The sequence below is a fragment of the Gammaproteobacteria bacterium genome (assembly GCA_030680605.1).
Taxonomy (GTDB): domain Bacteria; phylum Pseudomonadota; class Gammaproteobacteria; order SURF-13; family SURF-13; genus JAQBXX01.
In genome coordinates this window covers 1-57,671 of the sequence record JAUXUQ010000012.1, presented here as the reverse complement: position 1 = coordinate 57,671, position 57,671 = coordinate 1, and the positions used below count along the sequence as shown (strand labels likewise).

General features: G+C 60.7%; 48 protein-coding genes and 1 tRNA gene (1 of these 49 running past the window's edge). 36 read left to right on the top strand and 13 right to left on the bottom strand.

Features of this window, described 5'->3' with window-relative positions; genetic code table 11:
• Positions 1-33, top strand: the 3' portion of a protein-coding gene (gene mnmA / locus Q8L89_06535; protein ID MDP1708705.1) for a tRNA 2-thiouridine(34) synthase MnmA. 1,065 nt of this gene lie to the left of the window's left edge; the window shows 33 of its 1,098 coding nt (coding positions 1,066-1,098); its start codon lies off the left edge, out of view; the stop codon is at positions 31-33.
• On the top strand, positions 30-671 hold the full coding sequence (gene hflD, locus Q8L89_06530; protein ID MDP1708704.1) for a high frequency lysogenization protein HflD: 642 nt from the start codon (positions 30-32) through the stop codon (positions 669-671). The genes mnmA and hflD overlap by 4 nt, the downstream gene beginning before the upstream one ends.
• 224 nt (positions 672-895) lie before the next feature.
• On the opposite strand, the gene acnB is transcribed toward hflD, so the two are convergent.
• Both acnB and Q8L89_06520 read right to left on the bottom strand, forming a co-directional pair.
• Positions 896-3,451, bottom strand: a complete 2,556-nt coding sequence (gene acnB, locus Q8L89_06525; GenBank protein ID MDP1708703.1) for a bifunctional aconitate hydratase 2/2-methylisocitrate dehydratase — start codon at positions 3,449-3,451, stop codon at positions 896-898.
• 39 nt (positions 3,452-3,490) lie between these two features.
• The gene (locus tag Q8L89_06520; protein ID MDP1708702.1) at positions 3,491-4,120 is read right to left on the bottom strand and encodes a uracil-DNA glycosylase family protein; all 630 of its coding nucleotides are present in this window, start codon (positions 4,118-4,120) and stop codon (positions 3,491-3,493) included.
• 45 nt (positions 4,121-4,165) lie between these two features.
• Between Q8L89_06520 and purB the strand changes: the two genes are divergently transcribed.
• The 3 genes from purB to Q8L89_06505 are packed head-to-tail and all read left to right on the top strand — an operon-like array spanning position 4,166 to position 6,926.
• A complete protein-coding gene (purB, locus tag Q8L89_06515; GenBank protein ID MDP1708701.1) occupies positions 4,166-5,533 on the top strand; it encodes an adenylosuccinate lyase in 1,368 nt (455 codons plus the stop codon).
• A 9-nt stretch (positions 5,534-5,542) separates the two neighbouring features.
• Positions 5,543-6,082 (top strand): hypothetical protein, encoded by a 540-nt coding sequence (locus Q8L89_06510; GenBank protein ID MDP1708700.1) that lies wholly within the window; start codon positions 5,543-5,545, stop codon positions 6,080-6,082.
• 1 nt (position 6,083) lies between these two features.
• Positions 6,084-6,926, top strand: a complete 843-nt coding sequence (locus tag Q8L89_06505; protein MDP1708699.1) for a secretin N-terminal domain-containing protein — start codon at positions 6,084-6,086, stop codon at positions 6,924-6,926.
• Here Q8L89_06505 and Q8L89_06500 read toward each other — a convergent pair.
• From Q8L89_06500 to Q8L89_06475, 6 genes are all read right to left on the bottom strand, one after another.
• Positions 6,923-7,555 (bottom strand): MarC family protein, encoded by a 633-nt coding sequence (locus tag Q8L89_06500; protein ID MDP1708698.1) that lies wholly within the window; start codon positions 7,553-7,555, stop codon positions 6,923-6,925. The genes Q8L89_06505 and Q8L89_06500 overlap by 4 nt on opposite strands.
• Before the next feature lie 3 nt (positions 7,556-7,558).
• On the bottom strand, positions 7,559-8,578 hold the full coding sequence (locus Q8L89_06495) for a hydrolase (protein ID MDP1708697.1): 1,020 nt from the start codon (positions 8,576-8,578) through the stop codon (positions 7,559-7,561).
• Between the two features lie 30 nt (positions 8,579-8,608).
• Positions 8,609-9,043 carry a tetratricopeptide repeat protein gene (locus Q8L89_06490; GenBank protein ID MDP1708696.1) on the bottom strand — a complete coding sequence of 145 codons (435 nt, stop codon included), beginning with the start codon at positions 9,041-9,043 and terminating at the stop codon, positions 8,609-8,611.
• Positions 9,044-9,116: 73 nt separating this feature from the next.
• Complete coding sequence (locus Q8L89_06485) at positions 9,117-9,809, bottom strand: hypothetical protein (protein ID MDP1708695.1); 693 nt, start codon at positions 9,807-9,809, stop codon at positions 9,117-9,119.
• A gap of 82 nt (positions 9,810-9,891) precedes the next feature.
• Positions 9,892-11,859, bottom strand: coding sequence for an acetate--CoA ligase (acs, locus tag Q8L89_06480; GenBank protein MDP1708694.1), 1,968 nt, complete (start codon positions 11,857-11,859; stop codon positions 9,892-9,894).
• Positions 11,860-11,919: 60 nt separating this feature from the next.
• On the bottom strand, positions 11,920-12,702 hold the full coding sequence (locus tag Q8L89_06475; protein ID MDP1708693.1) for an enoyl-ACP reductase: 783 nt from the start codon (positions 12,700-12,702) through the stop codon (positions 11,920-11,922).
• Positions 12,703-12,819: 117 nt separating this feature from the next.
• Between Q8L89_06475 and Q8L89_06470 the strand changes: the two genes are divergently transcribed.
• Genes Q8L89_06470 through Q8L89_06455 form a run of 4 tightly spaced genes read left to right on the top strand, consistent with a single transcriptional unit; the run spans position 12,820 to position 19,210 of the window.
• On the top strand, positions 12,820-14,985 hold the full coding sequence (locus Q8L89_06470) for an ABC transporter substrate-binding protein (protein ID MDP1708692.1): 2,166 nt from the start codon (positions 12,820-12,822) through the stop codon (positions 14,983-14,985).
• Positions 14,982-15,959, top strand: a complete 978-nt coding sequence (locus tag Q8L89_06465) for an ABC transporter permease (protein ID MDP1708691.1) — start codon at positions 14,982-14,984, stop codon at positions 15,957-15,959. Before Q8L89_06470 ends, Q8L89_06465 begins: the two co-directional genes overlap by 4 nt.
• Entirely contained in the window at positions 15,960-17,375 is a 1,416-nt protein-coding gene (locus Q8L89_06460) for an ABC transporter permease (GenBank protein ID MDP1708690.1), read from the top strand.
• Positions 17,372-19,210, top strand: a complete 1,839-nt coding sequence (locus Q8L89_06455) for a dipeptide ABC transporter ATP-binding protein (protein ID MDP1708689.1) — start codon at positions 17,372-17,374, stop codon at positions 19,208-19,210. Before Q8L89_06460 ends, Q8L89_06455 begins: the two co-directional genes overlap by 4 nt.
• 14 nt (positions 19,211-19,224) lie before the next feature.
• Here Q8L89_06455 and Q8L89_06450 read toward each other — a convergent pair whose 3' ends face one another.
• From Q8L89_06450 to gloB, 3 genes are all read right to left on the bottom strand, one after another.
• The gene (locus tag Q8L89_06450; protein MDP1708688.1) at positions 19,225-20,157 is read right to left on the bottom strand and encodes an NADP-dependent oxidoreductase; all 933 of its coding nucleotides are present in this window, start codon (positions 20,155-20,157) and stop codon (positions 19,225-19,227) included.
• A gap of 29 nt (positions 20,158-20,186) precedes the next feature.
• On the bottom strand, positions 20,187-21,530 hold the full coding sequence (locus Q8L89_06445) for a transglycosylase SLT domain-containing protein (GenBank protein ID MDP1708687.1): 1,344 nt from the start codon (positions 21,528-21,530) through the stop codon (positions 20,187-20,189).
• 97 nt (positions 21,531-21,627) lie between these two features.
• A complete protein-coding gene (gene gloB / locus Q8L89_06440) occupies positions 21,628-22,407 on the bottom strand; it encodes a hydroxyacylglutathione hydrolase (protein MDP1708686.1) in 780 nt (259 codons plus the stop codon).
• Between the two features lie 90 nt (positions 22,408-22,497).
• On the opposite strand from gloB, the gene Q8L89_06435 reads away from it, so the two are divergent.
• From Q8L89_06435 to Q8L89_06335, 21 genes are all read left to right on the top strand, one after another.
• Entirely contained in the window at positions 22,498-23,289 is a 792-nt protein-coding gene (locus Q8L89_06435) for a methyltransferase domain-containing protein (GenBank protein ID MDP1708685.1), read from the top strand.
• Positions 23,282-23,773, top strand: coding sequence for a ribonuclease HI (gene rnhA, locus Q8L89_06430; protein ID MDP1708684.1), 492 nt, complete (start codon positions 23,282-23,284; stop codon positions 23,771-23,773). The genes Q8L89_06435 and rnhA overlap by 8 nt, the downstream gene beginning before the upstream one ends.
• Before the next feature lie 216 nt (positions 23,774-23,989).
• A complete protein-coding gene (dnaQ, locus tag Q8L89_06425; protein ID MDP1708683.1) occupies positions 23,990-24,691 on the top strand; it encodes a DNA polymerase III subunit epsilon in 702 nt (233 codons plus the stop codon).
• A gap of 35 nt (positions 24,692-24,726) precedes the next feature.
• Positions 24,727-26,400, top strand: coding sequence for a dihydroxy-acid dehydratase (gene ilvD / locus Q8L89_06420; protein ID MDP1708682.1), 1,674 nt, complete (start codon positions 24,727-24,729; stop codon positions 26,398-26,400).
• Between the two features lie 12 nt (positions 26,401-26,412).
• A complete protein-coding gene (msrB, locus tag Q8L89_06415; protein MDP1708681.1) occupies positions 26,413-26,862 on the top strand; it encodes a peptide-methionine (R)-S-oxide reductase MsrB in 450 nt (149 codons plus the stop codon).
• 45 nt (positions 26,863-26,907) lie between these two features.
• Positions 26,908-28,239, top strand: a complete 1,332-nt coding sequence (gene argA / locus Q8L89_06410; GenBank protein ID MDP1708680.1) for an amino-acid N-acetyltransferase — start codon at positions 26,908-26,910, stop codon at positions 28,237-28,239.
• Positions 28,240-28,533: 294 nt separating this feature from the next.
• Positions 28,534-30,717, top strand: coding sequence for a type I secretion system permease/ATPase (locus tag Q8L89_06405; GenBank protein ID MDP1708679.1), 2,184 nt, complete (start codon positions 28,534-28,536; stop codon positions 30,715-30,717).
• Positions 30,701-32,104, top strand: a complete 1,404-nt coding sequence (locus tag Q8L89_06400; GenBank protein MDP1708678.1) for an HlyD family type I secretion periplasmic adaptor subunit — start codon at positions 30,701-30,703, stop codon at positions 32,102-32,104. Before Q8L89_06405 ends, Q8L89_06400 begins: the two co-directional genes overlap by 17 nt.
• Positions 32,105-32,598: 494 nt before the next feature.
• The gene (locus Q8L89_06395; protein ID MDP1708677.1) at positions 32,599-34,197 is read left to right on the top strand and encodes an ATP-binding protein; all 1,599 of its coding nucleotides are present in this window, start codon (positions 32,599-32,601) and stop codon (positions 34,195-34,197) included.
• A 53-nt stretch (positions 34,198-34,250) separates the two neighbouring features.
• A complete protein-coding gene (locus Q8L89_06390; protein MDP1708676.1) occupies positions 34,251-35,960 on the top strand; it encodes an EAL domain-containing protein in 1,710 nt (569 codons plus the stop codon).
• A gap of 179 nt (positions 35,961-36,139) precedes the next feature.
• The gene (locus Q8L89_06385; protein ID MDP1708675.1) at positions 36,140-36,802 is read left to right on the top strand and encodes a response regulator transcription factor; all 663 of its coding nucleotides are present in this window, start codon (positions 36,140-36,142) and stop codon (positions 36,800-36,802) included.
• A 107-nt stretch (positions 36,803-36,909) separates the two neighbouring features.
• Positions 36,910-40,647, top strand: a complete 3,738-nt coding sequence (locus tag Q8L89_06380) for a retention module-containing protein (protein MDP1708674.1) — start codon at positions 36,910-36,912, stop codon at positions 40,645-40,647.
• 86 nt (positions 40,648-40,733) lie between these two features.
• Positions 40,734-41,120 carry a hypothetical protein gene (locus tag Q8L89_06375; protein MDP1708673.1) on the top strand — a complete coding sequence of 129 codons (387 nt, stop codon included), beginning with the start codon at positions 40,734-40,736 and terminating at the stop codon, positions 41,118-41,120.
• Between the two features lie 216 nt (positions 41,121-41,336).
• Positions 41,337-42,668, top strand: a complete 1,332-nt coding sequence (locus Q8L89_06370; GenBank protein MDP1708672.1) for a TolC family outer membrane protein — start codon at positions 41,337-41,339, stop codon at positions 42,666-42,668.
• Between the two features lie 171 nt (positions 42,669-42,839).
• Positions 42,840-43,526 carry a transglutaminase-like cysteine peptidase gene (locus tag Q8L89_06365; GenBank protein MDP1708671.1) on the top strand — a complete coding sequence of 229 codons (687 nt, stop codon included), beginning with the start codon at positions 42,840-42,842 and terminating at the stop codon, positions 43,524-43,526.
• Between the two features lie 22 nt (positions 43,527-43,548).
• Positions 43,549-45,507 (top strand): EAL domain-containing protein, encoded by a 1,959-nt coding sequence (locus tag Q8L89_06360; GenBank protein MDP1708670.1) that lies wholly within the window; start codon positions 43,549-43,551, stop codon positions 45,505-45,507.
• Positions 45,464-47,197 carry a histidine kinase gene (locus tag Q8L89_06355; protein ID MDP1708669.1) on the top strand — a complete coding sequence of 578 codons (1,734 nt, stop codon included), beginning with the start codon at positions 45,464-45,466 and terminating at the stop codon, positions 47,195-47,197. The genes Q8L89_06360 and Q8L89_06355 overlap by 44 nt, the downstream gene beginning before the upstream one ends.
• Positions 47,198-47,209: 12 nt before the next feature.
• Positions 47,210-47,926, top strand: coding sequence for a response regulator transcription factor (locus Q8L89_06350; protein ID MDP1708668.1), 717 nt, complete (start codon positions 47,210-47,212; stop codon positions 47,924-47,926).
• A gap of 40 nt (positions 47,927-47,966) precedes the next feature.
• Positions 47,967-48,275, top strand: a complete 309-nt coding sequence (locus Q8L89_06345) for a PilZ domain-containing protein (protein MDP1708667.1) — start codon at positions 47,967-47,969, stop codon at positions 48,273-48,275.
• A 264-nt stretch (positions 48,276-48,539) separates the two neighbouring features.
• A complete protein-coding gene (locus Q8L89_06340; protein ID MDP1708666.1) occupies positions 48,540-48,857 on the top strand; it encodes a PilZ domain-containing protein in 318 nt (105 codons plus the stop codon).
• 164 nt (positions 48,858-49,021) lie between these two features.
• Entirely contained in the window at positions 49,022-50,533 is a 1,512-nt protein-coding gene (locus Q8L89_06335) for a VCBS domain-containing protein (GenBank protein ID MDP1708665.1), read from the top strand.
• A gap of 213 nt (positions 50,534-50,746) precedes the next feature.
• Here the strand turns inward: Q8L89_06335 and Q8L89_06330 are convergent, their stop codons facing one another.
• Positions 50,747-51,073 (bottom strand): hypothetical protein, encoded by a 327-nt coding sequence (locus tag Q8L89_06330; GenBank protein ID MDP1708664.1) that lies wholly within the window; start codon positions 51,071-51,073, stop codon positions 50,747-50,749.
• Between the two features lie 327 nt (positions 51,074-51,400).
• On the opposite strand from Q8L89_06330, the gene Q8L89_06325 reads away from it, so the two are divergent.
• The gene (locus Q8L89_06325; GenBank protein ID MDP1708663.1) at positions 51,401-51,709 is read left to right on the top strand and encodes a hypothetical protein; all 309 of its coding nucleotides are present in this window, start codon (positions 51,401-51,403) and stop codon (positions 51,707-51,709) included.
• Between the two features lie 50 nt (positions 51,710-51,759).
• Here Q8L89_06325 and Q8L89_06320 read toward each other — a convergent pair.
• Positions 51,760-51,849: transfer RNA gene (locus tag Q8L89_06320), tRNA-Ser, on the bottom strand.
• Between the two features lie 162 nt (positions 51,850-52,011).
• On the opposite strand from Q8L89_06320, the gene Q8L89_06315 reads away from it, so the two are divergent.
• The 5 genes from Q8L89_06315 to Q8L89_06295 all read left to right on the top strand — a co-directional run.
• Positions 52,012-52,698, top strand: a complete 687-nt coding sequence (locus Q8L89_06315; protein ID MDP1708662.1) for a Bax inhibitor-1/YccA family protein — start codon at positions 52,012-52,014, stop codon at positions 52,696-52,698.
• 129 nt (positions 52,699-52,827) lie between these two features.
• Positions 52,828-53,547 carry a response regulator transcription factor gene (locus tag Q8L89_06310; protein MDP1708661.1) on the top strand — a complete coding sequence of 240 codons (720 nt, stop codon included), beginning with the start codon at positions 52,828-52,830 and terminating at the stop codon, positions 53,545-53,547.
• Positions 53,548-53,549: 2 nt separating this feature from the next.
• Positions 53,550-55,034 (top strand): ATP-binding protein, encoded by a 1,485-nt coding sequence (locus Q8L89_06305; protein MDP1708660.1) that lies wholly within the window; start codon positions 53,550-53,552, stop codon positions 55,032-55,034.
• A gap of 180 nt (positions 55,035-55,214) precedes the next feature.
• Positions 55,215-56,309 carry a flagellar hook-length control protein FliK gene (locus Q8L89_06300; protein MDP1708659.1) on the top strand — a complete coding sequence of 365 codons (1,095 nt, stop codon included), beginning with the start codon at positions 55,215-55,217 and terminating at the stop codon, positions 56,307-56,309.
• Positions 56,310-56,429: 120 nt separating this feature from the next.
• On the top strand, positions 56,430-57,671 hold a 1,242-nt coding region (locus Q8L89_06295; protein ID MDP1708658.1), incomplete at its 3' end, for a methyl-accepting chemotaxis protein.

Below are 57,671 nucleotides of genomic sequence, written 5' to 3'. Positions count from 1 at the left end.
ATAGAGTCTATTTGGAAAGAGGGCGTGGCATGATATTTACCTATAAAGACCGTGTGCTGGCGTTGGCCGGCATTTTTCAGGCCTGCCGTCTGGTGCAGCAGGCAGCGCGCAAAAACATGGTCGATAATGAGGCGCTGGAAGCCTGTCTGGTCAGCATCGTCAACGTCAATGCCGACACTACGGCGGCGGTGTATGGCGGCACGCAGGCGCTGCGGCTCGGGCTGCGCACCTTGCAGGAGCAACTCGACAAGGGTGCGGTGCCGCGTGATCTCGAGCTCGCACGCTATGTGGTCAGCGTGATGCATCTGGAGCGGCAACTGGCCAGGCAGCCGGAAATGCTGAGCGGTATCGGCGTGGCGATTGAGGCCACGCAGCAAAAGCGCGAGACGATGGCGATTACCCATCCGGAAGTCATCGCGCAACTGGCGGCCATCTACAGCGATACCATCAGCACCCTCGCGCCCCGCATCATCGTGCAGGGCGAAGAGGGCTATCTGTCCAACCCGGAAACCGCCAACAAGGTGCGCGCGCTGCTGCTCGCCGCCATCCGCTCGGCGTGGCTGTGGCACCAGGTCGGCGGCAGACGCTGGCAGTTGGTGTTTGGACGTGGCGCCATGGCACGCGAGGTAACGGCGCTGTTGCAGTCGCGGGAAGAAAATCCACCCAACTGATGTTGGGTTAACACTAGGGAACCTCTGATTAAGTCAGAGGTTCCTGCGGTGCAGGGATGCACCGCCCTGTTTCAAGCACGCAAGTGTTTGAAGCATGGAGAAAAGCAAAAACCACGTTTTTGCTTTTCGTGCTCTGAGAAGTCCATGACGGACTTATTCAGAGCTTCCCTGGATAGACATGATCGCAGTAGGTCGGATCAAGCGTAGCGGATCCGACACTATGATTACGTCCCAGCCGCCACCTCTTTCCCCGCCACCGCCGCATATTCCGCCATCTCATGGAAATTGAGGTAGCGGTAAATATTGTCTGACAGCGGCGCGATACGCTGGGTGTAGGTCATGTATTCTTCCATGGTCGGGATGTGTCCGAGCTTGGCGGTGACGGCGGAGAGTTCCGCCGAGCCCAGGTAGACGTTGGCCTCTTTGCCCATGCGGTTGGGGAAGTTGCGGGTGGAGGTGGACATCACCGTTGCGCCGTCCTTGACTCGTGCCTGATTGCCCATGCACAGCGAGCAGCCCGGTACTTCAGTGCGCGCACCGGCACGGCCAAAGGTGGCGTAGTAGCCTTCTTCGGTGAGTTGGTGGGCGTCCATGCGCGTGGGTGGCACCACCCACAGCCGCACCGGCACTTCGCCGCCGTCTTCCAGAATCTTGCCCGCCGCGCGGTAGTGGCCGATGTTGGTCATGCACGAGCCGATAAAGACTTCATGCACCGGGTCACCGGCCACGGCTGACAGCGGCTTGATGTTGTCCGGGTCGTTAGGGCAGGCCAGCAGCGGCTCGGTGATGGTGTTCATGTCGATGTCGATCACGGCGGCATAGTCGGCGTCCTTGTCCGCTTCCAGCATCTCGGGCTTGGCGAGCCAGGCTTCCATGGCCTGAATGCGCCGCTCCAGCGTGCGCCGGTCTTCGTAGCCGCTGGCAATCATCCACTTCAGCAGGGTGACGTTGGAGGAGAGGTATTCGATCACCGGTTCCTTGTTGAGGCGCACGGTGCAGCCGTTGGCGGAGCGCTCCGCCGAGGCGTCGGCAAATTCAAACGCCTGTTCCACCTTGAGATCGGGCAGGCCCTCGATTTCCATCACGCGCCCGGAGAAGATGTTTTTCTTGCCCTTCTTGTCGAGCGTGAGCAGGCCCTGTTCCAGCGCGACGTACGGCACGGCATTCACCAGATCGCGCAGGGTAATGCCGGGCTGCATCTTGCCCTTGAAGCGCACCAGCACCGACTCCGGCATATTGATGGGCATGACGCCGAGCGCAGCGGCGAAGGCGACCAGGCCGGAGCCGGCCGGAAAGCTGATGCCGATGGGGAAGCGGGTGTGCGAATCACCGCCGGTGCCGACGGTGTCGGGCAGCAGCATGCGGTTCAGCCACGAGTGGATGATGCCGTCGCCGGGGCGCAGCACCACGCCGCCACGGGTGCGGATGAAGTCGGGCAGGTCGTGCTGCAGTTCGATGTCCACCGGTTTCGGGTAGGCCGCGGTGTGGCAAAAGCTCTGCATCACCAGTTCGGCGGAGAATCCCAGACAGGCGAGTTCCTTCAGTTCGTCACGGGTCATGGCGCCGGTGGTGTCCTGCGAGCCGACGGTGGTCATGCGCGCTTCACAATAGGTGCCGGGGCGTATGCCCGTCACGCCACAGGCGCGGCCAACGATTTTCTGCGCCAGGGTGTAACCCTTGCCGCTGTCTTTTTCGGCCTGCGGGCGGATGAAGGCAGCGGAAGGCTTTAAGCCCAGCAGCTCCCGGGTTTTGTCAGTGAGGGCGCGGCCGATGATGAGCGGTATGCGTCCGCCGGCCTGTACTTCGTCGGGCAGGGTGGCAGGCGTCAACTCAAAGCGCGCCAGCTCTTTGCCGTGCTCGTCGGTGATGCGCCCGGCGCGCGGATAAATCTTGATGACATCGCCGGTGTCGAGTGCGTCGACATCGCATTCAATCGGCAATGCGCCGGAGTCTTCGGCGGTGTTGAAGAAGATGGGCGCGATCTTGCCGCCCAGAATCACGCCGCCCTGACGCTTGTTCGGTACGCAGGGAATATCGTGGCCCATGTGCCAGAGCACGGAGTTGATGGCGGACTTGCGCGATGAACCGGTGCCGACCACGTCGCCGACATAGGCCAGCGGGTGGCCCTTTTTTTTCAGCGTGGCGATGGTCTCCAGTGCATCCGGCATTTTGCTGCTGAGCATGCTGCGGGCATGCAGCGGGATGTCGGGGCGGCTCCAGGCCTCGGCCGCGGGCGAGAGGTCATCGGTGTTGGTCTCGCCCGGCACCTTGAAAACGGTAACAGTGATTTCATCGGCCAGCGGCGTGCGTCGGGCAAACCAGATGGCATCCGCCCACGCCTGCAACACCCGCCTGGCCTGAGGATTGTGTTCGGCCTTGGTGGCGACATCGTGGTGGGCGTCGAAAATCAGCAGTGTCTGCCCCAACGCCTCTGCCGCGACAGGGCCCAGCGTCTTGTCATCCAGCAGATCAATGAGCGGGTGGATGTTGTAGCCGCCCAGCATGGTGCCGAGTAATTTTGTGGCCTGCGTGCGGTCGATCAGTGGGCAGCTTGCCTCACCCTTCGCCAGCGCGGCGAGAAACCCTGCCTTCACATAGGCCGCCTGATCTACACCCGGCGGCACGCGCTGCGTCAGCAGCTCAACCAGCAATTCGCCTTCAGCAGCGGGCGGCGATTTGAGCAGCTCGACCAGTTCCGCGACCTGTCGGGCGTTGAGCGGGAGCGGCGGCAGATTGAGCGCGGTGCGCTCGGCGACATGAAGGCGGTAATTTTTCAGCACGTAGGGGTTCCTGTGTATTGCTTGATGCAAACCATTATTTTACTGCTTTCGCGCACGTGCCGATACAGCCGTACCGGGGAAAAGCCGAGCCCGCACCTGTGCGCGCAGTGCAGGTACGACCTCGCGCTCAAACCACGGGTTGCGTCTGAACCAGAGAATATTGCGCGGGCTGGGGTGAGGCAGCGGGAGGTAGTGCGGCAGATACTCACGCCAGGCATGCACCGTGTCGGCCAGTGTGGCCTTCTTGCGCTTGCCCAGATAATAGCGTTGCGCATACTGGCCAATCAGCAGCGTGAACTCGATCTGCGGCAGCGCGGCGTGCAGCGGGGCGCGCCAAAGCGCAGCACACTCCGCGCGGGGTGGCAGGTCGCCACGCGCGCCTTTGCCCGGGTAGCAGAATCCCATCGGCAGGATGGCAATGCGGGCCTCGTCGTAAAAGATATCCCGGTCTATCGCCATCCAGTCACGCAGCCGGTCGCCGCTGGGGTCGTTCCATGACAGCCCGCTGGCGTGCACCCGTGTGCCCGGGGCCTGACCCACAATCAATAACCGTGCGGTGTGGCTGGCGCGGATGACCGGCTTCGGTCCCAGCGGCAGGTGCAGCTCGCAGGCGCGGCAGGCGCGTACCTCCGTGAGCAGTTTTTTCAATGTGCGGGCCGTCTTGGTCATAGGAAAGGCTATGATTAAGCTACGTTTAATTGTACGCTTAGAACTATGGAACTGAGCAAACTCATGGCCATTTCGCCGCTCGACGGGCGCTATGGCAATAAAACGGCAGCGCTGTCCCCCATCTTCAGTGAATACGGGCTGATGCGCCATCGGGTGCAGGTGGAAGTGCGCTGGTTGCAGTGGCTGGCGCGGGAGCCGAACATTCCGGAAGTACCGGCCTTTTCTTTTCAGTCCAACGCCGCCCTGGATGCCATCATCACCGGTTTCAATCTGGCCGATGCAACCCGCATCAAGGAGATCGAGCACACCACCAATCACGATGTGAAGGCGGTGGAGTACTTTCTCAAGGAAAAGGTGAGCGACCAGCCGGAGCTGGCGGACGCGAGCGAATTCCTGCATTTTGCCTGCACCTCGGAAGACATCAACAACCTTGCCTATGCGTTGATGTTGCTGGAGGCGCGTGAACGGGTGCTGTTGCCGCTGATGGACAAGCTGATTGCCGAGCTGCAGGCGCTGGCGCACCAGCTTGCCGGGCAGCCCATGCTGGCGCGCACGCACGGCCAGCCTGCATCGCCGACCACCTTGGGCAAGGAGATTGCCAATACCGTTTATCGCCTGCAACGGCAGCGTACGCAGTTGGCCGATGTCGCGCTGCTCGCCAAGTTCAACGGTGCGGTCGGCAACTACAACGCCCATCGGGTGGCCTACCCCGAAATCGACTGGCCGCAACTGGCGCAGGGCTTTGTGGAAAGCCTGGGGCTGGCATGGAACCCCTATACCACACAGATCGAACCGCACGATGCACTGGCCGAGCTGTTTGATGTCGTGCGCCGCTTTAATACCGTATTGCTCGATTTTAATCGCGATATGTGGGGCTATATCTCGCTCGGTTACTTTCGGCAGAAGACGGTGGCGGGCGAGGTGGGTTCGTCCACCATGCCGCACAAGGTCAACCCTATCGATTTTGAAAACTCGGAAGGCAATCTGGGCATGGCTAATGCCCTGCTGGAATTTCTCAGCAGCAAGCTGCCGGTGTCGCGCTGGCAGCGTGACCTGACCGATTCCACGGTGCTGCGCAATCTCGGTGTCGGTATCGCGCACAGCGTCATCGCCTACCAGTCCTGCCTGCAAGGCATCAGCAAGCTGGAGGCGGGTCACGCGGAAATCGACGCCGAACTGGAACGCAACTGGGAAGTACTGGGCGAGGCAGTGCAGACCGTGATGCGTCGCTACGGTATCGAACAGCCCTATGAGAAACTGAAGGCACTCACCCGCGGCCAGCGCATTGATCGCGCCGCCCTGCACAAATTCATACGCACGCTGGAGATCCCGGCGGAGAGCAGGGACCGGTTGCTGGCGCTTACGCCGGCGGACTACGTGGGCTACGCGCGGGAGCTGGCAGAGAAGGTGTAACTACGCTGGATGACTGAGGTTGGCGTGATGACGGGAGAATACACCCTGGAACACATGCAGCTCGGCAAGGATTCCGAACCGGTGCAGATTGCCACCCGCGCCGACAACCGCATGGCAGCCACTTCACTGGTCCGGCAGGGCAAGCGCTGTTTGCATATCTTCAGCCGTGATCTCGACCACACGGTGTATGACACCACCGCATTTATAACGGCTGTGCGCGGGCTTGCCACCCGCAGCCGCTACTCCCGGATTCGCATTCTGGTGCAGAATACCGAAGGCATTATCAAAAGTGGTCACCGTCTGGTGCAGCTTGCGCAGCAGTTGAGCAGTACCATGCAGATGCGCAAACCGGGACGTGAGCATCAGGCCTTGAACGAGGACTTTCTCGTGGTGGATAAGCTGGGGCTGCTGCACCGCAAGACAAGTGAGCGTTACGATGGCGTAGTGAATTTCAATGCCCCATTGGAGGCCGTGGCGATGGTGAAAATTTTTGACGAGATGTGGGACAGAAGCGAGTCCGATCCCGAATTACGCAGGCTGTACATCTGATATGACGATTATCCGATTCATTATCCTGTGTGTGCTGATGCAACCGGTGTTGGCTGCCGAGCCGACGCTGGAGATTATACCGCTTCGACACCTCACGGCGGAGCAGGCCGTCGCGCTGGTCAAGCCGTTCATCGACAAGGACGGCGCGCTGAGCGGCCATAACAATCAGTTGATCGTGCGCACCACGCCGGAGAATCTGGCGCAGATCAGGCAAATGCTGAAGACCCTCGATGTCGCCCAACGCCGCCTGCTGATCACGGTCAGGCAGGATGGCCGCAGCGATCAGGCCGACAGCGAGGCATCACTGCGTGGCAGTATAAAAAGTGGCGATGTGCGCATCAGCACCCACCGTGCACCGGCACCGCGTGATGGCGCCGAGGTTCGTATCATTCACAGTGACAGCCTGGTGCACGACAAAAACACGCAGCAGATACAGGTGCTCGAAGGCAACCCCGCCTTTATTGAAATCGGCCAGTCTGTCCCGGTAGTCGAGCGCAGCGTCGAGGGCAGTGGCATAGACCCGCGGTTGTACAGCAGCATCACCTACAAGGATGTGACCACAGGTTTTAGCGTGCTGCCGCGCGTGAGCGGCGACGTGGTCACACTGGAGATTGCTCCGCAACGTGCCACGCCCTCGGCGCAAGGCGGCGGCAGCATTGATATCGCGCAGATGCATACCACTGTCTCGGGCAAGCTGGGCGAGTGGATAGACATCGGTGGTGCGGTACAGGAGCAGGGTTCGAGCGCGAGCGAAATTGTCGCGTCGACGCGCGCGCTGCGCAATGAGCAGCATCGGGTGCTGGTCAAGGTTGAAGAGGTTGGCGCCCGCCTGTCATCGCCCTAGCGGGCAAGTACCGCAGTCACCCCGCGCAGAATAAATTCCATGGCCACCGCGAGCAGCAGCATGCCCATGAGGCGGGTGGTGATGCGCACGCCGGTGGGGCCGAGCGCGTTGAACAGGGGTCGTGCCAGGCTGAACAAGGCATAGAGCGCCGCCGCCGTGAGCAGAATGACGCCGCTCAACTGCAGGTGGCCCGAGATACTTCCGTGCTGTTGCTGGGCATAGAGGATCACCGTGGTAATGGTGCCGGGCCCGGCAAGCATCGGGATGCCGAGCGGCACCACGGAAACATCCTCGCGCGGGGTGGCGTCCGCCCCCCCTGCCTGCGTGCTCTGAATGCGCGAGGGCAGGGCGTGCAGCATCGACCACGCCATGGAGGCGAGAATCAGGCCACCGGCCACCTGAAAACTCGGCAGGCTGATGCCGATGAAGTTGAACAGGTACATGCCCGTGTACTGGAAGGCCAGCAGCGTGATCACCACGGTAATGATCATGCGCCGCAGCACGCGCCGCCGCTGTTGCGCATCCAGCTCATGGGTGAGTGACAAGTACAGCGGGATGACATCGACCGGCGCAAGCACCACGATGAGCGAGACAAACAGTTTGGCGAGCAGTATGCCGTCGATATCCATGAGTTATACGCCTGCTGTCGTCCGCCTGTGGTTGTCCGCTGCGGTCGTTGCGAGGGCAGCGGCGATATAGTCAGGGATGCGCTGCTCCAGCCAGTAGTTCAGCGCCCAAGGCAGAGTACCGCTGATAAAGCCTATGTGTCCACCGTGGCGGTGCAACTCAAGGCAGATGCTGGCGGAGAGTGCGTCCGACGTGGGGAGAGCCGTTGCGGGCAGAAAGGGGTCGTCCTGCGCCTGTGCCAGCAGTGTGGGTATGCGGATATGCGTGAGATAGGGGTGGCAGCTCGATTGCGCGTAATACGCCTCCACACTGGCAAAGCCGTGTAACGGCGCGGTCACTGCACTGTCATAGGCGCGCAGCGTATGCAGCTTTCCAAGGTTGGTGCCCAATGGCGAGGGCAGGCGGCTGAATTTTCGGTGTGCCGCAATGCGCAAACAGCGTGTCAGCCAATACTGGTAGATGCATGACCAACCCTGGTTGATGTGGTCAACCGAACGTGCGAGATCAAACGGCACCGACACCGCCGCCGCACAAACCAGCGGTGCCTGACTGCCTTGTTCACCCAGCCACTTCAGGAGCACATTGCCGCCCAGCGAACAGCCGATAGCAGCCAGCGGGGTTTCCGGTTCGCGGGCGCGCAACAGATTGACCAGCGTAGTGAAGTCGCCCGTATCGCCTGCATGGTAAAAGCGCGCCAGCCGGTTTGGTTCGCCACTGCAACCGCGAAAGTGCATCAGCACGGCGCGCCAGCCGCGCCGGTGCAAGGCCTGTAACAGGCCGCGTGCATAATTGGAGTTGCTGGAGCCTTGCAGGCCGTGCAGAAGAATCACTATTGGCCCGGACGTACCAGTCGTCCAGTCGAGGTCAAGAAAATCACCGTCCGGCAATTCCAGGCGTTCGCGTCGTAGCGCGGGCCGGGGTGCGCGTCGCAGCACGCTGGCCCACAGTGTCTGCAGATGGGCGTTGCGTAACCACCAGGCCGGCTTGAAACCGCCCGCCGCAAAATTGCGCCGATCATTCATCATCGGTGCATTCTACAAGCAAAGACGTGGTGTTTAGGGAGAGGGTGCCGTGGATTCGTTGATGATCTTGATGCGCGTCTGCGCGCCGCTGTGGCCCTTGGCTGCCGCCTTTTTGTACCAGCGCAGCGCTTCGGTGTTGTCTCTGGGGCGCCCCGCGCCGCCTTCGTGCATGAGACCAATATGGTACAAGGCCTCGACGTCTCCCAGTTCCACCGCCTTGAGATACCACTCCAGCGCCTTGTCATAGTTCTGCACCACGCTGAGGCCCATTTCATATTGCACGCCCACGATTCTGGCGGCGTCGGCATCACCGGTGTTCGCCTCTTCCATCAGCTCCGCCATGCCGGGCGACAACAAAACGCCCTGTTCTTCATTGGCGATGGGCTGTATTTTTTCCGCGTATGCCAGTGGCGTGCATATCAGCAGCCATGCTGCGGTTAGCCAGAGGAATGTTGTCCGATGAAGCATGTGTTGTCTCCTATTGAATGTACGTCTAATGCTATATGCGGCCAATGCGCTGCGCTATTACGATCTACCGTGCTCATATGGCGGTTGCCAGCGACATGCGAACGTGATCGGTGTCTTTGTTTCCGAACCAAATCAGCCAGGCAGTCTCGCTGTCTTCGGGTTGTGTCGGATCAGCACCAGGTTTCCAGGCGAGCCCAATCTTTGCGTGCTCCCATATGACTGACTTCAGGTAGGCAAGCTCTTTTTTCAGAACTATTCGTGCCGTTTCTCTCTTCTTCCTTTCCAGCTCCGCTCCGTTCGGCTTGTACGGGTTGGGCGTGTGAGCAAATCCACCGGCGGTCTGGTAGATACCGATCAGTCGGTCGTGCGTGAGCTTAGCTGCGGCTTCGCTGAAGTGCTTGGTTCCGTCTGGTTGCGCTGTCATTGGACCAAGAGGGCGGGGTAAAAAGTGAGGACTGATCTTGGAGAGGCGGACGAGAATGTCTGCGGCATTCCAGTCAAGGGTGTAGTCGCCCTTGTCTCTCGGATTTTTTTCAGCGTCTAGCTTGCGAGACCGTTGATAGCGCTGCTCGTCGGACACTATAGCGGAGAAGGTGATGAGTTCGATGATTCTCCGAACTTGGAGAAACGCACACTCGTTGTCGACTTCTTCGTTCCGCGTGAGCGGCTTCTTAGCGCCGAGAATTCGATCAACGGCACGGAGTCGGCGCTTGGTTTCGACCATTTGCTGAAGATAGAGCTCGTGTGGCTGGGGTGACGATGACATGTGAGTGTGATGAGCTGCGGGTCTGGGTGGATATCTGGCTAGAAATAGCCGTCATAAATGACGTGATTAATTGCATCGATCACTACGCCTTCCCCTGCAACTGCAACAATATACCTTCATTTTCCAGCGTCGAGGTGTCCTGCGTGATGGCTTCGCCGGCGGCGATGGAGCGCAGCAGGCGGCGCATGATTTTTCCGGAGCGGGTCTTGGGCAGGTTGTCGGCGTAGCGGATGTCGTCGGGGCGGGCGATGGGGCCGATCTGTTCCGTGACCCAGGCGCGCAGTTCCTTGGTGAGGGCTTCGTCTATGCCACCTGCCGGGCGGGCGCCTTTTAACACCACATAGGCAAACACGCCTTCGCCTTTGATGTCATCAGGTCGGCCGACCACGGCGGCTTCGGCGACGCGCGGGTGGGCGACCAGCGCCGATTCGATTTCCATGGTGCCGAGGCGGTGGCCGGAGACCTTGAGCACGTCGTCGGCGCGGCCCATGATCCAGAAGTAGCCGTCTTCGTCTTTGTGCGCGGTGTCGCCCGCGACGTAGTACTTGTTGTTGAATTTCTTCCAGTAGGTGTCGAGGTAGCGCTGTTCATCACCCCAGATGCCGCGCAGCATGAACGGCCACGGTTTGGTGATGACGAGATAGCCACCCTGATGGGCGGCGCTGATGCTGTTGCCTTCTTCGTCGACGATGTCCATCGCGATGCCGGGCAGCGGCAGGGTGCAGGAGCCGGGTTTGGTGGGCACGGCGCCAGGAATGGGCGCGATCATGTGCGCGCCGGTTTCGGTTTGCCACCAGGTGTCGGTGATGGGGCAGCGCTCATGGCCGATGTGCTGGTGATACCACATCCATGCCTCGGGGTTGATGGGCTCGCCCACCGTGCCGAGCAGACGCAGTTTGGATAAATCATATTTGGCGGGTAGCTCGTCGCCCAGCTTCATCAGGCCGCGGATCGCGGTGGGTGCGGTGTAAAAAATGGTGACGCCGTGGCGTTGGCAGATGTCCCAGAAGCGGCCCGCGTCGGGGATGGTTGGCGCGCCTTCGTACATGAACATGGTGGCGCCAGTCGCCAGCGGGCCGTAGGCGACGTAAGTGTGGCCGGTGACCCAGCCGACATCGGCGGTGCACCAGAAGACGTCGTCGTCGCGGATGTCGAACACCCATTGCATGGTGACGGTGGCGCCGAGCAGATAACCGGCGCTGGAATGCTGAATGCCTTTGGGTTTGCCGGTGGAGCCGGAGGTGTAGAGCAGAAACAGCGGGTGCTCGCTCTCCACCCACACCGGGTCGCACTGGTCGGCCACGTTGGCGGTGGCATCATCCCACCACACGTCGCGCCCCGGCTGCATGGCGATCTCCTGCCCGCTGCGCTTTAACACGATGACGGTTTCAATGCTGGCGCAGCCGTTGGCCAGCGCCTGATCGGCGGCGGCCTTGAGCTCGATGATCTTGCCGCCACGGGTGCCACCGTCGGCGGTGATGAGCAGCTTTGCGCCCGCGTCTTCGATGCGGTCCTTCAGGGATTGGGAGGAGAAACCGCCGAACACCACGGAGTGGATGGCGCCGATGCGGGCGCAGGCCTGCATGGCGACGACGGCCTCGGGCACCATGGGCATGTAGATGACCACGCGGTCGCCTTTTTCGATGCCTTTGGCCTTGAGCGCATTGGCGAGACAGCAGACGTCGCGGTGCAGTTCGGCGTAACTCAGGCGGCGGATATCGCCTTGCTCGCCTTCAAACAGGATGGCGGTTTTTTGCGCCTTGTTCTTGAGATGTTTATCCAGACAGTTATAGGAGACATTGAGCCGACCGTCGTCAAACCAGCGGTAATGCGGTGGTGTGCTGTTGTCGAGGATGTGGGTGAAGGGTTTTTGCCAGCTGATTTCACTGCGCGCCAGCCCGGCCCAGAATTGTTCATGATCCTGCGCAGCTTGCTGATGCAGGGTTTGCAGCGCCTGCATGCTGGGAATGCGTGCGTGGGCAGAGAATGCGGGCGGCGGCGCAAACTGCCGCAGTTCGTGCAGGGTGGATTCGAGGTTTTTATTATTCACGTCACGGTCTCAGATCAGGTGAAAAATAAGGCCAGCCCGGGCCAGTGGTGACGTGTACGCTTATAGCGTCCCTACGCCGATGATGTGATAGCCACTGTCGACATGCACGACTTCGCCGGTGATGCCGGCGGCGAGGTCGGAGCAGAGGAAGGCGGCGGCATTGCCGACATCTTCGGTGGTCACGTTGCGCCGCAGCGGGGCATTTTTTTCCGTGTGCTCGAGCATCTTGCCGAAACCGCTGATGCCGGAGGCGGCCAGGGTCTTGATCGGCCCGGCGGAGATCGCGTTGACGCGGATGCCCTCGGGGCCGAGGCTGTCGGCCATGTAGCGCACGTTAGCCTCAAGGCTGGCCTTGGCCAGCCCCATGACATTGTAGTTCGGCACGACGCTTTCCGCGCCGAGGTAGCTGAGCGTGAGCAGCGCGCCGTTGCGGCCCTGCATCATGTTGCGCCCGGCCTTGGCCAGCGCGGTGAAGCTGTAGGAGCTGATGTCATGGGCGATGAGAAAGCCCTCGCGGGTGACGGCGTCGAGGTAGCTGCCCTCCAGTTCGTTGCGGGGCGCATAGGCCACCGAGTGGACGATGATGTCGAGGTGATCCCAGTAGTCATCCAGATGCTCGAACACTGCGTCGATTTCGGTGTCGTTGCTGACATCGCAGGGCAGGGTGATGACCGAGTCGCACTCCGCCGCCATTTTCTCCACCCGCTCCTGCAAGCGTTCGTTCTGGTAGGTGAAGGCGAGCTGTGCCCCTTCCCGCTGCATGGCCTGGGCAATGCCCCAGGCGATGGAGCGATTGCTGGCGAGGCCTACGATGAGTGCGCATTTTCCGTCGAGAAATCCCATATCATTATCCTTTCGTGTCAGGCATGCTGTGGTTAAGGTAACGGAAATCGGTGTGATCGTGAATAGGGTATTATAAAGAACCTTGGCTTGCACGCACCAATCGAAACTGTGACGTTGATGAAACGGCTATCCCTGCCCTTGCTGTGGCCGCTCTGCGGCGCGCTGCTCGCGCTGACGGGCTGCGATGGCCGTCCGTGGAACAATCCCTACCCGGCGGCAGAAGATCACAGCAATATCCTCTACAGCTCGTTTGACCAGCGCCCCAAGCACCTCGACCCCGCGCAGTCGTATGTGGAGAACGAGTATGCGCTGATCGCCCAGATCTACGAGCCGCCGCTGCAATATCACTATCTCAAGCGGCCTTATACGCTGATACCGCTGGCGGCGGACGCTGTGCCGCGAGCGGTGTATCTCGACAAGGACGGCCGGCAATTAGCCGACACTGCCGCCACGGACGAGATTGCCTACAGCATCTATGATATTTCCATCCGCCCCGGTATCCGCTATCAGCCGCACCCTGCCTTTGCGCGCAATGCAGATGACAGTTCGCGCTATCTGGCGCTGGCCCCGGAGGAGCTGGCGCCGGTTACCAGCCTGAACGATTTTGCCGCACATGATACGCGCGAGCTGGTGGCGGCAGATTATGTCTATCAGATCAAGCGGCTTGGTCATCCACGTATCGAGTCGCCGATTTTTGGCTTGATGAGCGAGCATATCGTGGGCCTGAAGGACTATGCAGCCACCTTGCGGCAGGCGCAGGACGCTGCCGGGCGGGAGGCCTTTCTTGATCTCAACCGGTATGCGCTGGAAGGCGCCACGGTGATAGACCGCTATACCTACCGCATCAAGGTCTATGGCAAATATCCGCAACTTGTGTATTGGCTGGCGATGCCGTTCTTCGCGCCGGTGGCGCCGGAAGTGGATCGCTTCTATGCCCAGCCCGGCATGGCGGAAAAAAATCTGTCGCTGGACTGGTATCCGGTCGGCACCGGGCCGTACATGCTCACGCTGAATAATCCCAATCGGCAGATGGTGCTGGAGCGCAATCCCAATTATCACGCGGAGAGCTACCCCGTCGAGGGCATGCCGGGCGATCATGAGGCCGGCCTGCTGAATGATGCCGGGCGCAGTCTGCCGTTTATCGACAAGGCGGTGTACAGTCTGGAGAAGGAAAGCATCCCGTACTGGAACAAATTTTTGCAGGGCTATTACGATACCTCGGGCATCAGCTCCGACACTTTTGATCAGGCTGTGAATGTGGGCATGCAGGGCGAAGCCGCAGTGAGCGAGCCGATGCGTGAGCGCGGCATACATTTGCGCACCAGCGTCGGCACCGATATTTCCTACATCGGCTTCAACATGCTCGACCCGGTGATCGGCGGCATGGGTGAGCGTGCGCGCAAGCTGCGGCGGGCGATTGCGATCGCCATCGACCAAGAGGAAATGATTTCCATTTTCCGCAATGGTCGCGGGGTGGCCGCGCAGGGCCCGATTCCGCCCGGCATATTTGGCCACATAGACGGGCAGCCGGGCATTAATCCGTATACCTATGACTGGATAGACGGCAAACCGCAGCGCAAGTCCATCGACGTTGCGCGGCAACTGCTGGCGGAAGCGGGCTACCCCAATGGCCGGGACGCAGAAACCGGCAAGCCGCTGCTGCTGCATTTTGATATCGCAGCCAGCGGGCCGGACAACAAGTCGTATCTCGACTGGCTGCGCAAGCAGTTTCTCAAGCTCGACCTGCAACTCGATATCCGCAATACCGACTTCAACCGCTTTCAGGAGAAGATGCACAAGGGCAACGCACAGATTTACCAGTGGGGCTGGAATGCGGATTACCCCGACCCGGAAAATTTCCTGTTTCTGTTGTATGGCCCGAATGCCAAGGCCGGCAAAAATGGCGAAAACGCCTCGAACTACAGCAACCCGGAGTATGACAGCCTGTTTGAGCAGATGAAGAGCATGGACAATGGCTCCGAGCGGCAGGCGGTGATCAGTCGCATGGTCGAGATCGTGCGCCACGATGCGCCCTGGCTGTGGGGCATGCACCGCAAGAAATTCGGGCTGTACCATCGCTGGTATCACAATGCCAAGCCCAACGAGATGGCGAACAATACCCTGAAGTACATCCGCATTGACCCCGACGAGCGTGCCCGTCTGCGCGCGGCATGGAACCAGCCTGTGGTGTGGCCGCTGTGGGCATTGCTGGCGCTGCTGCTGTTGGGCGCGGCCCCGGCGCTGGTGAGTTACAGGCGCAAACAGCGGAGTGCCGCCAAATGATGGCCTATATCCTGCGCCGTGTGTTGTATGCGATCCCGATCCTGATTGGCGTCAACCTGCTGACCTTCGCACTGTTTTTTGTGGTAAACAAGCCGGATGACATGGCGCGAGTGCATCTGGGTGTAAAGCATGTCACGCAGGAGGCGATCGACAAGTGGAAGGTGGAGCGCGGCTATGACAAGCCGCTGTTATATAACAGTGGCGCTGAAGGCACGGCACAGCTGACGGATACCATTTTCTACAAGAAATCATTGGCCTTGTTTGTGTTCGACTTCGGCCGCTCCGACGACGGCCGCGATATCGGCCTGGAGATACGCGAGCGCATGTGGCCCAGTCTGGCGATTGCGTTGCCGGTGCTGTTGATCGGGCTGCTGACCAATATCACCTTTGCGCTGTTGATGGCCTTCTTCCGCGCCACCTATATCGATGTCGGAGGCGTGGTGTTGTGTGTGGTGTTGATGTCGATCTCGGGGCTGTTCTACATCATCGGCGGCCAGTACCTCATCAGCAAGCTGCTGCATATCGTGCCGGTGTCCGGCTATGACACCGGCGTGCAGGCCTTCAAGTTTATTCTGTTGCCGGTGATTATCGGCATTGTCAGCGGCATCGGTTCCGGCAGCCGCTGGTACCGCACAATCTTCCTCGAGGAAATCGGCAAGGACTACGTGCGCACGGCACGCGCCAAGGGGCTCTCCGAACTGCGGGTGTTGTTTTACCACGTACTCAAGAACGCCATGATTCCGATTCTGACCGGAGTGGTAGTGGTGTTGCCGCTGCTGTTCATGGGCAGCCTGATACTGGAGTCGTTTTTCGGCATTCCCGGCCTCGGCAGCTACACCATTGACGCCATCAACTCACAGGATTTCGCCGTGGTGCGCGCCATGGTGTTTCTGGGCTCGGTGCTCTATATCGTGGGGCTGGTGCTGACGGATATCTCCTACACCCTGGTAGACCCGCGCGTGAGGCTGGGCTAGATGCCATTTCTGCCTGTTATTCTGCCTACCGATGCGCTGATCTTCGTGCTGCTGGTCACGGTGATTGCGTTCGCCGTGCATGTGCGCGGCAAGGAGCACCTGCGTGCGCCGTGGCGACAGGTGAAGCGCAGCCGGATGGCGGCCGTCTCGCTGGTGGTGTTGCTCACCTATGTATTGATCGGGCTGCTCGACTCGCTGCATTTCAGGTTGCCGTTGCCGGATGGCGGCAAGCCGCAGGCCGAGCGTGAGTATTCCATCGAGGTATTGAGTGTGTTTGATCTGGTCGCTACGCCGTTGCGGGAGCGCAGCGAGAAGACCTATTCGGCGCCGTTTGCCACCCATCTCTATACCAAGGAAACCGTAGAGCATGCCGACGGCACCCAGAGCCGGGAATTTCCGCGCCTGCAGCACGGCGGGCGGCATTTGCAGCACCCGGCACAGGAGCGGGCGGCGGATATTCTGCTGACCAGCGCGCAGGCGGTGCTGCTGTCGCTGTTGCTGGGTTTGGCCGCAGGCGCAGTGTTCACCGGCCTGCTGGCGTGGCGCGAGCGTGTGGCGTGGCGCGTCATGCTGCGCCGTATTGTGCGTGGCGAAACCGAGACGCCATGGCGGGTAGTCTGGCTGGCGCTGCTGGTTATGCTCATGGTGGTGCTGTGGGCGTCCATGTTGAGTCTGAAATATCACGTGCTCGGCACCGACAAGGTGGGACAGGACGTGCTGTACCAGACACTGAAGAGTATCCGCACGGGATTGGTGATTGGCACCTTGACCACGCTGGTGATGCTGCCATTCGCCATTTTGCTCGGCATCATGGCCGGCTATTTCCGGGGGCTGGCAGATGATGTCATTCAATACACCTATACCACGCTCAACTCGATACCCGGTGTGCTGTTGATCGCGGCGGCGATACTGAGCTTGCAGGTCTACATCACCAATCACCCGGAGCAGTTTGATACGCTGGCCGAACGCGCCGATCTGCGATTGCTGTTTTTGTGCATCATACTGGGCATTACCAGTTGGACCGGGTTGTGCCGCTTGCTGCGGGGCGAGGCGTTGAAGTTGCGCGAGATGGAGTACATCCAGGCTGCGCAGGCCTTTGGTGTCAGCCACTTCCAGATCATCCGCCGCCATATCCTGCCCAATGTCATGCACATCGTGCTGATCAGCGTGGTGCTCGATTTCAGCGGGTTGGTGCTGGCCGAGGCCGTGCTGTCGTACGTGGGTGTGGGGGTGGATCCGAGCACGCTCAGCTGGGGCAACATGATTAACGGCGCGCGACTGGAAATGGCGCGTGATCCCATGGTGTGGTGGTCGCTGTGTGCGGCCTTTATCTTCATGTTTGCGCTGGTGCTGGCGGCGAACCTGTTTTCAGATGTGGTGCGTGATGCCTTTGACCCGAGGTTGCGCAAGCAATGAACAACACACTGCTCTGTGTACGTAATCTCAGCACCTGGTTTGAGTCCGGGCAGGGCAGGTTGTGCGCGGTCGACGAGGTAAGTTTCGAGATCGCGCGTGGTGAGACCTTCGCCCTGCTGGGCGAGTCCGGCAGTGGCAAATCACTGAGCGCGCTCTCCATCATGCGCCTGCTGCCGGCTACTGCCGGCGTGTCGGGTGAGGTATGGCTGGAAGGCCAGGACCTGCTGGCGCTGCCCGAGCGTGACATGCGCAGTGTGCGTGGTGGGCGCATCGCGATGATATTTCAGGAGCCGATGACCAGCCTGAATGCGGTGCTGACCATTGGTATGCAGATCAGCGAGGCATTGCGCTGCCACCATGGCATCACGGCGGGTGCCGCACAGATGCGAGCGATAGAATTGCTGGACGCGGTAGGTATAGCCGAGCCGCAACGGCGCTACCATGATTTTCCGCACCAGCTTTCCGGCGGTATGAAGCAGCGTGTGATGATTGCCATCGCGCTGGCGGGTGAGCCGGAACTGCTGATTGCCGATGAACCTACCACGGCACTCGACGTGACGATACAGGCCCAGATACTGGAGCTGCTGCGTCGGTTGCAAAAAGATACGGGCATGGCGCTGCTGCTGATCACCCATGATCTTGGCGTGGTGTCGGAGATGGCCGCACGGGTGGCGGTGATGTACGCGGGCCAGATTGTAGAGCAGGCGCCACGGACGGAGCTGTTTGCCGTGCCGCGACATCCGTATACGCGGAAGCTGTTCGAGTCCGTGCCCACGCTGGGCAAGCGCGGCACGCGTCTGGCCGTGATACAGGGCCGGGTACCGCCGCTGACACAGACGTTTACAGGGTGCCGCTTTGCGCCGCGCTGCGAATCTGCCTGGCAGACCTGCCATGACCGCACGCCGGACTTGCTTGCCGCCGGGGCGCACGCGGCCGTGCGTTGTCATTTGCACGATGCACGTTATCAGTCCTCAGCGCCACCGCAACCGGTACGGGTAGCGGCGCAGGCGGTGCAGACTGACACAGCATCGGTGGGCGAAGAGCTGCTGACCGTGAAAGACCTCAAGGTCTACTTTCCCATAGAGCAGGGGGTGTTCAAGCGCGTGGTGGGACATGTGCGCGCAGTGGATGGCGTTTCACTCAGCATCCGCGCCGGGCGCACGCTGGCCCTGGTGGGCGAGTCCGGTTCCGGCAAGACCACGGTGGGCAAGGGCATTCTGCAACTCATACGTCCGACGGCAGGCAGCGTGCGGTTTGCCGGTGACGAATTGACGCAGTTGCGCGGCGCCAGCCTGCGCGCGCGGCGCGCGGATTTTCAGATTATTTTTCAGGACCCCTATTCATCACTCAATCCGCGCATGATCGTGGCAGACATTATTGAGGAGGGCATGGTCGCGCAGGGTGTGGGCAAAACAGCGGCCGATCGTGCTGCGCGTATAGCGCAGGTGCTGGAGCAGGTCGGGTTGCCGGCCGAGGCCGGGCTGCGCTATCCGCATGAATTCTCGGGCGGGCAACGCCAGCGCATCAGCATCGCCCGCGCGCTGGCGGTTCGCCCCAAGCTGCTGGTGTGTGACGAGCCGACCAGCGCGCTTGATGTGTCTGTGCAGGCGCAGACCCTTAATCTGCTGAAAGAATTGCAGCGCGAACTGGGTATTGCCTACCTCTTTATCACCCATAATATCGCGGTGGTGGAATATCTTGCCGATGACGTGGCCGTGATGCATCAAGGCAGGATTGTCGAGTCCGGCAGTGCCGGAGAGGTGTTGCGCAATCCGCAGCACCCGTATACAAAAACGCTGTTGAGTGCGGTGCCGAAAATCGCCGAGCACGCCTAGTACGGCCTGCGTGCTTACTGCAGGACGTTGAGTACGATCTTGCCGCGGGCGTGGCCGCCCTGAATCAGGATGTGGGCCTTGGCGGCATCGCTCAAGGCCATCACATTATCGACATGCGGATTGATGCTGCCCGCATCAATCAGGCTGGCGAGTTGTGCAAGTTGTTGTGCGCTGGGTTGTACGAACACGTAGGCGGAGCGCCAGCCACGTTGTTCAGCCTCGTCGGGCACAGTGAGTGCGAGGATGGACACCAGTATGCCGCCTCGCTTTAATACCTGCCATGAATGCTGCTGCACGTCGCCACCCACGGTATCAAACACCATGTCTGCCTCGTGCACGGCGTCTTCGAAGCGGGCGCTGGTGTAATCAATCACGTCGTCGGCGCCGAGCGCGCGCACAAAGTCGGCATTACGCGCCGAGGCGGTGGTGATGACGTGAGCGCCCTTCCAGTGCGCGAGTTGCAGCGCATAGTGACCGACACCGCCCGCGCCAGCATGAATCAGGATGGTCTGGCCGGGCTGAAGATCGCCTGCAACAAATAGCGACTGCCAGGCGGTGAGTGCGGAGAGCGGGACGGCGGCAGCATGGATGAAGTCGAGGGACTCCGGCTTCAGCGCCACCTCGCTCGCGCGCACGACGATGTATTCGGCGTAGGCGCCATCACGTGCGATGTCAGGACGTGCGTACACGGCATCACCGGGCTTGAATTGGGTAACATCGGCGCCGGTTTGTTCAATGGTGCCCGCGACATCCCAGCCCAGTATCAGGGGCAGCCTGTGGTCAACGCGTCCCTGTAGTTTGCCGGCGCGGATCTTGGCGTCCACCGGGTTGACCCCGGCGGCATGCACCCGTATCAGTACTTCGTCGGCGCCCGGCACAGGTTGCGGGGCGTCTTCATAACGCAAAACCTCAGCACCACCGAATTGGTGGATGCGGATTGCTCGCATGGCTGGCCTCCTCGCAGGATGACGGTGGTTTACGAACCGGCTTTTGCAGGCGGGTAAATCTTCAGCGTGATGCCGGGTGTCAGATATTTACCATTTAACTGGTCTGCATTCCAGCGTTCCAGTTGCGCCAAACTGATACTGAAGTCGCGGGCAATGGCGCCCAGCGTGTCGCCCTGGCGTACAACATATTTTTTCTGCTGCCCTGGCGCAGTCACGCCGGATGCCTGTTTGGGCGCGCTTTGCTTGCTGGCTTGCGGTTTTGCCAGTGAGTGTGACTGCAGTGTGCCAGGATCGATGCTGGCGAGGCGCCGGCTGAACTTTTCGGCCTTGTCTGCAGGCAGTAACAGCGTGGTTGTGCCCTTGGGGTCGGTGATGCCGCGCAGCAGGCCCGGGTTCAGCCGTCTGAGTTCGTCGCGTGACATGCCGGCAATCTGGGCCGCCACATTGAGGTTGATCTGGTTGTCGACGTCCACGCTGGCGAGGTAGGGGGCGTTGGGAATGCTGGCGAGGGTAATGCCGAATTCTTCCGGATGGTTCACGAGGGCGGCGATGCCGAGCAGGCGCGGTACATAGGTCGCTGTTTCCTGCGGCAGGTCGAGTGACCAGAAGTCGGCAGGCCTTCCAGCCCGCTGATTCTTTTGTATGGCGCGCCGCAGTCTGCCTTCACCCGCGTTATAGGCCGCGAGGGTGATCAGCCAGTCGCCGTCGAACTCGGTATTGAGCCGCTGCAGATAGGTCAGCGCTGCAGCGGTCGAGGCGATGACATCACGCCGACCGTCGTACCAGAAGTTGCGGGTCAGGCCCATATGGCGCCCGGTGGAGGGGATGAACTGCCAGATGCCTGCCGCCCCGCTGGCGGATACTGCCCCCGGCGAGTAGGCGCTCTCGATAATGGGCACCAGCGCAATTTCGGTGGGCATGCCGCGCTTCTCCAGCTCTTGTACCACGTAGTACATATAAGGCGTGGCACGCTGAGTGACGGTATCGACATGCTCCTGCGAGGTGGCGTATGCGCGGGCCTCGGCCTGCACCTTGGGGTGATCGTAATGGGGGAGTGCAAAACCGGCGCGGATCCGGTGCCACAAGTCTGAGGGCGAGTCGGCCTCGGCGGTGGGCGTATCGGGTGGCGTTAACTGCTGCTCCAAGCTGTCCCACAGGCCCGGGCGGGTGGTGGTGAGGGGGTGTTCGGGCGCGGAATCAGAAGGGGTGTCAGGTATGGTGGAAGCAGAGGCCTCGGTGCTGTCGGAGGCGGGGGGATCCCCTTGTTTTTCTACTTCTTTCGACAGGTTATCGCTGATCGTTGGGGATGGCGCAGCGGCTGTGTCACGGGGTTGCTGGGCACAGGCGACCAGCCCCAGGCTCAGGGTGAGCATGAGGCAGCATTTTCCTGCGGTGTAACGTTGTTTCAGTTTTCCCATAACGAAAAATGGTAGAAGCCAGGGGGAGGGAGGTCAACCAGAAGCCTGTAAATTATACTTTGTCTAAATCGTCTTTCCAAGCCCGCACAACTGCGAACACGTCGGCCGCCTCGGCCAGACGGCGGCCAGCATAGCGCTCCGCCGCCGCCGCAACGGCAGGGATATGACAACGCAAAAACGGGTTGGTGCGCAATTCCAGTGCTAAGGGGGCGGGAACCGTCGGCAGGCCTTGCTCACGCAGGCGGTCGACATCGCTGCTGCGGCTGAGGATGTCCGGGTTATGGGGTTCGACCACGCGGGCAAAGGCCAGATTGTCGGCCGTGTATTCATGGCCGCAGTATACCTGTGTTTCAGGCGGCAGCCCGGCGAGTTTGCTCAAAGCGTGGTACATTTGGGTTGCCGTGCCCTCAAACAGGTAACCGCAGCCCGCAGTGAACAGCGTGTCGCCGCAAAACAGCCCGCCGTTACCGTGATAGGCGATGGCGCCCCGGGTGTGGCCCGGCACGTCGAGTACGTTAAGGCGGAGGCCCGCCTCCTCCAGCACCACTTGGTCGCCCTCGTGCAACGGATGGCTGAGCGCGGGTATCGCTTCACGGGCGGGACCATACACCGGCAGGCCGAAATGACGCAGCAGTTCAGTGACGCCACCAACGTGGTCGTGATGGTGATGGGTGATCAGTACCGCGCACGGTGTGAGGGCGTCACGCCGCAGGGCATTGAGTACCGGCTGGGCGTCGCCCGGATCGACAATCGCCACGCGGCGGCTGTCGGCATGACCGGCGAGCCAGATATAATTGTCCCTGAAGGCGGCTACGGGGCGAACCTGCATCATGCGTCACATGCTACACCGTGCCAGCGCGAGGTCAATCCGGATGCAGCGTGGCCCGCTCCAATACAGGCAGAGCAGCACTGAATCAGGCTTATGAGACACAGTAACGGACATGAGGGTGGTGCCACACCGCAATCAGGCACAAGACGCCTGCAGCGGGCCTGGTATCGGCTGAGCCTGGGGCGTTGGCTGCTCGATATGGAGCGTGCGCAACTGGCGGAGTTTCTGCCCAACCTGTTTGGCTATCACGCGCTCCAGATCGGCAGCCTGACGGATGTCGATCTGCTCGCCAGCAGCCGTATTACCCACCGCGTAGTCCTGGTGAGCGATCTGGAAGGGGCGGGAAAAGTTGCGCCGGGGGTCTATAGTCGACCTGATGCCCTGCCGGTGGCGACCGACGCGGTGGATGTCGTGCTGCTGGCGCATACGCTGGAATTCGAGGCCGACCCGCATGGCGTGTTGCGCGAGGCCGAGCGGGTGCTGATTCCCGAGGGCCATGTGGTCATTCTGGGTTTTAATCCGTGGAGCCTGTGGGGGCTGTGGCGACTGGCGCTGATGCGCAGTGGCCGTCCGCCGTGGTGTGGCCGTTTTCTCAGCCTGCTGCGGATCAAGGACTGGCTGGCGCTGCTCGGATTTGAGGTGGTGGCGCAACGACCGTTCTTTTTTCGTCCGCCGCTGCGTCACCCCGGTATCATGCAGCGTCTGGATTTTATGGAGAAACTGGGCGCGCGTACCTGGCCCGCCTGGGGCGGCGCCTATCTGCTGCTGGCAAAAAAACGTGTAGCAACACTCACGCCGATCAAGCCACGCTGGGAATCGACGCGGCGACTGGTGCCGGTACGCATGCCCGAGACCAGTGCGGGCAAGGTACGGCACCATGACTGAAGCCGGCTCCACCAGCGTGGTGGAAATATTTACCGATGGTGCCTGCCGCGGCAATCCCGGCCCCGGCGGTTGGGGTGCGTTGCTGCGTTATCAGGGCACGGAGAAGACCCTCTTCGGCGCGGAGGCGCATACCACCAATAACCGGATGGAACTCATGGCCGTGATTCAGGCGCTGGAATCACTCAAAAGGTCATGTGAGGCAGCAGTCACAACCGATTCACAGTATGTACATCAGGGCATCAGTCAGTGGATCAACAGCTGGAAGCGACGCGGCTGGAAAACGGCAGACAAAAAGCCGGTCAAGAATGTCGATCTGTGGCAGCGGCTGGACGCCGTTGTCGCGACACACAAGGTAACGTGGCACTGGGTGCGCGGCCACAACGGTCACCCGGAAAATGAAATCGCCGACCAGTTGGCGAATCAGGCCATAGACGAAATGAAACAGGAAGCAAAGCAGGGTGCCTCTGAAAATGATGGATTTTGATTCAAGACAAGGCGCAGCGCCGTCAAGCAGCGGTCGCTCCTGCGCATCCTGCGCTCGCGACATTCATACATCCTTGTACAGCACAGCATACACGCCAGCATGTGAGCAGCGGAGACAAGCTGCAACGGTCGCTCCTGCGCGTCCTGCGCGCGCGACATTCGTACGTCCTTGTACAGCACTGTATTGGAGCAAAAGAGACGTTTTTAGAGGTGCCCCGTGAGGCAGGTCATCCTCGATACCGAAACCACCGGACTGGAGCACGCGCAGGGCCACCGCATCATCGAGATCGGTTGCGTGGAACTGGTGAACCGACGCAAGACGGGCAATACCTTCCACTACTACCTGCAACCCGACCGCCCGATTGACCCCGGCGCCATGGAAGTACACGGCATCACCGACGCGCAGTTGGCGGGCAAGCCGCGCTTTCGCGATATCGCAGATGAGTTTGTCGCGTTTGTGCGCGATGCTGAGCTGGTGATACACAATGCGGCCTTTGATGTCGGCTTTCTCAACAGCGAGTTGTCGTTGCTGGGCCCGGAGCACGGCGAGATACAGGATTGCTGCACCGTCGCCTGCACGCTGCAACTGGCGCGTTCGCTGCACCCCGGCCAGAAAAACAATCTCGACAGCCTCTGCAAACGCTATAACGTGGACAACTCGCAGCGCACCCACCACGGTGCACTGCTGGATGCGGAGATACTGGCCGAGGTGTATCTGGCCATGACCGGCGGCCAGGCCAGCCTGCTGGGCGATGCGGCCCATTTTGGCACCGAGGCGCAGGCCGTGCGGCGCGTGTCGGGCAAGCGTGCCGCGTTGCCAGTGCTGCGTGCCACGGCCGAGGAGATCAGTGCGCACGAGGAACGGCTGCAGGCGATTACCACAGCGAGTGGCGGCCAGTGTCTGTGGAATAACAAATGAAAGTCATCAATCAACCCATGTGTATGGAGTAAATAATGTCGGATAATCGCAGGAGCAAAGTCGTTACCCAGGGCGTGCAGCGTTCACCCAACCGCGCCATGCTGCGTGCAGTGGGATTTGGCGATGCGGACTTTGACAAGCCGGTGGTCGGTGTTGCCAATGCGCACAGCACCATCACGCCCTGCAACATGGGCATAGGTGCACTGGCCGCGCGCGCCGAAGCGGCGCTGAAGCAGGCTGGGGCCATGCCGCAGGTGTTTGGCACCATCACCATCAGTGACGGCATCTCGATGGGCACCGAGGGCATGAAATATTCACTGGTGTCGCGCGAGGTGATTGCCGACGCCATTGAAACCGTGTGCAATGGCCAGAGTATGGACGGTGTGCTTGCCATCGGCGGCTGCGACAAGAACATGCCCGGCGCCATGATTGCCATGGCGCGCCTGAACATTCCCGCGATATTTGTCTACGGTGGCACCATCAAGCCGGGCCATTACAAAGGCCGTGACCTCACCATCGTCAGCGCCTTCGAGGCCGTCGGCCAGTTCACCGCGCATAAAATCGACGAGCAGGAGTTGATGGAGGTCGAGCGCCGCGCCTGTCCGGGTGCGGGTTCGTGCGGCGGCATGTATACCGCCAACACCATGTCCTCCATTATCGAGGCCATGGGCATGAGCCTGCCCTATTCGTCCACCATGGCAGCCGAAGATGCGGAGAAGGCGGAGAGTACAGCCGAGTCCGCCGCAGTGCTGGTGAACGCGATCAAGCAACAGATACTGCCGAGTCAGTTACTCACGCGCAAGGCATTTGAAAACGCCATCGCCGTGACCATGGCGGTAGGTGGTTCCACCAACACCGTGTTGCACCTGCTCGCCCTCGCGCACGCCATGCAGATACCGCTTGCGATTGATGATTTCGAGAGCGTGCGCGTGCGCGTGCCGGTGCTGTGCGATCTGAAACCCTCCGGGCGTTATGTGGCCACCGACCTGCACCAGGCGGGCGGTATTCCCCAAGTGATGAAGATCCTGCTCGCGCACGGTGTGTTGCATGGCGACGCGCTGACTATCAGCGGCCAGACCGTAGCGGAAGTATTAAAGGACGTGCCGGCAGAGCCGCGCAAGGATCAGGACGTCATCCGGCCGTGGAGCGCACCCATCTACGCCCAGGGCCATCTTGCCATCCTGAAGGGTAATCTGGCCGAGGAAGGTGCGGTGGCAAAGATCACCGGCATCAAGCTGCATGCCATTACCGGTCCGGCGCGTGTGTTTGAGTCGGAAGAGACGTGCATGGAGGCCATACTGGCGCAAAAAATCAAGGCAGGGGATGTGGTGGTTATACGTTATGAAGGCCCAAGGGGCGGGCCCGGCATGCGCGAAATGCTGTCGCCCACCTCGGCCATCATTGGTGAAGGCCTGGGCGACGCTGTTGGCCTGATTACCGATGGCCGCTTTTCCGGCGGCACCTACGGCATGGTGGTGGGCCATGTTGCGCCCGAGGCGGCGGTGGGCGGCACCATCGCGCTGGTACAGGAGGGTGACTCCATTACCATCGACGCGGATGCACGTCTGCTGCAGCTCAATGTGCCGGAAGCGGAGCTGGCCCGGCGCCGCGCCGCGTGGCAGCCGCCCGCGCCACGTTACACACGCGGTGTGTTGGCCAAATACGCCAAACAGGTGTCGAGCAGCAGCGTCGGTGCGGTGACGGATTAGAGGTAACGTGGTGTGAGGGAGAAGATAGCCAAATCCGCTGAGGAGTGGGAAAAGCTGCTCACGCAGCAGCAATATGAAGTGACACGTCGGCACGGTACCGAACGCGCATTCAGCGGTGAATACCATGCCTGCAAGGAGGCGGGCGTGTATCACTGTGTTTGTTGCGGCAATCCGCTGTTCGCTGCGGAAACAAAATTCGATTCCGGCACCGGCTGGCCCAGTTACTGGGCACCGATTGCGGAGGACAGCGTATTGGAGAAGGAAGATAACGGCTTTTTCATGCGCAGAACCGTCGCTCCTGCGCATCCATGCGCCCGCGACATTCGGGCTCCCTGCCCAGCAGAGGTGCTGTGCAGCGTGTGTGACGCACATCTGGGCCATGTGTTCCCGGATGGCCCACAACCGACGGGACAGCGGTATTGCATCAACTCGGCGGCCCTTAAATTGACCGCGAAAAAGTGAGCCGGTCGCGTATAATACGCGTCACTTTGTCAGTAGGCGTCAGCCATGCCTGTCTCTGAAAAAAACAGCAACACGGCCTTTGTCGGCTGGTTCCGCCATTCCTCGCCCTACATTAACGCGCATCGGGGCCGCACGTTCGTCATCGCGTTTGGAGGTGAGGCGGTAGCAGATGCAAGTTTCGCGCACTTTATTCACGACGTCGCGCTGCTCAATGCGCTGGGCGTACGGGTGGTGCTGGTGCATGGTGCGCGGCCGCAAATTGAGGCGCGTCTGCGTGAACGCGGCATCAGGATGCGTTATGCCAACGGTCTGCGGGTAACAGACGCTTCCGCGCTGGCGTGTGTGAAGGAGGCGGTCGGGAGCGTGCGGGTGGAGATTGAAGCGCTGCTCTCCATGGGGTTGGCCAACTCACCCATGGCGGGTGCGCGTATCCGCGTTGCCTCTGGTAACTTCATCACTGCACGTCCGCTCGGTGTGCGTGACGGTGTCGATCACGAACACACGGGCGAAGTGCGGCGCGTGGATGTGCAGGGCATCGAGCAGGCGCTGGCTGATGCGGCTGTGGTGCTGGTTTCGCCCCTCGGTTATTCGCCCAGTGGCGAGGTGTTCAATCTTTCCGCCGGGGACGTTGCCACGGCGGTTGCTGCCGAACTGCACGCCGACAAACTGCTGCACATGGTGGAAGGGGCCGGTGTGCTGGATGTGAAAAAGCGTCTGGTGCGGCAATTGAAGCTCGCCGAGGCGCAAAAAATGCTTTCCGCCAAAGGCGTCCTGACACCTGACATCAAACGTTTGATCAGCGGTGCCGTGCAGGCCTGCCATAAGGGCGTGCGCCGCGTGCACCTCATCAGCCGCCACACGGACGGCGCCTTGCTGCTGGAGTTGTTCACTCGGGATGGCAGCGGCACGCTGATAGCGGGTGACAGCTACGAAAATACGCGCCCGGCGACCATCGACGATGTTGGCGGTATTCTGGAGTTGATCTCGCCGCTGGAAGATGAGGGCGTGCTGGTGCGTCGCTCGCGTGAACGGCTGGAGACCGAGATTGGTTATTTTACGGTGATGGAGCGTGACAACGCGATCATTGCCTGTGCCGCACTGTATCCCTATGTTAAAGAGGGCTGCGGCGAACTGGCCTGCCTGGTGGTGCATCCGGACTACCAGGACTCGGGCCGGGGCGAGGCGCTGCTGGAGTATATGGAGCGCGCGGCGAAGCAGCGGAAGATAAAGCGCATGCTGGTGCTCACCACACGCACAGCACACTGGTTTGTCGAGCGCGGCTTCATGGCGGCGGACATCAAGGCCCTGCCGGTCGCGCGGCAACAGTTGTACAATTATCAGCGGAATTCAAAGGTGCTGGTAAAAAAAATAATATAGCGGCTGAGCGAGGCCACTCCTGCGCATCCCTGCACGGCAGGAGTACGACCCATACAGGTCAACGGTTGGAGACTGCTTGGGCATCGCTGGCGTGAGGACGAGCGGACAGCCCAGGTCGCCAGACCTTGATCTTCCGGCGGACTCCAGTATGCTAGGTGTCCAGACATCTGCTGTAGTCTGATGCCAGAGTCAAAGCGATCGCCGGAAGCTGGGCGCCGGGTTACGGGGTTGCCACGGGATGACCTTAAAGGCCGCTGACGGTTTTGTGATTTACAGTAAATAATAAGGCGCGCGATGTCCCCGACGGATACGGATAAGGCACCAGAAACCAAGGAATGGGCAGTCCCTAAAGAGGCGCTCCTTCCCGATGATCCGTTGGCGAACTGCCTGGCCATACTCACCCGTATCCAGCACCAGCCGCACTCGGCACAGTCATTGACGGCCGGACTGCCGCTGGAAGAGTCCCGCCTGACACCTGAGCTTTTCATCCGGGCGGCGCAGCGCGCCAACCTTTCTGCCCGGATCATCAAGCGACCGCTTGCGGAAATCTCGAATCTCACGCTGCCGGCTGTGCTCTTGCTGCAGGACGGTGACGCCTGCATCCTGCTGGAGCGGGAGGAGGGCGGGCAATTGCGCATCATCCAGCCGGAGTCGGGTGACGGCGAGGTCAGGATAGATCCGGAGGCGATCGAGAGCAGTTATACCGGTTATGCCATCTTCGTCCGGCCGATCTTCAGGTTTGACGAACGTGCCGACGCATCACCGCTGCCGCAGGGCGGCCACTGGTTCTGGGATACGCTGAAGCAGTCGTGGCCGATTTATGCCGAGGTTCTGGTAGCGTCCTTCCTGATCAACGTATTTGCCCTGGTTACGCCGCTGTTCGTCATGAATGTGTATGACCGGGTGGTGCCGAACCAGACCTTTTCAACCCTCTGGGTGCTGGCGATCGGCGTGGGAATCGTCTTTGTTTTCGATTTCCTCATGCGCAGCCTGCGCGGATATTTTGTCGATATCGCCGGGAAAAAAGTCGACATCATTCTTTCCGCGACCATTCTTGAGAAGGTGCTTGCCATACGCATGGAAGCGCGCCCGAAATCCGTTGGTGCGTTTGCCAACAGCCTGCATGAGTTTGAGTCGTTCCGTGAATTCCTCACCTCCGCCACCATCGTGACGTTAATTGACCTGCCCTTTGTCCTGCTCTTCCTGCTGGTCGTCTGGTGGGTGGGAGGCCTCGTCGTGCTGGTGCCGCTGGTTGCAATTCCGCTGATTCTGATACCGAGTCTCCTCCTGCAAAAGCCCTTGTCACGCGTCATAGGTGAAACATTCCGGGCAACCGCCCAGCGCCAATCAGCCCTCATCGAAAACCTGGGGGGGCTGGAGACGATCAAGGCACTGGCCGCAGAAAGCCCGGTGCAACGGCGCTGGGAACAGCTCGTCGGCCAGATCGCCAAGCTCGGCCTGACCGCACGGCTGCTGTCCGCCGCCGCCGTCAATTCGTCAGTTTTTGTGCAGCAACTCGCAACCGTGGGCGTCGTCGTCGTGGGTGTCTACCTGATCTCTGACAAATCACTGTCATTGGGCGGTCTTATCGCCTGCACGCTGTTGGCGGGGCGGATTCTGGCCCCCCTGTCCCAGGTGGCGGCCCTGTCCACCCGTTTCCACCATGCCAGATCGGCGCTCCAGGGTCTGAACAGCATCATGAACCTGCCCACCGAGCGCCCGCCGGGCAAGCAGTTCGTCAATCGTCCGGGCTTCGAGGGGGCAATCGAATTCCAGAATGTCAGCTTCGCCTATCCGGGGCAGCCGGTAGAGGCCCTGAGCAAAATATCGTTCAAGGTCGCACCCAAGGAGCGGGTCGGCATCATCGGCCGCATTGGCTCGGGCAAATCCACCATTGAAAAACTCATTCTCGGACTCTATCAGCCGGCCTCCGGGTCGATCTGGGTAGACGGTGTTGATCAGCAGCAGATCGATCCCGCCGATCTGCGGCGGAATATCGGTTACGTGCCTCAGGACTCACTGCTGTTCTTCGGCAGCGTCAAGGAAAACATCGTGCTCGGAGCCCCCTACGTCGACGACAAGGCAATGTTGCGGGCAGCGGAAATTGCCGGGGTAACCGATTTCGTGAACCGCCATCCCCAGGGTTTTGGCATGCCGGTGGGCGAGCGCGGAGACGGCTTGTCGGGCGGACAGCGGCAGTCCATCGCCATTGCCCGGGCATTACTGCTGGATCCGACGATATTGCTGCTGGACGAGCCCACCAACTCACTGGACAACCGGTCGGAGGAAAACTTCAAGGCGAGGATCAAGCCGCATCTGGCCGACAAGACCCTGATTCTGGTAACGCATCGCGCCTCGATGCTGACGCTGGTCGATCGGCTGATTGTGGTCGAAGGCGGCAGAATCGTTGCCGACGGGCCCAAGGAGCAGGTGCTTGAGGCATTGTCCGGAGGGAAGCTCAATGTCGCCAAGAGCTAGGCTTGCTGCAGTGGGTGCGTTACTGCGGGAAAAGGTGAAGCGCTTTATCCTTCCCGATGAGCAGGAAAAGGCGGCCAGGGAGGCCGATCTCGAGCTCATGCCTGAGAGCACGGCAGCGGTCTTTCAGGGGCCGCCACGCTACGCCTCGATGATCATCCGGGGGTTTGTTGTCTTTCTGGTGATCGCGCTGATCTGGGCCAGCTTCTCCCGGCTCGAAGAGATCACGGTCGGCGAAGGCAAGGTTATTCCCTCAGCCCAGGTGCAGGTGATCCAGAATCTCGAGGGGGGCATCGTCGCCAGTATTCCGGTCAGATTGGGTGACATCGTCAAGAAGGGCCAGATCGTGCTCAATCTGGACAAGACCCGATTCGCTTCGTCGATGGGTGAGGCCCAGGCCAAGTATGACGCCTTGCTGGCGCGTATCGCCCGGCTTACCGCAGAGGTTGACGGCAAGTCTTTCCAGGTGCCTGAAGAGCTTTTTCTTACCAATCCGGGTATCGCCGAAGAGGAAAGGCAGCTCTACCTGAACCGACAGAGTGAGCTGGAAGCCACGCTCACCGTGCTGCGCCAGCAAGCCAATCAGCGCGGTCAGGAGCTGCAGGAGAAACGCACGCGCCTGGTACAGCTGCAGGAAAGCCTGGGGCTGATTTCGCGCGAGCTTGAGATCAGCAAGCCGCTGGTTGCGCAGGGCGTGCTGTCGGAAGTGGAAGTGCTGCGGCTGGAGCGGCAGGTGAGCGACCTGAGGGGCGAGACCGACGCGACCCGCCTGGCGCTCCCGCGCCTGGAGCAGAGTCTGGCCGAGGCCAGAACCAAGGTGGAGGGCCAGATCGCAAAATTCAGATCGGACTCCTCTGCAGAACTCAATATGGCGCGGGCCGAGTTCGAGCAAACACGTGCGTCCAGTGTGGCCATGGCTGACCGCCTGGAACGGACATCCGTTCGCTCTCCCATGGACGGCATCGTCAAGCAGATCAAGATTACCACGGTCGGCGGCATCATCCAGCCGGGCATGGACGTGATGGAGATCGTCCCGATCGAAGACAACCTGCTGATCGAGGCGCGCATCCGGCCCTCGGACATCGCCTTCATCCACCCCGGCCAGGAGGCGACGGTCAAATTCACGGCGTACGATTTCTCGATCTACGGCGGCCTCGATGCCATCGTCGAGAACGTTACCGCCGACTCCATCACGGACGAAAAAGACGAAAGCTTCTTTCTGGTTCGCGTGCGCACCAAGACCAACAACCTGGGCAATGGCCAGAGAAATTTGCCGATCATGCCCGGGATGGTCGCCACCGTTCACATCCGCACCGGCAACAAGACGGTGCTGAATTATCTGCTGAAGCCCGTCACCAAGGCCAAGTACGACGCCCTGCGCGAACGTTGAGCAAGGGGCTTGGGGCAAGCGCCGGGTAATGCTGCCGTGGGGCCGGTAGCAGGTGCAGGGTGCTGCGCCTGCAAATCCTAAAGTCCCTGAAAACCCGCAAAAACAACATCATATCTCTGCGGTCAAGGTGCCGAACAGGCGGGCTGGCTGTACGGCGGGCGGTGCTGACCGCACACTACAGAAATCTGGCGCGAGCAGGGCGTTGCGCTGTGATCTTACTAGTACTAATGCTAGTACCAAAGTCCAATGGAGTTTCCCGGTTACTCCGCTAAAGTAGCAGCCTCCACAATATCTAATTCCTAAATAATTGTTAAATATACGTATTTCATAAGCGAAATCCAGGCCGATGAATGCACGCAAAATGAGTCATGTATGCAACAGGATACTGTCTCACTCGTTCCCACATATGCCCTGTGCGCGGGCGTATACGGCAGCAGAGGCGTGCGAAGTTGCGCCTGCGGAAGCCGGGCTGTCGGCGTTGATATGACATCACAATGAAAACGCCGCCACTCGACCATGACGCAGAGCAGCAGGCCGCCTTGCGGCGCTTCAACATTCTGGACACCGCACCTGAAGCGGTCATCGAAGACTTCCTCCAGCTGGCCTCGCACATCTGCCGGACGCCGATTTCCTTTATCGGCCTGGTGGATAATACCGACCGCCAGGCGCCCAAGCCTGGCCCTGCTGGCCCGGAAATCCCGCGTGATGTATCGTTCTGTGCCACTTCGTCGGACCCCCCCAGTGTTTTTGTCGTCACCGGCGCGCCTCTGGATGAACGCTATACCACTCACCGCTTTGTAAGCTCCGAGCCCAACATACGTTTTTACACGGGTGTGGCGTGGACCACGCCCAAGGGAGAGGCCATAGGCACGCTGTGCGTGGCGGAGCACATCCGGGGCGGGCTCAACCTGGAACAGAGAGAGGCCCTGCATGCGCTGGGCCGGCTGATCGTGAGCCAGGTCAGCGGCACCACGGTGGAGATGAAGACCGGTGGCGGGGAGCCGTCTGTCGTTGCCACCGTGCCCCAGATCGTGTGGACCGCGCTGCCTGACGGTACGCTGGATTACTATAACCACTACTGGTACAACCACCCCGCCCTGACGCGTGAATACAGCCAGGGCAAGCACTGGCAAACGGTGCTGCACCCGGATGACCTGCAAGACTGTTTGCGGCACTGGGCCCAGGCGGTGCAGAGCGGCCAGGCCTACGGCGCCGAGTACCGCTTCAAAAGGCCCAGTGACGGCGCCTATCACTGGCATGTGGTGCGTGCAACGCCGTTCCGGGACCAGGACGGCAGCATTATCAAATGGCTGGGGAGCGCGACCGACATCGAGGACGAGAAGCGTGCCGAGGAACGTCAGCGCGCGATTGGCGAGGAACTGGAGCGCCTGGTGCGGGAGCGCACCATGGAGTTGCTGAGTTCCAACGATAAACTGAGTGAATTGGCCCACGTCGCAGCCCACGACCTGCAGGAACCGCTGCGCATGGTGGAGAGTTATATCCAGCTGCTGGCACGGCGTTATCAGGGCAGGTTCGACCCGGCTGCCGATGAATTCATTCAGTTTGTGATGGATGGCACGCTGCGCATGCAGCGCATGATAGACGGGCTCCTGGCCTATTCTCAGGTCGGCTCCGCACCGGCCAGTCTGGAGCAGGTGGATTGCAACAAGGTCTTCAATGAGGTGGTGAGCAACCTGCAGGTTGCCATACAGGAAAGCAACGCCACAGTAACGGGTAAGTCACTGCCTACGCTCTACGCCAACCACACCCAGCTGGTGCAGTTGTTGCAGAACCTGATCGGCAACGCCATCAAGTGCCGCGCCGAAAAACCACCGAAGATCCAGGTCCGCGCCGAGCACAGAGAGGGCTGCTGGCAGTTTTCGGTGCGGGATAACGGTATTGGCATAGACCCGCAGTTCACCGGCCAGATTTTCATGCTGTTTCAGCGGCTGCCCGGCCAGGTCAAATACACCGGAACCGGGATAGGCCTTGCAATTTGCAAGAAGATCGTGGAAAGTCTTGGGGGAAGGATATGGGTGGAATCGGAGCCGGGGGCAGGGAGTACCTTTTACTTCACTCTGCCGGATAAATAGGGAAGCAAACAATGCATGACCCGCATGAGCTGAGTACGCCGCGTGATCCGGGCATGGATACACCAATACATATCTTATTGGTGGAAGACAACCCCGGTGACGCCAGGCTGGTGTCCGAGATGCTGGCCGACGCGCGTACCGGTAAATTCATCCTCGTCCATATTGATTCGTTCACTGAAGCGCTCAAGCGGCTTGCCCAGCAACACTTTGATGTCGTGTTGCTGGACCTGATGCTGCCAGACTCCAGAGGGCTCGATACCCTGACCCAGGTGCAGGTGGCGGTTCCGCATATGCCGATAGTGGTGTTGAGCCGATTGCACGACGAAGGACTCGCGTTGCAGGCCGTGCAGTGCCGGGCCCAGGACTATCTGATCAAGGGTCAGGTGGACACCCAGCTGCTGGTGCGTTCGCTGCGCTACGCCATTGAGCGCAAGCGCGCAGAAGTGCGCATGAATTATATGGTGACGCATGATGCGCTCACCAACCTGCCCAACCGGATGCTGTTCATAGACCGCCTGTCGCAGGCGCTGATACATGCGCCGCGGCATGACAACATGGTGGCCATGCTGCTGATGAATCTGGATCGCTTCAAGCGGGTCAATGACACCCTGGGACATACCGTCGGCGATTTATTGCTGATAGCGATGGCGGCACGCCTGTCAATCATGGTGCGTGAGGGCGATACGGTGGCACGCTTTGTCGGGGACGAGTTTGCCTTGATCGTCGACGATGTCGTGGATCCGGCCGATGTGTCCATGTTGGCGCAGAAGCTCGGCGACGCCTTTGCCGAGCCCTTCGAAATTGTGGGCCACACCCTCAATGTTACCGCCAGCATCGGCATAAGCATCTTCCCCCAGGACACCGACAACCCCGAGACACTGCTGAAAAACGCCGATCTCGCCATGTGCCGCGCCAAAGAGCTGAGGAGCGGCTTTCAGCTCTACTCCCCCATGATGAATGACGGTGCCTCGCACCGCCTGAGACTGGAAAACAAGCTCTGTCACGCCCTCGAGCGTGACGAGCTGTTTCTGCGCTACCAGCCGCAGATTGACCTTGCCACAGGCAGGATCGTCGGCGTGGAGGCGCTGCTGCGCTGGCAAAACCCTGATCTTGGGCTGGTATCGCCGATGGAATTCATCGCGGTAGCGGAGGAAACCGGTTTGATCACGCGCATCGGTGAATGGGTGCTGCGCACCGCCTGCAAACAGAACAAGGCCTGGCAGACCGCCGGCTATCCGCCTATCCGGATGGCGGTCAATCTCTCCGCGCGGCAGTTTCGCCAGCGTCAGCTTATCTCTACCATTCATGAGGTGCTGAGCGAGACCGGCCTCGACCCTGACTATCTGGAGCTGGAGCTTACCGAAAGCGTGATGCACGGGGCCGAGACCGCTGCCATCCTGCAAAAAATAAAGGATGTCGGCATACACATCGCCCTGGATGATTTCGGAATGGGCTACTCGTCGCTCAGCTATCTGAAACGCTTTCCTGTCACCAAGCTGAAGATCGACCAGTCCTTTGTCCAGGGAATTCCCGACGACGCGGACGACATGGCCATCACCACGGCGATCGTCGCCATGGCGCACAGCCTGAAGCTGCAGGTGATCGCCGAAGGCGTGGAGACAAGCAGGCAACTGGATTTCCTGAGTTCGCTGCGGTGCAACGAGATGCAGGGCTTTTACTTCAACAAGCCGCTGCCGCCCTCAGAGATAAAAGAGTGCTTCAGCCGTGATTATTGCGAGAGGCGGATTGCAGCCTTCCATTGACCCCGGCTACCCTGTGCAACGAGTGGACGGTAACAGATACTATAGACTAGAGTAGTGTCCTTCATTGCTGGGTACGCTCACCGCTTGCCCTGAGGGTGCGGCGGGGGGTGGGTATCCAGGGGGCCGGGGGTCGCACTCAGGGCGAACGGTACGACCGAAATTACTGCTACGGCTTGCACATGTACCTACTGGCTAGCAACTCACCCGAAATCACCACCCGCTTTGAGGGCCCTCTCCGGAAAAAGGGGCAGACCACTGTTGTCGGATCTTTGGCCGAGCTGTGGCAAGACCTTGCCCGGCATCCCGCAAAACTGATCCTGATTGACTTCGGACTGCTGGCGTCCGGCCCGCAGGCCGAAATCGCCAAAACCAGGCAGCTCACCCCGGACGCCAAGATCCTGGTCGTGGCGGCCGGACTCTCACCGGAAGTGGAGCTATCCCTGCTCGGAATGGGTGCGGCGGCGTGTTGCGGCGCCCAGCTTGCCGAGGACACCATTACCCGCATCATCAACACCGTGCTCGACGGCGGCACCTGGATCTCCTCTGCGGCCCTGCCCCTGTTGCTGAAGGGCCTGGGCGGCCTGGCCACTACGCCTGCCGCGAGCCGGCCCGGCGCGGCCGAACGGCTGGCAAGCCTGACCCCGCGCGAAGGCCAGATCGCGGAACTGGTCGCCAGCGGCGCCAGCAACAAGCTTATTGCCCGCCAGCTGGACATCACCGACCGCACCGTCAAGGCCCACCTCAGCGCCATCTTCCAGAAACTGGGGGTGTCGGATCGCCTCCAGCTTGCCCTCTACGTGACCGGCTCGGGCCTCTCCCGCTCAGGCGCCGCCCCGCCCTGAGCAGTGCCCGGGGTCTAGTACCAAAGTCCAATAGCACCTTTTGGTGCAAGGGCTAAAATTCACCCAAGCTCATCAAAATAAACCCCTGAGGGGGTATGGAGATTCACATGGCACAGCAAACCGCTACGGCGACCACCACCATCCAGTCCGGTGCAATCGGCACCGTAAAGACCCTCATCGGCAACGCGACCGCCATCGGCCAGGACGGCGCCGCGAGGGCGCTGCAGGTCGGCGACAAGGTCTACGCCAACGACCTCATCCAGACCTCCGCCGCCGGCACCATCATCATTGAATTCGTCAACGGCACCCACATGGATCTGGGCCGGGGCGCCGAGATGGTGCTGGACAGCGAGGTGTTCAATCCCGCCCAGGCGGCCGGTGAAGAGACCGACATCGCGGCCCTCCAGGCCCTGATCGCTGCCGGCGCCGATCCGACCGCAGTGACCGAGGCCGCGGCAGCGGGACCCGGTGCAGGCGATGAAGGCGGCAGCAGCTTCGTCGTGGTAGACCCGACCCTCGACCGGGGCCTGGTGACCAGCGGTTTTGATACCACGGGCATTGCGGTTGAGTTCGATCAGCCGGCAGAAGAGCTGCCCATCACTGATCGCGATGCGCCCAACCCCCAGGACGACAACCCCGACCCGGAGGCCAATGTTAACATCGTGTCCGAGGCCGAGCCGGCAAACGGGGTGATCGATACGACCGAAGGCAACCTCTTTGATAACGACGCCTTTGGTGCTGATGGCCCCGGCAACCCGCCGCTCGTTGACGTGACCTATGATGGTGAGATCGGTCCTGCTACCAAGACCAGCGATGCCACCACTGTTACCTTCACGGCTTCCAACTGGACACTGGTATTTGACAAGCTAACCGGCGAATACACCTTCACCCTGACGGGACCTTACGATCACCTCGGGGAGCAGGACGAGTTCGCCGACGGACATTTTACCTACACGATTCAGGACGCCGATGGCGACACCGGCTCTGCAGTCCTGACCATCCGTATTCTGGACGATGCGCCGACCATCAGTGCGGGTACGGCCACGGTCGATTCACTGCAGGTCGATGAGACCACCCTGTCGACCAACGCCACCGTCAACTTTGCCGGCCTGTTTACTGCGAGCTACGGCGCTGACGGCGCGGGCACGACCACCTATGCGCTGGGCATTCTGAGCCCGGGCGTGGATTCGGGTCTGGTGGACATGGCCACCAACAACAGCGTCTTCCTGTTTCTCGAGAGCGGCGTCGTCGTCGGTCGCGAGGGGACGGATGCCACCGATGCCGCCACGGGCGACATCGTCTTCACCGTGACAGTCGCCGCCAACGGTGACGTGACCCTGGATCAGGTGCGCGCACTGAAGCACGACCCGAACACTGGCCCGGATCAGGCGACCAGCCTGAGTGCGGCCAACCTGGTGAGCCTGACCGCGACCATTACCGATGCCGACGGTGACAGCAACAGCGCCACCGTCAACCTCGGCAGCGCCCTCAGCTTCAAGGACGATGCGCCGACGGCCCCGACGGTAACTGCAGCAGTCACCGGTGTAGCACACGACGAGACACCGGGCACCGGGGCATCGGGCCCGAACGCGGCCAACGACATAGCGGGCAGCTCACTGCCGGCACCAGTGCTGGCACTGTTCAACGCGATTGGTGTTGACAGGGGCAATGACACGCACGTGGCAGTGAAGGACAACGGAGCGATTGGTTTCGCGGCCAGCGCAGGCTCGCTGGTGACCCTGTCGGGCGGCAGCTTCGGCGCCGACGGTGGCACGGCAGTGAGCTACGCGCTCAAGGTGACCAACGGCACCTTCTCCGGCGTCAGCACCACCGAAGGCACGCAGATATTCCTGTACGCGGGCAGTGGTTCCACGGCGGGCCTGATTCTGGGCCGGGTGGGCACCGAGGCCGGCGCGACCGACACGGCCAACCCGACCGGCACCGTGGCCTTTGCGCTGGCGGTGGATGCGGCAACGGGCAATGTGTACATTGCGCAGTACCTGTCATTGTTCCACCCGACCGCAGGCAGTTCAGCAGCGGCCTCTGACGAGTCCGTGTCACTGAACGCAAGCGCGCTGCAGATGGAAGTGACCTACACCGACAACGATGGCGACACGGCCTCCAACTCGGCCAACATCGGTGGCCTCATCAGCTTCCAGGACGATGGCCCGACGGGACTGAATCCGCAGACGGCCTATGTGAACAACGCGGCGCTCGCCACATTTACCGGCGCGCTTGATTTCGACTCCAGCATCAGCAACAATTTCGGCGCTGATGGCGGCGGGACTGTATTCTTCCCGGCGAGCCTCAACGGCCCGGCCGTGGGGCTGACGTCCGGGGGCCTGCCCATTACCTACACGGTCTCGGGCGGTGGCCTGGTGCTCACGGCATCGACAGTGCTGGGCACGGTGTTTACCGTGACCCTGCAGCCCGGCAGCAGCAACTACGTGGTGAACATGGTCGGCACGGTGGACGGTGGGGCGACCACCATCGATTTCAACGCCGGCGGCTACGACTTCGTGGGCGGCAACACGCATTGGTCTACCTTCAACACGGCGGTCAATGACAACAGCCAGGACATCCTGCTGACCCCCATATTAAACGGCGCTTTCGGTGGCACCACCAACACCAATGCCAATGACGGCGGTATCGGCGGCGGTGGCGGCGGTGGCAGTGTGGGCGCGGGCGAGGCGATGCGGGTCGATTTTGTGGTGGATGTGACGGGAACCCCGGGCAGCGGCGGGGCGGGCTACAGCGTGCTGGCCAACCGGAATCATCAGTTCGAGGAGCACTATAACGGCAACGGCGCGCTGGCGACCTTTACCTCCATCAGCGGCGGCTCGAATCCGACGAGCACGATACTGATCAAGACGTTTGATGATTTCGGTGACGGCTCCAATGGCAATGGAAGTTTTGTCGTTGGCGACGGCACACTGGATTCGGTGACCTCCATCGCCATCAAATTCGGCACCTCGACCCAGATCGTGTCGTTTGCGGTGATTGGTTTAATCGCCACTGCCTATGTCGTGGGCGGGAAGACCTTCACGGTGCAGTTCAAAGATGTGGACCCGGGTGCCGGCATCGTCTATGGCGTGGAGATTGCCGGCGTCGTGTCCGACACCACGATTGCGACCTATACCGCGAGTGGCTTCTCCAGCATCGAGTATCACTACGTTGGCGAGAAGGCCTTCCGCATCGGCGACTTCGGCGTGACGACCGTGAACCCGGGGGCGGGCGTGGACATCAGCCTGCCCATCAGTATTAGCGATGGCGACGGCGATACCATGGCCAGCACCCTCAACGTTTCGTTTGAGCCCCCTGCGCTGATCGGGAACCAAACCCTCAACGGTACCGCAGGCGCCGATACACTGTATGGTGGTGCCGGAGACGACACCCTGAACGGTCTGGGCGGCAACGACATCCTCTACGGTGGCAGCGGCAACGACATCCTCAATGGCGGCGACGGCAACGACATCCTGATCGGCGGCGCGGGCAAGGATACAATGACCGGCGGCAGCGGCAATGACACCTTCAAGTTCAATTCGACCTGGGACAGCAGCGCCACGCTCTCGCTGGCGGATGTCATCACCGACTTCCGCACCGGCGGCCTCAACAACAAGATCGATCTGTCGGCCATCGACGCCAATAACGGTGTGGCGGGCGACCAGGCGTTTGCCTTTGTGGCGGCGCCCACCACCAGCGCCGTTGCCAACAGCATTACCTGGCATGAGGACGGTGGTAACACCATTATCCAGATCAACAACAGCGGCGGCACCACAGTGGATATGGCCATTATTCTGAATGGTACCGGCCTCAGCCTGACGGCGTCGGATTTCATTCTCTAGGCCGCGCCGGGCAACAGCCAGGATATTGAATAGCAGTGATACGCGCCGGGGTTGACCCCGGCGCGGGCGCAGGAGGAACAGAAACCATGGGCACCGAACAGGACAAGACGGCAGCAGCCAAAGACGAGGGCGCACCCGCCGCGAGCGAGCGGGAGCAGGGTGTGCTCGCGCACGACGATCTGCTCTCGGGCGCGTCGCTGGTGCTGCCCGCCGTAGCAGCGGCCGGCGAACCGGCGCCGGAGGCGTCTGACGCCATTCCGGGGCTGAATGACGTGCTGACTGTCGGCGAGCAGGGCTTCGCCGGCGGCTTGCTCACCTTCGACAACGCGAGCAGCCCCGGCAACACGATTGTCCTCGTGACCTTCGAGGGCGACGCGGCGCAGAACGCCTACGAGGTGGCGACACTGCCGGGCGTGGTTACCGACATCAACAGCCTGCTCGGCCTGCTCGGCCACGACGCCCACCACGCGTAAAAACACGACCCGCGCCGTGCGTTCTTGCCCACCCCAGCACGTCTGGCAGGGTGTCAAACAATCCCCCTAAACCCCTGTCAGGGCGGCATATTTTATTTGCATTTGCCCCTAACAATGCTATATTCACCCCAAACATGCGCGGCGGCTGCTGGCGAGCAGAGGCGTATGATGTAAATCCTAAAAACGAACAAGAAACCTGATTTAAGGAGAGGCCGCATGACTTTCGTTCCCGCCCCGTTCAAGTTGTCACTCATTGCCGTGGCACTAGGTCTTACCTTGGGGGCGCCAGCCTACGGGCAATCCCTGCAAGAAGCGGTGGAGCAGACACTGCAAACCAACCCCGATGTCCTGATTGACGCCTCGAAGCGGCTCTCGACCGATGAGGCGGTAAAGGGCGCGCGCGGCGGCTATCTGCCGAAGGTGGATTTGCTGCTGGGCACCGGCCGGGAGCGGAGCAACAACTCCTCGACCGGCGGAACCGACCTGACGCTGACGCGGCGTGAGGCGTCGCTGACGCTGACACAGATGTTGTTTGACGGCTTCGGTGTGTCAAGCGAAGTCGATCGCAATCAGGCGCGGGTTGAGTCGGCTGCCCACAAACTGGCGGGCACCTCCGAGCAGGTCGGGTTGCAGGCGATTGAGGCCTATCTCGAGGTGTTGCGCCAGCGTGAACTGGTAGAGCTCACCCGGGCGAACCTCGGCGCCCACGACCGCACCCTTGACCAGGTCAAGATTCGCGCCGAAAGCGGTGTAGGCCGCAAGGCCGATTTTGAGCAGATTCAGGCCCGGTCAGGCTTGGCAAAGGCCAATTTCACCGCTGCAGAAACCAATCTGCGTGATGCCGAGACCAATTTTCTGCGCGTGGTCGGCGTAACCCCGGTGGATCTATCCAAGCCGAATCAGCCCGAACCCGGCGCGCTGCCGAAGTCCATGGAGGAAGCGGTGCAACTGGCGTTTGACAATAATCCGGTACTGAAATCAGCCATGGCGGATGTCGCGGCCGCCGAGGCACAGAACAGGGCCGCCAAGTCCTTCATGTACCCGCGTTTTGACCTCGAGCTGGGCGCTGCCGAAAATGAAAACCTGGACGGCGTGGTGGGTGATAACGACGAACGCTACGCCATGCTGCGCATGCGCTACAACCTGTTCAAGGGTGGTTCCGATAAGGCCCGCGTGGACGAGACGGCGCAACTGACCAACGAGGCGCGCGAGATCGCGCGCCGCACCCGCCAGCAGCTGGAGCAGAGCACGCGACTGTCGTGGAACGCCATGGTGTCGGCGGGCGAGCGTCTGCCGTCACTCAAGCAGCACGCCGATGCCAGCTTGGCGACGCGCGATGCCTATACCAAGCAATTTTCCATCGGCCAGAGAACGCTGCTCGACATGCTGGATTCCGAGAACGAACATTTCACGGCCAGCTCGAACTACGTGACCGGGCAGTATGTGGAGCTGTTTGCCCACTACCGTGTGCTGGCCGACATGGGGCAGTTGCTCGGTGTGCTCGGCGTGAGCCCGCGTGCAGAAACGATGGTTGAGGCCAGGCAGTAATCATCCGCCGTCGTAATACGGTCGGGTGAAGCACGCTGCCGGCCCGGGGTTCAACCCCTCCGGCATCGGCAGGAGCGGTGGCACGCTATTCCAGCGGTCGGATGCCATCCGGCGACGAGGGTAAACCGAAAAGGACTGGCGAACCCTAATCGAATTTCGAGACGCTTAGAAATGTCTGCCTCGAGTCTGGTTGCCCGATCGAGACTTGCCGTCCTGCTGGCCTGCTTGTTCGCCGGCATGTATACGGCGGTGTCGGACGAAGCCGGCATCGTGCTGTCGGAGCGGCTGCTCGAAGCGGCCGAACGTGAATACGGGCCGGCCGCAAAAAGCCGGTTAACGGCGTGGTCGCAACTGGTCGCGTCTGGCAGACAGGGTACGGAGCGGGAAAAGCTGGAACTCGTCAACGATTTCTTCAACCAGATACCGTTCGTGTCGGACATTGAGCACTGGGGCAGGGAGGATTACTGGGCCACGCCCAGTGAAATGCTGGCGAGCAACGGCGGCGATTGCGAAGATTTTTCCATCTCCAAATACTTCACGCTGCTGGCCCTGGGGGTGCCGATGAACCGCCTGCGTATCACCTACGTCAAGGCCAAGAACTGGAATCCGGTCAACCAGGCCCACATGGTACTTACCTATTATCCGTCGCCGAGCGCTGTTCCGCTGGTACTCGACAACCTGATCCCCGAGATTAAACCGGCAACCGAGCGCTCGGACCTGCTTCCCGTCTATAGCTTCAACGGCAGCGGCCTGTGGCTGGCCAAGGTGCGCGGCACAGGCAAGGCGGTGGCCGGCGGGTCGGGAAATATCAGCCTGTGGCGCGATCTCACCGCCCGCATGGGCAAGGAGCTCAAATGAGTCATATTGCGAGGCGGCAGCCATGACCCTGTTACGTCAGCTTACGATGGTCATCGTTATTCTGTTTGCCCTCCTGTTCGTGGGCACGACCGCCATCAGCGTGCATAACACACGCAGTTATCTTAACGTGCAACTGCACACCATCTCCCAGGACACGGCGACTTCCCTCGGCTTGTCGCTTTCGCCGCATATGGCCGAAAACGATATGGTGATCGTGGAAAGCATGGTCAACGCCGTCTTCGACAGCGGCTACTATCGCACGGTCATCATCCGCTCGATTGAGGGTGAGCCGGTTGTCGAGCGGGTGCAGCCGGTGCGCATCGAGGGCGTTCCGGGCTGGTTCGTGAATATGTTTCCCCTCGAGACCCCGCAGGGTGAAGCGCTGATTGTGGGCGGCTGGCAGCAGTTGGGTACCGTCACCGTTGCCGCCAACCCGGGCCATGCCTACGCTACCCTCTGGAGCAATAGCCTGGACGCCTTATGGTTGTTCCTGGGGGTGTCGATCCTGACGTTCGGCCTGGGCATGGCGGTGCTGCACGTTGTCCTGCGTCCGCTGCGTGCCGTGGAGGAGCAGGCGCGCGCCATCTGCGACCGGGAGTACCCGGTGCAGCACAAGCTGCCGTGGACACTCGAGCTGCGCAGCGTGGTGCTCGCCATGAACCGGATGACCGGCAAGGTCAAGGAAATGTTCGGCGAACAGGCGACAGCGATGGAGCGCCTGCGCGCCGAGAGCTACAGGGATACGCTCACCGGTCTCGCCAATCGCCGTTACTTCGACATGTATCTGCGCCAGCGTATCGAGTCAGCCGATGAGTTTGATGGCGGGGCGCTGCTGTTTCTGGAGTTGAAGGATTTCAAGGCATTTAACGAGAAGCGCGGCTATCCGGCCGGCGATGAACTGCTGCGCGCAACAGCGACGATTATCGAAGATGCGTGCCGCAACGAAAAGACGCAGGAGTGTTTTTCCGCCCATTTCAGCGGCGCCAACTTTGCCGTTGTGCTGTCCAATGTGACCGGGCAGGGGGCGCTCGATGCCGGCGAAGCCATCATGCGGACGCTGCCGAGACTGCGGGAGCTGGGGCTGATCGACACACTGGAGGTCGGCCACGCCGGGCTTGCCATCTATCGTGGTCAGAGTGTCAGCGAGTTGCTGGCGGAGGCCGATATGGCCCTGCGCGCGGCGCAGACGATGGGTGCGAACGCGGTGCACATGCACGCAGCAAGGGCCATCGAGGAGACGGTCGCTTACTCGGCCACCCGCTGGACGGAATTTTTGCGCAAGGTCATCGATACCCGGAATATCATCCTGCATGTGCAGCCGGTTCGCCACTGCGGCGACAGGAAGCGGGTCATGCATTTTGAGGCCTTGCTGCGCGTGCCAAACGAGGACGGTAAGCTCATTCCCGCCGGGATATTTCTGCCGATGGCAAAACGCCCGGGCCTGCTGCAGGACTTCGACAAACTGGTGGTGAGCGAGGTGCTGTCCCGTATCGGCACCGGCAGCTACGGGGAGACCCCGGTCGCGGTTAATCTGTTTCCCTCCTCGATTCACGATACCGGTTTCGTTGACTGGCTTTGTGCAACCCTGCGTGCCAGTCCCGAAGCGAACGGACGGATTGCCTTCGAGGTGACCGAATACGGCGTGCTGGAAAACCTCGATGCGCTGCGACTGTTCATTCGGCGGATCGGAGAGTTCGGTGCGAAGGTCGGACTGGATCATTTTGGCCGGGGCTTCTCCTCATTCGATTATCTGTCGACGGTGAAGATTGATTACCTGAAGATCGACGGCAGCTATATCCGGGGCATTCCGCAAAACAGGGACAACCAGCTTTTCGTGGACTCCGTCATCAAGATTGCGCACGGCCTGGACTTCGAGGTGATCGCCGAGTCGGTTGAAACCGAAGAGGAGTGGCTTACGCTGAGCGCGCTGCGCCTGGATGGCGTACAGGGTTACGGGGTGGCCAAGCCTGAACAATGCTGATGCGGTAACGCCTTGCCGGACACGCACCGGCGCTGACCGTGCCGTGCCGGTCGATGCCCGGATGCTCGCATGGATGCGCTGCGTCCTCGCGTTTTCGGCACTGCTTATTATCTGGATCGCCCCCTCCGAACCGCAGCGCCTGGTCGCCCTGACCTATGCCTCGCTGGTGTTTTATTGTATTTACAGCATGGCGCTCGTATTCGTGGCAGGCAGGCGCGAGTGGCCGGTGCCGCAGCGGGCCGTGTGGTGGGCGGATGTCTTTTTCTACTCCTGGCTCGTTGCGCTGACGGAGGGCACCAGCAGCATCTTCGTGTTCTTCTATTTCTTCCCGATGCTGACGGCGTCCTTTTCCATGGGTTTCCGCGAGGGCTTGTCGGTCACGCTGGTATCGGTGGCATTGTTTGTAACCGTCGGGCTCATCTTTGCACTCTCAGGCGCCGAGTTCGAGCTCGATCGCACGCTGATCCGCCCGGTCTATCTGCTGGTTTTCGGCTACATGATTGCCCGCTGGGGCGGCCACGAGCTGTTGCTGAGGCGCAGGCTGCGGCTGCTACAGGAAATAAACAGTCAATGGAATCCGCGGCTGGGTGTTGCTCACGTGATCGGCGAAAACCTGAACCGTTTACGCGCTTTCTTCGAGGGAAACGCATGCATGCTTGTGCTCAGCAGGCCTGCTTCCCCGCAAAACCATCTCATGTATAGCGTCGCACAACAAACACCCGGACAGTCGATGGAGCCGAGGGAGATCAGCGAACACGCTGCCCGGGAACTGAGCCTGCCGGAGGCGGTGGGGGCCGCCTGCAATGGGCGTACCCATCCATTTTACGGGGCACGGAACGAATGTATTGGGCATGATTTTCACACCCAGTTGGCCCTGCGGCCGGAACCGGAAAGATGCGCGGCTGTGGCCAGCCTGCTCGACACGCCGTCATTCATGACCGTGCCGTTTATGCAGCGCGACGGCGTGTCGGGCAGAATCTATGTGACCTCCGACAGTGGCCGCTACAGTCATTCGGATATCCTGTTCCTGGCCCAGGCAGCGGAAGCCATGGCCACGGTGGTCGAAAACATGACCTTGATTGAGCGGCTGATAGCCGATGCGGCAGAGCTTGAGCGCCTGCATATATCAAGGGATATCCATGACACGACGATCCAGCCTTATATAGGGCTAAAGTTGGCGCTGGACGCCCTGTACCGCGAAGCCGGTGACAACCCGCTCAACCGGCGCATTGGCGAGCTGATTGAGATGACGGCGTCTACCATCTCCGGGCTGCGCGACTATACCCGGCAGCTCAAGGAGAAATCCCCCAGGCCGGGGGAGTTCCTGGCTGTGGCCCTGCGGAAACAGATCGAGCAACTGCGGCGGTACTACGGTATCGAAGTGGATTTTGTGAATGATATTCCCCCGCATCTGAGCGGGCGGGTGGCTGCGGAGGTATTCCAGATGATCGTCGAGGGCATCAGCAATATCCTGCGACATACCTCGGCCAAGCGCGCGTTCGTGTCCGTTATTCATGAAAACTCCACGCTTTTGCTGGAAATTGGCAACGAAGTACCGCAAAATTCCGACTACCGTCCCGAATTTATGCCGCGCTCGATTCATGACCGGGCGGTCTCGCTCGGCGGCAGCAGTCTCGCCGTACGCAGGGCCGATGGCTATACTGTAGTTCGGGTAACAATCCCAGTCTAGATGGCGCGCGTGATGAATGCCTCACACAATCCACCCATCCGCATCCTGCTGGTTGATGACCACCGCAGCATCCTCTGGGGGCTCGAGAAACTGATTGAGAGCGCAAGGCCCAGGATGGACGTTGTCGGTACGGCCACCAGCACTGCCGAGGCCATTGGCCTGACGCGCAAGCATTCCCCGGACGTGATACTGCTCGACATGGATCTTGCCGGGGAAAGCAGCGTGGATGCGATACCTGAACTCATTGCAGCCGCCAGGGCGCGAGTGCTGGTTCTCACCGGGGTGAGGGATACGGCTGCACACGACCGGGCCGTGCTGGCCGGGGCCAGGGGGGTGGTAGGCAAGGGCGAGCCGGCTGAGGCTATCCTGAGCACCATTGAGAAGATCCATGACGGCCAGTTGTGGCTGAATCGCGCAGCCACCAGCCGCATTTTCATGGAGTTTTCGCGCAGAAGCAGCAACCAGCCGATGAATCCAGAGGAACGGCGCATCGCAACACTCACCGACAGGGAAAGAGACATTGTCTGCGTGATGTCGGCCCACGCCAGTACCCCGGCCAAGGACGTCGCGGGCCTGCTGCGGATCAGCGAGCATACCCTGCGCAATCATTTGACCTCCATCTACGGCAAGCTCGGTGTTGCCAGTCGGCTGGAGTTGTTCGACTACGCGCACAAGCGTGGTCTGGACAAGGCCGCCCCCGGCACGCTGATGGCTGAAACGGACGGCTGATTTTTCGGATAGCTTATACCAGGAAGCGGATGCCTACCCCATGACCGAGACGCCAAAGACACTGCGACGAAACCACGAACGCCTCAACGTAGGCCTGCCCGTGAAGCTGGAGTCAGGCAGTGGGCAGACATGGAATGTCAGTGCCTCGGGCATTTATTTCGAAACCAATATCGAACTGGCCCAGGGCAGTCCGATCAACCTCGAGATAGAGTTGCACAGCCCGGACGGCAAGCTGGCGTTGAAGGTGCAGGGCAGCGTGGTGCGCATCGAGCAGTTGGGCGGCAAGATCGGCGTGGCCATCAGTATTGCCGAATCGGTGCTGGAGACGGTTCCAGAGCATGCCCCCTGAGCCGCTGCCAATCCACGCCGACCGGTCGCGTACTGACCGGGAGCTACAGATCTCCAGCGGTCGATCCCGTCCACTCCCCTGCATCGCCAAGGCCGGAAATCAGTACCAGCCCCTCCTATGCCCCATAGGAGAATCCTCCTAGAGTAGCGACTGTTTTTCTGGCCTGACCCTCCCACTAAAGAAGGTTGCCGCTGCCCATGTGCCGGTCGCGGTGATGGAGAATAATCCCCTTCCATAACCTTTAGGCAGCGGATACTTGCAGCCATGATCGAGACCCCTACCAAGGCAGCACATAATAGAAGCCAGGAGCGCGTCAGTGTGGCTCTGCCGGTGCATCTGGAGACGGGGGGGGGCGGGCGTACCTGGAATATCAGCGCCTCGGGTGTTTACTTTGAAACTGATGCCGAGCTGGTCCAGGGCAGTCCGATAAATCTCGAAGTAGAGCTCAACAGCCCGGGCGGCAAGCTGGCGTTGAAGGTGCAGGGCAGCGTGGTGCGCATCGAGCAATTGGACGGCAAGATTGGGGTGGCGGTCAGCATTGCCGAATCGGTGCTGGAACCGGTTCCGGAAAACGCCCCCTGATAGGGAGTTGAGCGCGTAAACATGGCTGACATTGCAGGCACTGGCAAGAACAACATTATTGAGGCAGGAAAGGCGATGCGTCTTCCCGTCGGATTCGAGACACATAGCATCAGTGCAGTTGAATTTTTAATGGCCAAACACAACCAAGGGTCAAGGAGATAGTCATGTCTGATACCACCATAACAAACACCGGAATTATTACTTCATTCGCGAAAACGCCGCAGGCCGGGGACGACCTGTTTGCGTTTAGCTCCCTCACCGAAGATTCGGCTGTGGGCAGCACTTTTACTCTGGACGTGATGGCCAACGACGGCGGCGGCAAAGCCAAAACGCTCTGGTCGCTCGACGATGGCTATGTTGGTGATTTTAATGACAGTGATAGCACCCCAGACATTGCGGGCACCAGTGATCTCTTGACTAAATACAATTCGAGCACAACATATTACAGCAAATTCGGTGCCGAGATCAGCATTGTGAACGGGAAGATCGCGTACACCGTGACTGCTGAGAGCCAGGCCCACTTCCAGTCGCTCAAGGAGGGCGAGATCGGGACGGACACCTTCACCTACGCCATCCGTCTCGGCAATGGCACGCTGAGCTGGGCTACGGCGACTGTGGAAATTATGGGCAAGAATGATGCGCCGACGCTGGCGGCGGTGACGGAGGGAGTGGTGACCGACACATCGGCTGACGACATCTACCCCGACGTGACAGGCACGCTGGTTGGATCTGACGTGGACGGTGACACGCTGACCTATGGTATTGACGGCGGTAGCGCCAGTAGCGAGAGCGGCTTCGATATCGAGAAAACCGGCGCCTACGGCACGCTGTATGTCAACAGCGTGACCGGCGACTACAAGTACGTCGCCGATGACGCAGCGGTGGAGAGCCTGAACACCGGCCAAAACCCGACGGATGACTTCATTGTTACTGTCTCCGACGGCAGCGCCAGCGCCAGCCAGCCGTTGGTTATCAATCTCATTGGCGCGGACGAGGCGAGCATAGCATCGCCGCCGACTGTGGTCGCAGCGTACACTGGAACCGGTGATCCGAATGACAATGATTTTGATACGCTAACAGCAACGGCTACGACGACGAACTGGAGCGCCTCAACGGGTGGGGACGACATTAAGGTTGGAGGTGCTGGCAATGACACAATAAATGGGGGTAATGGTAACGATGCCCTTTACGGTGCTGGCGGGAATGACACGCTAAATGGCAATAACGATCATGACACACTGTATGGCCAGGCTGGCGACGACGTAATCAGCGGAGGGGGTGGCAACGACACGATCTACGGCGGCTCCGGCAATGACATCATCAACGGCGGCGATGGTAACGACATCATCTACGGCGGCTACGGCGCGGACACCCTGACTGGAGGTGCCGGCGACGATACGTTCGTGTTCCTGAGCGCACTCGACACCGGGGATGTCATTACCGACTTCAACCTATCTGGTAATGACACGCTGGATTTCTCGGCCATCGCTGGCATCACCGGCAGTAGTGCGACTCTGAGCACGACGGTTACCGCCAACAGCGTCAACTACTTCCAGGATGGGGCTGACACGATTGTCTGGGCCGATACCGACGGCGACACGTCAACAGTCGAATTGCAGGTGACGCTCACCGGCGTCACGGCGACGGCGTTGGCGAGCAGTGATTTTATCCTCTGATGATTGACCGGGCGCGAGGCGGGTTGCGATTATGCGTCCTGTCTCGCCGCGCCCGCTGCGTTTGAGGTAATCACATACCCGGGGGCCGGAAGGCTGCCCCGGGGCTTTTTAAACAACGTTGGCTGGGCTGGGGCAAACCACCCGCTGCCCAACCTCCCACAGGACGTCTCTGGCCCACGGACTTCAGAAGGTCAAGCCTCCCGAATATCGTCTCTAACCCGTAACATCGAGAGAGGTCTCAGTATCTGCTGTTATTGAGTGGGAGGGCTGGTTTTCGAGGTAGCGGGCAATGTTGTGGTTGATTCTTTCCAGCGCGCTGGTCTGGCCGGCGTTGCGTCCGGCTTCGGGGATGGCTTGCAGTCTTGTCTGAACCGCCGTCAGTCCCGGCGGCGTTGCTTTCTGGCCCTGCTGCCCGGCAGCTGTTGCCGGCAGGGCGTTGTGGTCTGATGCCTGCGGGCTCGGGCCGGTTGTGGCGGCATTTGCGGGCGGTCTGGCGTGTTCGCGCGCAGGGGAGGGGGGCAGTGCGGCGGTAATTTTCATGGCAAATTCCTCATTCAGGGGTGTGCGCCTGAATATAGGCAAATTCCATGCCGAGGTTCGGAGGGCGTCCGGCCGGGAATGACCGCACGGGGCAAGCAGGCCCGGCTTTTTGCCGACAATTGCCGGAATCAGCAAGTTCGTTCCTCCGGTCATTGAGACACTCGTTGCAGCACGATTTCAACCTTCTGCCCGGTTCCGCCGCAGGGTGAAAGTCAGGTTGCGTTTCACCCGGATTACCTTATTATTGTCCTGCCGGTTTGTTCGAAAAACCCTCATCGACAAGGGCTACACATGCCATATGTTCAGCGTGATTCGTCCGGAAAAGTGGTGGCGCTCTTTAATGAGCGCCCTGCCGGGGATGCGGAGTTTCTGTTGCCCACGCATCCCGATATGTTGCTTTTTCTGAATTCCGGGGCAGAAGGCCCGGCAGACGAAGCTCAATTGCTGCTGGCTCATCTTGACGCCAAGATGATCCGGGTGCTGGATGATCTTGTCGATCTCCTCATAGAGAAACAGGTGATCCTGTTTACCGATTTGCCGGTCGAGGCCCGCCAGAAAATTCTTGCGAGGAAGAAGACGCGCGGACGCCTGCAGAATTTATCCATCCTGGTCGGAGAAGCGGACGACACCCTGTGACGGGTGTTGGCCTGCCCTGACGGTGCGATGACAGCCCGGGCCAGGTGAATTGGCGGAGGCGGTGAGATTCGAACTCACGAAGGACTTGCGCCCTTGGCAGTTTTCAAGACTGCTGCCTTCAACCACTCGGCCACGCCTCCAGTGCGGGAGCATACCCGAAATCCGCGGGCCGGGGCCAGCCTTACCGGGCCTGATCAGGGTCTTGACCTGCGGCCGGACTCCAGTATGCTATGAACTCATGACGATGGTTGTGGTCTCATTTCAGAGTCAAAGAACCTATTTGCAATCAGGAGCCTGGATCTATGAGTAATTACCCCTATCAGTCCCAGTCTGTCGCTTCAGCGCCGTCTGCAGGGGCGGTATTGGCCAGCAATAGACTGATTCGAAACACCTATATGCTGCTGGCGATGACGCTGCTGTTCAGCGCCGCGACCGCCGGCACCGCCATGGCGCTGAATCTGCCGCACCCCGGTATCCTGATCACGTTGCTGGGATACTTCGGACTGCTGTTCCTGACCTACAAGTTGCAGAACAGCGCCTGGGGCCTGGCAGCCGTGTTTGCCCTGACCGGCTTTATGGGACTGACCATGGGGCCGATTCTGAACGCCTACCTTAACCTGCCCAATGGTCACCAGACCGTGATGATGGCACTGGGTGGCACCGGTGCGATCTTTCTCGGCTTGTCGGCCTACGCGCTCACCGCGCGCAAGGACTTCAGCTACATGGGCGGCTTTCTGTTCGCGGGCATCCTGGTCGCTTTTCTGGCCGGCCTCGGTGCGATATTTTTCAGCATGCCGGGTCTGGCGCTGGCGGTGTCGGCCATGTTTGTGCTGCTGATGTGCGGTTTGATCCTGTATCAAACCAGTCAGCTGGTGAACGATGGCGAAACCAATTATATATTGGCCACAGTGACGCTCTATGTGAGCATTTACAACCTCTTCACCAGCCTGCTGCATTTGCTCGGCGCCTTCTTCGGCAGAGACGACTGACATCGGTTGCTCCCGTGTCTCCAGCCCCGCCCGGCGAGCAGCCTGGCGGGGTTTTGTTTTTTTCATGTGATGCTTTTGTGAAACTCCTGCCGTATCCTGAGCAATCGAGAAATATCCGGCGAGGCCTGCATGGCGCGCAAAATACTGGTGGTGGAAGACGAAAAAGACATCGCGCATCTGGTGGAATTGCACCTGCGCGATCTCGGCTGCGAGGTGACGCTGGCGCATGACGGGCGTGCCGGGCTTGATCTCGCACTCGCGCAGCAGTTTGATCTCATCGTGCTTGATCTCATGATTCCGGGGCTGGACGGACTGGAGGTGTGTCGCAGCCTGCGTGCGCGCCCCGCCTATATCCCGATTCTCATGCTGACGGCAAAGTCTACGGAACTTGACCGGGTGCTGGGGCTGGAGGTGGGCGCGGATGATTATCTCACCAAGCCCTTCAGCATCCGCGAGCTTATCGCGCGGGTAAAGGCGCTGTTTCGTCGTGTGGATGCGCTGGCAGCCCAAAATGCCGGTGACGAGCAACAGGTGCTGCACGTGGGTGATCTCGTCATTGATGTAGACCGGCGCAAGGTCACGCTGCGCGGGAAACCAGTGGAGCTGACAGCGAAGGAGTTCGCCCTGCTGCTGCAATTTGCCCGGCACCCGGGCAAGGTGTACACGCGCTCGCAGTTGCTCGATCAGGTATGGAACTACAGCCACGACGGTTACGAACATACGGTGAATTCGCATATCAACCGATTGCGCGCAAAAATCGAACACGATCCCACGCACCCGGATTACATTCTTACCGTGTGGGGCGTCGGCTATAAATTTTCCGAGCCGGGCGACGTGCGCGGGTACTGATCATGTTCAAGACCCTGTCGGCGAAACTGGCGGCCGTGTTGCTGGGGTTGCTGTGTCTCATCGGCGCGCTCTATATCGCGCTCACCCTGTTCAGCACCCAGATGTATCAGCAGGAGGCCACCCAGAAACTGAACTGGACGCTGGCCGAGCATCTGGTGGCGGAAAAGACCTTGATGCTGGAAGACAGGGTGAACGAGGGGGCGCTCAACGAATTATTCAAGATGCTGATGGTGATCAACCCCAATATCGAGATTTACCTGCTCGACAGGAGCGGCACAATACTCGCCTGCTCGGTGCCGACGGAGCAGTTGCAGCGCAAGCGGGTAGGGCTGGAGCCATTGCAGCGTTTCATGCGGGGGGTGGAGGCTGCGCCACTGCTGGGTGACGATCCGCGTGCCGTGCAGGGCGGCAAGATATTTTCTGTGGCGCCAGTCTCTGTGGGGGGCGCGACCCAGGGCTATCTGTATGTAGTGCTGGAGGGGCAGGCCTATGACTCTATCGCCCAGATGCGCCAGGGCAGCTACATCCTGCATCTCAGTATGTGGGCGATCGGCGCGAGCCTGTTGCTGACGCTGATGGCCGGCCTGCTGCTGTTTCGTTACCTGACGCGCCGCCTTGCCCGGCTGGCCGACGCCATGGACAACTTCCAGCATGCGGAATTTTTTGATACTCAGGCCACGAAGATAGCAGTCAAGACCAGTCAACTGGCACAGGGCGATGAGATTGACCGCCTCGGGGCCAGTTTCAACCAGATGGCACACCGCATTACCGAGCAGGTGACCCATCTCAGGCAGACGGACAGTCTGCGACGGGAGTTGGTGGCCAATGTGTCGCACGACCTGCGTACACCGCTGGCGGCGCTGCAGGGCTATCTCGAAACCCTGTTGCTCAAGGAGGGGGAGCTTACACCCGGGGAGCAGCGACACTATATTGAAATTGCCTGCCGCCACAGTGAGCGGCTGGGCCGGCTGGTGGCTGAACTGTTCGATCTGGCCAAGCTCGACTCAGGTGTGACGCTGCTGCAGGCCGAGTCATTTGCGCTGGGGGAGCTGGTGCAGGATGTGGCGCAGAAATATCAGCTGGCAGCGGAAAACAAACAGATACAGATCGAGGTGCGGTGCGATGCTGATCTGCCATTTGTGCATGCCGACATCGGCCTGATTGAGCGGGTGCTGGCGAATCTGATTGAAAATGCGCTGCGCTATACGCCGCAAAACGGCACGGTAACGGTACACGTGATCCGTAGAGAGGGGGTGGTCAGGGTGCAGGTGGGTGATACCGGTTGCGGCATAGCGGCAGAGGACATTCCATATATCTTCGACCGCTTTTACCGGGTGGAAAAAACCCGCCAGGCGCACGCCGGTGGGACAGGTCTGGGACTGGCCATCGCCAAGCGCATACTTGATTTGCATGGCAGCCTGATCGAGGTGCAGAGCGAGCCGGGGAAGGGTGCCCGCTTCAGCTTTGATCTGGAGTGTGCGGCCTGAGGCGTATCCCTGTATGCGGCTGTACCCGCCAGCGACGACGGCTCCTCTGCACGCTCCCGCTGCAGGTACGGTATCGGGCTGGCAGGGCGAGATGACAAACTCCCCAACATCGTAGCGCTGGCATGCAACTTGCCTTGACTCATGGCACAACCGGTCAGGTGAGTACGCAAGGACAACGTCATGCCAGGGGCTACCCCACTTTTATTGCCGACGCAGGCTGCTGCAAAGCAGGTGTCGAAGACTGCCAAACCGCAGCAGGCAGGCGTCGGCGAGCAAGGCAGCCAGCCGTTTTCGCAGGCCTTGGCGACACAGCTGGCAGCCACCCCGCAGAATAATACGGCGGGCCAGAACAAGGGCCAGGGCGGTTCCCTGCCGGAGGTTGGGGCATTGTTGCCGCTTGACGGTGAGGTGCTGCCGCCCCCTTTGTCGCCAAACACGACCGACGGTGCCCTGGCACTGGAACGCCTTACCGCTGCAGGCCCTGAGGCGGGCACAGCAGAGGGTCTGGTACCCGCCGTCCCGCTATCCCCCGCCACGGGTGACGTGTCTGTAGCGTTGCCTTCTACGGCTGCAAGCCTACCCCGCCCCGAGACAGCGGCTGTCGTCAATGCGGCAGCGGATGCTGCATCGGCCACTGCTCAGGATGAGGCCGGTGCCCTGCCGCTGGTTCCGCCAGCGGCAGATGCCGTGCTGGTGCAGGGTGGCCGGGGGGCGCAACAGTCTGTGCGACAAGAGGGGAGGCTGGCAGGTACGGCTGATGCCATTGCCCAGTCGTCGACAGCCACCTCTGCTGCCGTGACCCACGATCCGCGCCCGCAACGCGCGGAGGCTCCAATACTCATGCAGTTGTCCGTGCCGTTGCAGGATCCGGGCTGGGATCAGGCGGTGGCCCAGCGCGTGCTGTGGATGGTCAAGCAGGGGGCGCAAGGCGCGGAACTGCGGATCAATCCGCCGGGACTGGGCACTGTGGAGGTGCGGGTGATGCTGGGTAGCAACGACCAGGCCAGGGTGAGCTTCACCTCGGCCCATGCCGAGGTGCGCGAAGCGCTGGAGGCGGCATTGCCGCGACTGCGGGAGATGCTGCATGCCAACGGCCTGTCACTGGCGGGTACGGATGTATCGGCACACAGCTTTGCCGAACAGCGCCAGGCCGCGCAGTATCAGGGCAGGGCTCATCCCGGTGCGGCGGCGGGGGATCCTGATCAGCCCGGTGCCGATACAGATACGGAGGCCGTCGTAAAGCTGCCCGTCGGACTGCTGGACTTGTACGCCTGAGTGGTTACAGGGGCTCAAGTTTGGCGCAGGGCGGACGCTACCCTAGCCAGGCAGGTCCCCATATTTTAGAGATTGTTTCAACCCCTAATAACACATAACAGCAAGTAGAGGAGTGCGATTATGTTTTCCCTAATCAGTCGCGTATTTGGCATGAAGCGTATGTCGGTGCGGTTCAAAATCAACCTGGTCGTCGGCCTGATCTTTGTCGGCGTCGCGGTGGCTACCACGGTGTTTTCCTACCAGAGTGAGCGCCAGCATACACTGGAGAAGACGATAGCCGATGTGAAGGACATGACCACCTTCTATTTCGACAGTCTCAACACCCTGATGCTGGTGGGTGCAATGGATCAGCGCACCATCCTCAAGGACAAGATGAATGCCCGGCCGGGGGTGCTGGAGGCGCGGGTCAATCGCGGCCAGCCGGTAACCGGTCAGTTTGGCCCGGGGTTGGCCGGGGAATCGGCAGCGGATCAGTTTGATGAGCAGGGCTTGCAGGGCAACGAAGTGGTGCACGTGGGAGAAAAGGAGGGTGTACGCACCGTGACGGTGGTGACGCCCTTCCGCGCCACGGAGAATACCCGCGGTGTGAACTGCCTGCAGTGTCATACGGTGCCGTCAGGCAGCGTCAACGGTGCGATCCGCGTTACATATTCAATGGAAGCCATCGATGCGGTTACCCAGCGTAATCTGTGGAACGATACAGCCGTGAAGCTGGTGTTATTCGTCCTGGGCCTGATTATAGTGAGTTGGATATTGAGCAAGGTCATCGTGCGGCCGTTGCAGGAGATGAAAGCCCGCCTGAAGGATATTGCCGAGGGTGAGGGTGATCTCACCAAGCAGATGGACGAATCTGCCACGGATGACATGGGCGAGGTCGCGCACTGGTTTAACACCTTTGCCGGCAAGCTGCGCGGGATGATGGTGGATATCACCGCCTTTACCGATGAGTTGACCGCAGGTGCCGCAGAGATGAGCGCCGTGACGGAGCAGACCAGTCAGGGCGTGCGCAAGCAGCAGGCCGAGACCGATCAGGTGGCTACCGCCATGAATGAAATGTCGGCGACGGTGCAGGAGGTGGCACGCAATGCCTCCTCGGCCTCGGAGGCTGCGCAGCAGGCGGACCGCGAAGCCAACATCGGCAAGAAGGTGGTGGCGCAGACCATGGAGGCGATCGACGGTCTGGCGGCAGAGGTGGAGAAGGCCGGCCAGGTGATTCAGAAACTGGAGCAGGACAGCACCAGCATCGGTGTGGTGCTGGACGTGATCAAGGGTATCGCCGAGCAGACCAACCTGCTGGCGCTGAACGCGGCGATTGAAGCGGCGCGTGCCGGCGAGCAGGGCAGGGGCTTTGCGGTGGTGGCG

Bases quoted from the DNA above. Each gene is read 5' to 3' on its own strand.
- Q8L89_06400 (MDP1708678.1), top strand. From the start codon at position 30,701: ATGTCGCCAAGAGCTAGGCTTGCTGCAGTGGGTGCGTTACTGCGGGAA.
- Q8L89_06465 (MDP1708691.1), top strand. From the start codon at position 14,982: ATGATGGCCTATATCCTGCGCCGTGTGTTGTATGCGATCCCGATCCTG.
- Q8L89_06455 (MDP1708689.1), top strand. From the start codon at position 17,372: ATGAACAACACACTGCTCTGTGTACGTAATCTCAGCACCTGGTTTGAG.
- Q8L89_06460 (MDP1708690.1), top strand. From the start codon at position 15,960: ATGCCATTTCTGCCTGTTATTCTGCCTACCGATGCGCTGATCTTCGTG.
- argA (MDP1708680.1), top strand. From the start codon at position 26,908: ATGCCTGTCTCTGAAAAAAACAGCAACACGGCCTTTGTCGGCTGGTTC.
- Q8L89_06310 (MDP1708661.1), top strand. From the start codon at position 52,828: ATGGCGCGCAAAATACTGGTGGTGGAAGACGAAAAAGACATCGCGCAT.
- Q8L89_06365 (MDP1708671.1), top strand. From the start codon at position 42,840: ATGTCTGCCTCGAGTCTGGTTGCCCGATCGAGACTTGCCGTCCTGCTG.
- Q8L89_06380 (MDP1708674.1), top strand. From the start codon at position 36,910: ATGGCACAGCAAACCGCTACGGCGACCACCACCATCCAGTCCGGTGCA.
- Q8L89_06445 (MDP1708687.1), bottom strand. From the start codon at position 21,530: ATGCTCACCCTGAGCCTGGGGCTGGTCGCCTGTGCCCAGCAACCCCGT.
- Q8L89_06345 (MDP1708667.1), top strand. From the start codon at position 47,967: ATGACCGAGACGCCAAAGACACTGCGACGAAACCACGAACGCCTCAAC.
- Q8L89_06405 (MDP1708679.1), top strand. From the start codon at position 28,534: ATGTCCCCGACGGATACGGATAAGGCACCAGAAACCAAGGAATGGGCA.
- Q8L89_06370 (MDP1708672.1), top strand. From the start codon at position 41,337: ATGACTTTCGTTCCCGCCCCGTTCAAGTTGTCACTCATTGCCGTGGCA.
- rnhA (MDP1708684.1), top strand. From the start codon at position 23,282: ATGACTGAAGCCGGCTCCACCAGCGTGGTGGAAATATTTACCGATGGT.
- Q8L89_06435 (MDP1708685.1), top strand. From the start codon at position 22,498: ATGAGACACAGTAACGGACATGAGGGTGGTGCCACACCGCAATCAGGC.
- Q8L89_06375 (MDP1708673.1), top strand. From the start codon at position 40,734: ATGGGCACCGAACAGGACAAGACGGCAGCAGCCAAAGACGAGGGCGCA.
- Q8L89_06470 (MDP1708692.1), top strand. From the start codon at position 12,820: ATGAAACGGCTATCCCTGCCCTTGCTGTGGCCGCTCTGCGGCGCGCTG.
- Q8L89_06390 (MDP1708676.1), top strand. From the start codon at position 34,251: ATGGATACACCAATACATATCTTATTGGTGGAAGACAACCCCGGTGAC.
- purB (MDP1708701.1), top strand. From the start codon at position 4,166: ATGGAACTGAGCAAACTCATGGCCATTTCGCCGCTCGACGGGCGCTAT.
- Q8L89_06355 (MDP1708669.1), top strand. From the start codon at position 45,464: ATGGCGTACAGGGTTACGGGGTGGCCAAGCCTGAACAATGCTGATGCG.
- gloB (MDP1708686.1), bottom strand. From the start codon at position 22,407: ATGATGCAGGTTCGCCCCGTAGCCGCCTTCAGGGACAATTATATCTGG.
- Q8L89_06510 (MDP1708700.1), top strand. From the start codon at position 5,543: ATGACTGAGGTTGGCGTGATGACGGGAGAATACACCCTGGAACACATG.
- Q8L89_06505 (MDP1708699.1), top strand. From the start codon at position 6,084: ATGACGATTATCCGATTCATTATCCTGTGTGTGCTGATGCAACCGGTG.
- Q8L89_06350 (MDP1708668.1), top strand. From the start codon at position 47,210: ATGAATGCCTCACACAATCCACCCATCCGCATCCTGCTGGTTGATGAC.
- Q8L89_06490 (MDP1708696.1), bottom strand. From the start codon at position 9,043: ATGCTTCATCGGACAACATTCCTCTGGCTAACCGCAGCATGGCTGCTG.
- Q8L89_06495 (MDP1708697.1), bottom strand. From the start codon at position 8,578: ATGATGAATGATCGGCGCAATTTTGCGGCGGGCGGTTTCAAGCCGGCC.
- Q8L89_06500 (MDP1708698.1), bottom strand. From the start codon at position 7,555: ATGGATATCGACGGCATACTGCTCGCCAAACTGTTTGTCTCGCTCATC.
- Q8L89_06360 (MDP1708670.1), top strand. From the start codon at position 43,549: ATGACCCTGTTACGTCAGCTTACGATGGTCATCGTTATTCTGTTTGCC.
- Q8L89_06340 (MDP1708666.1), top strand. From the start codon at position 48,540: ATGATCGAGACCCCTACCAAGGCAGCACATAATAGAAGCCAGGAGCGC.
- Q8L89_06330 (MDP1708664.1), bottom strand. From the start codon at position 51,073: ATGAAAATTACCGCCGCACTGCCCCCCTCCCCTGCGCGCGAACACGCC.
- Q8L89_06300 (MDP1708659.1), top strand. From the start codon at position 55,215: ATGCCAGGGGCTACCCCACTTTTATTGCCGACGCAGGCTGCTGCAAAG.
- Q8L89_06315 (MDP1708662.1), top strand. From the start codon at position 52,012: ATGAGTAATTACCCCTATCAGTCCCAGTCTGTCGCTTCAGCGCCGTCT.
- Q8L89_06385 (MDP1708675.1), top strand. From the start codon at position 36,140: ATGTACCTACTGGCTAGCAACTCACCCGAAATCACCACCCGCTTTGAG.
- Q8L89_06335 (MDP1708665.1), top strand. From the start codon at position 49,022: ATGTCTGATACCACCATAACAAACACCGGAATTATTACTTCATTCGCG.
- Q8L89_06450 (MDP1708688.1), bottom strand. From the start codon at position 20,157: ATGCGAGCAATCCGCATCCACCAATTCGGTGGTGCTGAGGTTTTGCGT.
- Q8L89_06475 (MDP1708693.1), bottom strand. From the start codon at position 12,702: ATGGGATTTCTCGACGGAAAATGCGCACTCATCGTAGGCCTCGCCAGC.
- hflD (MDP1708704.1), top strand. From the start codon at position 30: ATGATATTTACCTATAAAGACCGTGTGCTGGCGTTGGCCGGCATTTTT.
- ilvD (MDP1708682.1), top strand. From the start codon at position 24,727: ATGTCGGATAATCGCAGGAGCAAAGTCGTTACCCAGGGCGTGCAGCGT.
- Q8L89_06485 (MDP1708695.1), bottom strand. From the start codon at position 9,809: ATGTCATCGTCACCCCAGCCACACGAGCTCTATCTTCAGCAAATGGTC.
- Q8L89_06395 (MDP1708677.1), top strand. From the start codon at position 32,599: ATGAAAACGCCGCCACTCGACCATGACGCAGAGCAGCAGGCCGCCTTG.
- Q8L89_06520 (MDP1708702.1), bottom strand. From the start codon at position 4,120: ATGACCAAGACGGCCCGCACATTGAAAAAACTGCTCACGGAGGTACGC.
- Q8L89_06305 (MDP1708660.1), top strand. From the start codon at position 53,550: ATGTTCAAGACCCTGTCGGCGAAACTGGCGGCCGTGTTGCTGGGGTTG.